The organism is Tabrizicola sp. (assembly GCF_041911175.1).
Lineage (GTDB): Bacteria > Pseudomonadota > Alphaproteobacteria > Rhodobacterales > Rhodobacteraceae > Tabrizicola.
Genome location: NZ_JAYRPN010000129.1, coordinates 1 through 54933, shown reverse-complemented (window position 1 = coordinate 54933; position 54933 = coordinate 1). Strand labels below are relative to the sequence as shown.

Genomic DNA, 54933 nt, shown 5'->3' with positions numbered 1-54933 from the left:
GGCTTCGCGGGTCAGGTCGAAGGGGGCGCGGTCCTGCGTCAGGATCGTGTCGAGCCGGTCGAGATAGGCGCGGCCATAGGCAGTATCCTGGAAATCGACGACCTTCTTCAGGCCGGGGCGGGCGAAAGCGGCGACCTCCGGGGGAAGGCGGTCGATCCGGTCCGTGAGCACCGTCCATTCGGCCAGGAGCCGGGCGGGGCCTTTGGGGATTTCCCCGCGGGGAAGGTCCTTGGCCGGTGCGTTGCCCTCAGCACCGGAGCGGGCAGCGTCGTAGCCTGCGGCGAAGGCTTTCAGCGAGGGCTGCACGCCCTTGCCGCCCTTGGAAATAGCGGCCTCGAAGGCCTCGCGCGGGAAGGGCAGGACTTCGGCGGCGGCCAGCGCGCCGAACAGGCTGGCGGAGATGACCGAGCCTTGCGCGATGGCCAGCGCGTCGAAATCGGCGGCGATGACGCGGCGGGCGGCGATGTCGGCGGCGGCCAGCACCTCGGCCCCGTTGGCGATGCCGTCGCCGGGGACGGTCTTTTCGCTGACGGCGAGAGAGCGGTGGGTGGAGGTGATCAGCGTGGTGCGGTCGGGGGTGACGAAGCCGCGGATGATGGAGCGCCCGGCCTCCATCAGCTCGGCAGTGATCATGATGTCGACGTCCCCGGCGGAGGGCATGAGCGAGAAGACCGGGGTGCCGTTCGCGGCTGGCGCCATCTCGACGTAGTAGACGGTGGCCCCGGTGCGTTGCGCGACACCGGCAACGCTGGTGGCCTGCGCGGCATAGCCGTTGGCGCGGGCGAGGTCCTCGATCCAGCCGGTCAGCACGCCGCCGCCCTGGCCGCCGACGGCAAGGAGGGCGAGCTTGATGATCCCTTGCGTGGCGGGGTCGACGGGGCGGGGGGCGATGCCGGGATGGACGGTCATTCTGCGGGTCCGAAGCTCAGGCGGCGGGCAGCGCGGCGGCGTTGCAGCGCGGTGATGATGCGGGCGCGGAAGCTGGCGAGGCGGCGCTCCCATTTCGTCGGGTTGTGGACCACATCGGCGCGGTAGAAGCTGGGGCAGAGGATCGCAGCGTCGGCGACCTCGCCGCAGTTGCCGCAGCCGACGCAGCTTTGGTCGATGCTGGCGACGGGATCGTCGCGCAGGGGGTCGTCCAGCCGTTTCAGCGACAGGGACGGGCAGCCCGACAGGCGGATGCAGGCGTGGTCGCCGGTGCAGATCGCCTCATCCACGCCGAAGCGGGGGGCCTCGACCCTTCGGCCCTCCTTGATGGCCTTCTGGGTCAGGGGCTTTTCGCGGCGCTGCCTGTTCAGCATGCATTCCGACGAGGCGACGATGACCTTGGGGCCTTTCACCGGCGTGGTCAGTGCCTCGCGGATCGTGTCGCGCATCTTCGCCACGTCATAGGTACGGTCGATCTGGCGGACCCAGTCGATGCCGATGCCTTTCAGCGCCCTGGAGATCGGGTTCTTGGTGGCCTTCGACGCATTGTCGGCGCGGGAGGACATCACGTCCTGCCCCCCGGTCGCGGCGGAGTAGTAGTTGTCGACGATGATCGCCACGCCGTCGGACCTGTTGAACGCCATGTTGGTGAAGCTGGAGGAGAGGCCGTTGTGCCAGAACCCGCCGTCACCGATGATCGCGACCGGGCGCTTCTCGCCACCGCCGTCGAAGGCACCGTTGGCAGCGGGGCCGAGGCCATAGCCCATCGTCGCGCCGCCGATCTCGAACGGGGGCAGGCTGGCGAAGAGGTGGCAGCCGATGTCGGCGGCGATCTGGTGCTTGCCGAGTTCCTTCTCCACCAGCTTCATCGCGGCGAAGATCGGGCGCTCCGGGCAGCCGGTGCAGAAGCCGGGGGGGCGGATCGGGACGGTCTTGGTCAGGTCTGGGATGGCCGGGCGGTCGACATTCGGCGCGCGGACCTGGGCGGGGAGTATTCCGGGAGCGGCTTGACGCAGGAAGCCCTCGACGGCGTCCAGCATCACCGCGCCGGTGTATTCGCCCGCCATCGGGAACAGGCCCTTGCCGTGCAGTTTCACCAGGGCCCCGGCGCGGTAGAGGAAGCTGCCAAGCTGGGTTTCGATGAATTCCGGCTGGCCTTCCTCGACCACCAGAACGTGGTCCTTGCCCTGGCAGAAGTCGAGGAACTCGCCCGAGATCAGCGGGTAGGCAACGTTCAGGACATAGATCGGCACCTGCGTTCCGCCGTAGATGTCGGCAAGGCCCAGCCGTTGCAGGGCACGGATCAGGCCGTTGTACATGCCGCCCTGCACGACGATGCCGAGGGGGGCGTCCTTGGGGCCGAAAACCTCGTTCATCGCATGGTCGCGGATGAACTTTTCGGCGGCGGGCCAGCGGTTCTTCACCTTGTCCTGTTCATGGACATAGGACATCGGCGGCAGGACGACCCGGTTGAAGTCGCTGCGGGGGTTGGACAGGGCGTCCCTGACGGTCAGCGTCGGGCGCTGGTTGTCGCGTGCGGTGAAGCTGCCGGTGACATGGCAGGACCGGATGCGGACCATCAGCATGACGGGCGTGTTCGAGGCTTCGGACAGGTCGAACCCGTCCGACACCGCCTTGACGATGGACGGCAGGTTCGGGCGCGGGTCCAGCAGCCACATCTGCGCCTTCATGGCGAAGGGGTGGGTGCGTTCCTGCATGATGCTGGACCCCTCGCCGTAATCCTCGCCCACGATGACCAGCGCCCCCCCGGTCACGCCGGAGGAGGAGAGGTTGGCCAAGGCGTCCGAGGCGACATTGACGCCGACCGGACCCTTGAAGGTGACGGCGCCACGGATCGGGTAGTGGACCGAGGCGGCCAGCATGGCGGCGGCGGCGGCCTCGTTCGCGTTGGCCTCATAGCGCACGCCAAGCTCGGCCAGCAGCTCCTCGGCATCGGCGAGGACGTCCATCAGGTGGCTGATCGGCGCGCCCTGATAGCCGCCGACATAGCCGACGCCGGATTCCAGCAGCGCCTTGGTGATGGCCAGGATGCCTTCGCCGGTGAAGGTTTCCCCCGCCCCCAGCTTGAGGTCTTCCACCTGCGCCTTGAAGCTGCGTTCGGCCATCTCAGATCTCGTGCTTGCGGATGTTGACCAGCATCTTCTGGAGCGTGGCGACGAAGGCCTGACGTTCGGCCGCCGGGATGCCGCGGAACATGCGGTCTTCCGCGTCATGCATGTGCGGCCAGAGGTCGGCAAAGACGGCGCGGCCCGCGTCGGTGATGGACACACGGACCGCCCGGCTGTCGCTTGCGTCGGTCTCGCGGCGGATCAGGCCTTCCGCCTGCAACTGGTCCAGCGCGCGGGAGAGGGTGGATTGTTCCGTGACGGTGTAGACCGCCAGTTCGCCCACCAACGGGGCATCGACCACCGACAGCACGGCAAGGGCGCGGGCCTTCGGCGTGGTCAGGCCAAGTCCGGCCAGTTCCTCGCGAAAGCCCGCGTTGTAGCGGCCCATGATCCGGTTCATCAGATAGGGGGCGAAATTGGTCAGGCCGATCTCGCCCAACCCCCGGGGGGCCGCGCCGTCCACCGCTCAGGCCTTGGGCACGAGCGCCAGCGCGCGGATCGGCGAGCCGGTGCCGTTCTTGATCTTCAGCGGAGCCGCGATGAGGATCGCCCCCTTGGCGGGCAGCTTCGACAGGTTCGCGAGCGAGGCCAGCCCGAAGCAGTTGTTCTTGTGCAAGAGGTTATGCGCCGGGAAGGGCGGGTTCATGCCACCCGCCTGACCCGCATCGGTGCCGATGCACTGGCTGCCCCAGCCGACGATGCCCTTGTCGATCAGGTATTGCACGACTTCGGCGGTCGGGCCGGGGGTGTGCGGGCCGGTCTCGTTGGCGTTCAGGAACTTCGCCTCGTCATCGGCGAAACGGTCCCAGTCCGAGCGCAGGACGACCCATTCGCCCTTGCCGATGGGGCCGTGCTTGGCCTCCCAGGCCTTCACATGGTCGATGGTCAGCAGGAAATCCGGGTCGGCCGCGCATTCCTTCGAGAAGTCCAGCACGTTGACCGGGGCGACGAGGCGCTGGACGGAAAGCGTGTCGGTATAGCCGTCGGCATAGTCCTTGCCGGTGATCCAGTGGTGCGGCGCGTCGAAATGGGTGCCGGAATGCTCGCCCAGTTCCAGCCAGTTCCAGGCCCAGAACGGGCCGTCCTTGTCGTATTCGCTGATCCGGTGGATCTTGATCGGCGGGGTGTCCCTGGCGAAATCCGGCGGCAGTTTCAGAAGCGGGGTATCGGGGCCAAGGCTGCCCGAGCAGTCCACCACCTCGATCCCGCCCGAGGCGATCATCGCGCCCAGTTGCGCCAGAACATTTCCCGCTGCCATCGCAATCCCTCCCGACCGTGACACGCTTTCGATGGGCAAAGGGGTAGGAGCATTTAAATGCAAATGCAAATAAATTCGGTGGCGGGGCGGAAGCGGCGATTGTCGCTGGAGAGCGCCGGGGGTGCAGACTGGTCATTGCAGCTTTTGCCCCGGTGCAGCAAAGTCGGGACCGAACACGCACCCAATGCGCTTGCCGCCGGTAGGGAGACGAGATGCGATACCACACACCAACCAGCTTTGCCGATGCCTCGGCCATTGCCGCCGGGACCACGGGAACCCTGCGCTTTCTGGCCGGGGGGACGGACGTTCTGGTGCAGATGCGCGCGGGCATGGTGCAGCCGGACGACCTGATCGACCTGAAGCATATTCCGGGCGTGGACAAGATCACGGCCAACAGGGACGGCGGCTGGCGAATCGGCGTGGCGGTGCCGGGGATCGTGCTTGGCGCGCATGAAGGGCTGGTGAAGGATTGGCCGGGCGTGATCGAGGGGATGAACCTCGTCGGCTCGACGCAGGTGCAGGGCCGGGCGACGCTGGCGGGGAACCTGTGCAACGGCTCACCTGCGGCGGATTCGGTGCCGGGGATGGTGGCGGCAGGGGCCGTGGCGACGGTGACGGGGCCGAAGGGTGAGCGGGAGATTCCGGTGGAGCAGATCCCGGCGGGGCCGGGGCGGACCCATCTGGCGAAGGGCGAGGTGATCAGCGCCATCACCCTGCCGCCACGGGGCAAGAACGGCGGCGACGCCTACCTGCGCTTCATCCCGCGTACCGAGATGGACATTGCGGTCGTCGGCTGCGCGGTGAACCTGCGGCTGGACGGCGACAGGATCCTTGAGGCGCGGGTGGCGCTGGGGGCGGTAGCTCCCACCGTGATCCTGTCCGAGGCTTGTGCCAAGGCGATCATCGGCACCACGCTGGACGATGCGGCTCTGGCGGCGCTGGCCAAGGCGGCGGAGGGGGCGGCGAAGCCGATTTCCGACAAGCGCGGGACCAAGGAGTTCCGCACCGAAGTGGTGGGCGTGCTGGCCCGCCGGGCGGCGAAGATCGCCTATGACCGGGCGAAAGGATTGAAAGCATGAGCAAGATTCACGTCACCACCACCGTCAACGGCGACCGGGTGGAGTTCCTTGCCGAGCCGCGCGAGACGCTGCTGGACGCGCTGCGCAATCATCTGGACCTGACCGGCACCAAGGAAGGCTGCGGCACCGGCGACTGCGGCGCCTGTTCGGTCACCGTCGACGGGACGCTGGTCTGTTCCTGCCTGATGCTGGCGGCGGAAGCCAACGGCAAGAAGGTCGAAACCATCGAGGGCATGGCGGGCGAGGAGCTGCACCCGCTGCAGCGCAAGTTCATCGAGCATGCGGCCCTGCAATGCGGCTTCTGCACGCCGGGAATTCTGGTGGCGGCGAAGGCGCTGCTGGAGCGGAACCCGGATCCGACGGATACCGAGGTGCGCTACTGGCTGGCCGGGAACCTGTGCCGCTGCACGGGCTATGACAAGATCATCCGCGCCGTGCAGGATGCGGCGGCTGAAATGCGGGGGGCTGCATGATGGCGAAGGACGAGGTGAAAACCGGATACCGTCTGATCGGCACAAGGCCCAACCGCCCGGACGGGCTGGACAAGGTGACGGGCCGGGCGCGCTATGGGGCGGATTTCTCCCTGCCCGGGATGCTGCATGCCGCCGTGGTGCGGTCGCCCCATGCCCATGCGCGGATCGTGAAGATCGACGCCTCGAAGGCGCTGGCGCTGGACGGGGTGAAGGCCGTGGTCACGCGGGCCGACCTGCCGACGGGCCTGACGGGAGAAGAGCTGAACCTGCAGGACAACACGCTTGCCGGGGAAAAGGCCCTCTATGACGGGCACGCGGTGGCGGCGGTGGCGGCGACCTCGGCCCTTTTGGCGCAGGATGCGGCGCGGCTGATCGAGGTGGAATACGAGGTCCTGCCGCATGTGACCGATGTCGATGCGGCGATGGCCCCCGGTGCCCCGGTGATCCGCGAGGGTGTGGCGGACTATTCCGTGCCGGAAGGGATGAACGGCAACGTCGCGCGCTACATGGAGTTCGGGCATGGCGATGTGGAAGCGGGCTTTGCCGCCGCCGATATCGTGCGCGAACAGACCTACAGGACCGAGGCGACCCATCAGGGCTACATCGAACCCCATGCCGCTGTCGCCCAGATGGGCGAGGACGGACGCGGCGAGATGTGGGTCTGCACGCAGGGCCACTGGTATATCCGCCGGATGTGCGCCGCGGTGCTGGGGATCGAGGCGGCAGGCCTGCGGGTGACGCCGACCGAAATCGGCGGCGGCTTCGGCGGCAAGACCACGATCTTCATGGAGCCGCTGCCGCTGGCCTTGTCGAAGAAGGCAGGGGGCCGTCCGGTCAAGCTGGTGATGAGCCGGTCGGAGGTGCTGCGGGCGACGGGGCCGACGGCCTCGGCCTCGATGGACGTGAAGATCGGCATGAAGAAGGACGGCACGATCACCGCCGGGCAGGTGTTCTTCCGCATGCAGGGCGGGGCCTTCGTGGGGATGTCGCCGATTGGCGAGGCGCTGCCCTGTGCCTTTGCCTGCTACGACATTCCGGCCTTGAAGCACGAGGCGGTGGAAGTCATCGCCAACCGCCCCAAAGCTGCGGCCTATCGCGCGCCGGGGTCGCCGATGGCGGCCTTTGCGGTGGAAAGCCTGGTCGACGAAATGTGCCGCGAACTGAAGCTGGACCCGATCGCGGTGCGGCTGAAGAACGGGGCGAAGAACGGGTCCAAATCCTCCTACGGGCCGGTCTACAATGTGATCGGGTTGCAGGAAACGCTGGAGGCCGCGAAGGCGCATCCGAACTATGCGATCCCGCTGGGCAAGAACCAGGGGCGCGGCGTCGCTTCGGGCTTCTGGTTCAACCACGGCGGCGAGACTTCGGTGTCGCTGGCGATAGGCGAGGACGGGACGGCGACCGTGATGATCGGCACGCCGGACATCGGCGGCAGCCGGGCCTCCATCGGGCTGATGGTGGCGGAGTGTCTGGGCATCCCTTACGAGGATGTGCGCGTCAACGTGGTCGAAACCGGCGCGCTGGGGGTGAACGAGCCGACGCATGGCAGCCGCGCGACCTTTGCCAGCGGCAAGGCGGCGGTGGAATCGGCGCGGCAGGCCATTGCCGAGATGTGCCGCCGGGCCGCCGCCGACTGGGGCATCGACGTCGAAGCGGTGGAATGGAAGGATGGCGCGGCGCATCCCGCCGGGCCGAACGCGGGCAAGTTCCCACCCATGACCATCGGCGAGATCGGGGCGAAGATGGGCGCCACCGGCGGACCGATCTCGGGCCACCACGAGGTGACGGCGGGTGGCTATGGTGCCAGCTTCGGCACGCATGTGGTGGACGTCGAGGTCGACCCGGAGACGGGACGCACCACGGTGCTGCGCTATCTGGTGGTGCAGGACGCGGGAACGGCGATCCATCCGGCCTATGTCGAAGGGCAGTATCAGGGCGGCGCGGCGCAGGGCATCGGCTGGGCGCTGAACGAGGAATATGTCTACGGCACAGACGGGCGGTTGCAGAACCCGATCTTCCTCGACTACCGCATCCCGGTCGCCAGCGACCTGCCGATGATCGACACGGTGATCGTCGAGGTGCCGAACCCCGGCCACCCCTACGGCGTCCGCGGCGTGGGCGAGACGGGGATCACCCCGCCCCTGCCCGCCATCGCGTCCGCCATTGCGGGGGCCACGGGCGCGCGCATCCGCAGCCTGCCCTGCTCTCCGCCCAAGGTGCTGGCGGCGATCAAGGCGAAGGGCTGATGGCGAAGGTCCATCTCTGGGCCAGCCTGCGGCGCTTTGCCGAGGGGCAGGAGGTGGTGGAGGTGGAGGCCGCGACCGTGGGTCAGATGCTGGATGCGCTGGAACGGGCGCATCCGGGTCTGGGACCGGCGATCAAGGCGGGGCTGTCGGTGGCGGTAGACGGCGAGGTGATCGCCAACAACCGCGCCGCGCCGGTGGCCCCGGCCAGCGAGGTCTACCTGCTGCAACGGCTGAAGGGCGGGTAGCGACCCCGCCCCGGGCTTTATCCGGGGCCTCCGCACATCGCACGCGGCCCCGGATCAAGTCCGGGGCGGGGTTACTTCGGTCGCGAAGGTCGTCCACCTTCCTACGCCGCAGGTCCCAAGGAGACGATAGGCGCGTCTTTCAGGTAGTTCTGCTTCAGGTAGCTGATGAAGTTGTCGCGGAACTGCCTTGTATGGGCATGGGCCAGCGCATCCGCCCGCGCCACGTCGCGGTCTCGGATCGCGGCCAGCATGTCGTCATGTTCGTCGGTCAGAAGAACTTCGCCGTCGCCTTGTTCCAGATAGGCAAAGTGGAGGTGCAGCATCCGGCGGCCCTGGTTCAGCAAACGTTCGTAGAAGGCGGCAAGGTAGGGGTTCCGCCCGGCATGGGCGATGGCCATGTGGAAATTCTTGTTCGCCTCGGACATCGCCAGGTGGTCGCCCTTGCTGACCGTGGCCAGGAATTCCTTCTGCCGCCGGGCGATGGTCTTGAGGTCGAGGTCCGTGCGCAGCTCGGCCGCCAGCCGGGTGTTCATCCGCTGCGCCACGTCCAGCGCCTCGACGTATTTCGGGAAGCTTTGCAGGTCGATGGGGGCCACCACCGTCGAACGGTTGGACAGCGTGACGACAAGGTCATCCCCCGCCAGCCGGATCAGCGCCTCGCGCACGGGGGACCGGGACATGCCGAAACGTTCCGCCAGCGAGGTTTCGTCCAAGACCGCGCCGGGTTCGAGGTCGAGCGACAGGATTTCATCGCGCAGGGTCTCATAGGCGAATTTCACGCCCGAACCCTTGACCCGTTTCGGTTCGCTCTCGTCGCGCATGGCGGCCCCTTCGCAGCTTTCCCGAAGCATAGCGGAGGGGCACGATCAAGTCGACACGGTACATTCTGGATTTGACATGTCGTCACGCTGTCGTCATGATTGCGCGGAAATTGCCCCGAGAGGATTCCCCGATGTTGAAACTGTCCGGCGTCATGCCCGCGCTTGTCACCCCGTTCGATGCCAAGGGGCAGATCGACTTCAAGGCCTTCGAAAAGCATCTGACTGCCCTGCGCGCGGCGGGGGTGTCGGGCTGGGTGCCCTGTGGGTCTTCGGGCGAATACAACCTGATGAGCGACGCTGAACGCGACCAGGTGCTGCGCTTCGTCAAGGACTTCGCCAAACCGGGCGAAACGCTGATCGCCGGGACCAACGCGCCCTCCACCGCCGGGGTGATCGCCAACACCAAGCGGGCGAAGGAGATGGGCTACCACGCTGTCCTCCTCGCCGTGCCGTTCTACACCAAGCCAACGCAGGCCGAAATCATCCGTCATTTCAACGCGGTGGTTGATGCCACCGACATGAACGTCGTGCTCTACTCCTACCCCGGCAAGGACGGGGTGGAGATCGAATACGAGGCGCTGGATGCGCTGGCCGACAAGCCGCGGATCATCGGGATCAAGGAAAGCTCGGGCGTGATGCAGCGGGCGATCGGGATTTCGCAGCGCTATGCCGGCCGCATCCAGCTGGTCTCCGGCTCGGACGACATCGCCTGGGACTTCATGCACTGGGGCGCGGATTCGTGGATTTGCGGTCCGGCCAACTTCATGGCGAAGCCGGTTTGCGAGATGGATGCCGCTTTCCGGGCGGGAAACCACGCACGCGCAAAAGAGATCATGCAGGCGGTCTGGCCCGCGATGAACGTGCTGGAATCGGGCAAGTTCGTGCAGAAGCTGAAGTACGGCTGCGAGCTGCAGGGCAACCCGGTGGGCGAATGCCGGATGCCCTTCGGACCTTTGACAGATGCCGAGAAGGCCGAGTTCAAAGCGGCGATGCAGCCGATCATCAACTGGAAATGACCACCGTCGTCGTGGGTGCCGGGATCATCGGCACCGCCATCGCTTACGACCTTCAGAAGCGCGGTCGTCAGGTGGTGCTGGTCGACCGCGATACTCCGGGCATGGGCGCGTCCTTCGGCAACATGGCCAGTATCGCGGTGACGGAGTTCATGCCCGCCTCGCGCCCCTCGGTCTGGCGGCAGATTCCGGGCTGGATGCTGGACCCGGAAGGGCCGGTGCGGGTGCGCCCGTCCTACATGCCGAAGCTGGTCCCGTGGTTCCTGCGCTTCATCGCCGCTTCCCGCCCGTCCAAGCTGCGCGAGCTTGAGGCGCAGGGGGCGGCCCTCTGTTCGCGGGCGCTGGACGACACGCTGGCGCTGCTGCGCGAAACGGGGCTTGAAGACCAGATCAGTCAGGAAGGCTGCCTCTCGCTTTACGCCGACGAGGCGGAGTTCAAGGCGGATCGCGACCATATCGAAATCCTGGACCGCTTCGGCATCCCGCATGAGGTGATCGGGCGGCAGGCGATCAAGGCGCTGGAGCCGGAGCTTTCCGACCGGATCGGGATAGCGGTCCTCTTCCCGCAGAACCGCTCGATGAAGGACCCCTACAAGCTGGTGCTGGCATTGGCCGAGCGGTTCGTGGCGCTTGGAGGCCGGATCGAGACGGGCGAGGTCGCGGGCTTCGTTCGCAGCGACCGCATCCGCGAAGTGGTGTTGACGGACGGCCGCAAGCTGCCTGCCGACGAGGTGGTGATCTGCGCCGGGGCCTATTCGGCCAAGCTGGCGAAGCAACTGGGCGAGCCGATCCCGCTGGAGACCGAGCGCGGCTACCACACGCAGATCATGGCACCCGGGATCACGATGAAACACTCGATCATCTGGCCGGCGAAGGCTTTCATGGTGACGCCCACCGCAGGGGGCATCCGCGTCGGCGGCACGGTGGAGATGGCGGGGCTGGACGCGGCCCCGGACTACCGGCGGGCGAAGATCACCGTGAAGCGTGCGAAGGAAGCCCTGCCGAACCTGCGCTGCGAGGACTTCACCGAATGGATGGGCCATCGCCCCGCCCTGCCGGATACCGTGCCGATCCTCTCGGCCAGCGCGAAGACGAAGGGGCTGTTCTATGCGACCGGCCACGGGCATCTTGGCCTGACCTATGCCGCCACCACCGCCCGGCTGATGGGGGAACTGATCACCGGCGCCAAGCCCGCCGTCGATCTGCACCCCTGCCGGGTGAACAGGTTCTGAGGGGAAGAGAATGCGCTTCAGCCGGACGATACAGACCGTGGACGTCCACTGCGAGGGCGAGATCGGGCGGGTGATCACCGGAGGCGTGCTGAACATTCCCGGCGCAACGATGGCCGAGAAGCTGCACCATCTGAACACGGTGGATGACGGTTTGCGGCGGTGGCTGTGCTCCGAGCCGCGCTCCGGCCCGGCGGGGTCGTTCTGCCTGCTCACCCCGGCCTGCGACCCCCGCGCCGATGTGGGCTTCATCGTGCTGCAACCGGATCAGGCCCATGCGATGTCGGGCTCGAACGCGATCTGTGCGACGACGGCGCTCTTGGAAACCGGGATGGTCCCGATGGTCGAGCCTGAAAGCGTGGTGACGCTGGACACGGCGGCAGGGCTGGTCGTGGCGAGGGCGACTTGGGCAGGCGGCAAGGTGGTCAAGGTCACACTGGACATGCCGCCCTCCTTCGTCGCGCAGCAGGATGCGGTGATCGAGACGGCGGAATGGGGGCCACTGCGCTATGACCTCTGCTTCGGCGGGGTGTTCTACGCGCTGGTCGACGTGGGCCAGATCGGGCTGACGATTGCGCCGGAAAACGCGCGGGCCCTGGCGATGACGGGGGTGGAGCTGCGCAACCGGATCGCGGCGGTGGAACCCGCCTTGCACCCGACCACGCCCGCGCTGAACGGTTTGTCCTATGTGATGTTCCGCAGCGAGGAACCGGACGGGGCCTTGCGGACCTGCACCACCCTGCGCCCCGGCCGGGCGGATCGGTCGCCCTGCGGGACGGGGTCGAACTCCAGCATGGCGGTGCGCCACGCGCGGGGGCTGGCGCGGCCGGGGGACAGGGTGGTCTCGCGGTCGATCATCGGGGGGGAGTTCGTGACGGAGTTCGTCGAGGAGACCCAGGTCGGGCCGTTCAAGGCGACGCGGAACCGGGTGTCGGGACAGGCCTGGATCTACGGGATCAGCCAGATCGGGCTGGACCCGTCGGACCCCTTCCCGCTGGGCTTCACCCTGTCGGATACCTGGGGCGGCTGATGCTTTCAGGCCAGACCATTCTGGTGACCGGCGCGACGGGGGCCATCGGGCAGGCGATCTGCCGGTCGCTGGTGGCCGAGGGGGCGCGGGTGGTGGTCCACTACGGGCGGAACCGGGCAGGGGCGGAGGCGCTGCTGGAGTTGCTGGGTGGACAGGGATCGGTCGTCGCCGCAGACCTGTCGCGGCCCGAGGGGGCGACGGCTTTGTGGGACGCGGCGGTGGCGGCGGAGGGGCGGATCACCGGGCTGGTGAACAACGCGGGCATCCGGTCGGAGGTGGCGGTGGATGCGCCGCTGGGCGAATGGCAGGCGGTGTGGGAGCGGGAGATGCGGGTGAATTTCCTCGCCGCCGTCGACCTGACCCGCGCGGCGATCCTGCATTTCCGCCAGCACGGTGGCGGGCGGATCGTCAACATGGCCAGCCGGGCCGGGCAGCGGGGCTATGCCTCGAACGCGATGGCCTATGGGGCGTCGAAGGCGGCGCTGATCAACCTGACGAAGTCGGTCGCGCAGTCGCACGGGGCCGAGGGGATCACGGCGGTTGCCTTGGCTCCGGGCTGGGTGCGGACCGATATGGCGGAGGCCTTCATCGCCCAGCATGGCAAGGCGGCGGCGTTGAATGGCATCCCGATTGGCAGGATGGCGGCGCCGGAGGAGATCGGCGAATTGGTGGCGTTCTGCTTCCGCCCTTCGCAGGCCTCGCTGAACGGGGCGGTGCTGGATGTGAACGGCGGCAGCTATCTGAGGTAGGGGGACGGGATGCGGTTTCAGGACAAGGTCGTGGTGGTGACGGGCGCGGCGGGCGGGATCGGCACGGCGATTGCCAGCCGCTTCGCCAGCGAGGGTGCGCGGGTGGTCGTCACCGACGTGAACGCCGAGGGGGTCGAGGCGACGGCGGCGGCGATCCGCGCCTCGGGCGGCAGGGCGCGGGGGGTGGCGGGGGACATCTCGAAGGCCGAGGGTTGCAAGGCGGTGATTGCCGACGTGCTGGCCCATGAGGGGCGGATCGATATCCTCTGCAACAACGCGGGGATCAACCGGCGGGGGGCTTTGCTGGCGCTGACGGCGGAGGACTGGGACCTGTCCTTCGCGGTCAATATCGACGCGATGTTCCATCTGTGTCAGGCGGCGCTGCCGGGGATGATCGCGCAGGGGGGCGGGGCGATCGTCAACACCGCCTCGCAATGGGGGCTGTATCCGGCGCCGGGGCACATCGCCTATAATGTGACGAAGGCGGCTGTTGCCAGCTTCACCCAGAACCTTGCCCGGGACTATGCCCCGCAGAAGGTCCGGGTCAATGCGGTCTGCCCGGGGGAGATCCACACGCCGATGCTGGAGGCGGGGGTCAAGCGGTCGGGCCGCACCATCGCCGACCTCGACAGGCTGGTCCCGTTCGGGCGGATCGGGAAGCCGGAGGAGGTGGCGGCGCTGGTGGCCTTCCTCGCCTCGGACGAGGCGGCGTTCATGTGCGGGTCACTGGTGGAAATCACCGGGGCGCAGGCGGTGGCGTGAGGCCTGTCCACGGTGGACAGAATTTTCGACCGTTTGAAATCAATGGTTTGGTCGCGGACATTAAGGAATTGGAAAGGTTTGCGGGTCAGCGGATGACGGAGGCCATCTGTGTGGCGGCGGCGTCTGCATCACCACGTTCGACGGCGCGGACCAGGGCCTCGTAACCGGCGGCGTGAGCCTTGGCGAGACCTCCGGGCGGGGCGGTCAGGTCGTCGCCAAGGTGGGCCAGGACGCTGACGGCCACACCGAATTCCATCACGGCAGAGGCGGCGCGGAGGAAGGGGTTGCCGGAAGCTTCGGCCACGACGCGGTGGATTTCGAATTCGGCCATCGCGAAGGGCTCGGGCTGGTGGGCCATCCCCGCGCGCTGGTTGAGCCAGTAGTTCAGGAGGCGGACGTGTTCGGCCTCGCGGTGCTGGGCGGCCAGACGCGCTGCCTGCACCTCCAGGCTTTCGCGGATGATCTGGAACGAGGCGAGGAAGGCGGGCGAAGGGCCGCTTTCCAGCTTCCAGGCCAGGACCTGCCGGTCGAAGAGGTTCCAGCGCGATTGCGGCAGGACACGGGTGCCGACCTTGGCGCGGGCTTCGACCAGACCCTTGGCTTCCAGCGTCTTCAGCGCCTCGCGCAAAACGGTGCGCGAGACGCCGAAACGGTCCATCATCTCGGCATCACCGGGCAGGCCGGAGCCCACCGGCATATCGCCGGAGACGATGGCGCGGCCGACCTCGTTGATGACGTAGGAATGGAAGTTCCGCGCCGCTGGCCGCCCGGAGAGCGTTCGGATCAGGCTCCCGGGTTCGCTCATCTTGCAAGGTCCAAGGGGTTACGTTCGTCGTGGTCCGGCCCGGAAGACCAGCCGTTGCAGCACGATGAACATAAACAAAAGCACGCCGACGACAATCTTGGTCCACCAGCTGCTGAGGGTTCCGTCGAAGACGATGTAGGTTTGCACCAATCCCTGCAGCATGACGCCGATGAAGGTGCCCGCGATGAAACCGTAGCCGCCGGTCAGGAGCGTGCCGCCGATCACCACGGCGGCGATGGCGTCAAGCTCCACGCCCAGCGCGTTCAGGCTGTAACCGGCGGAGGTGTAGAGCGAGAAGACCACCCCGGCGAGGCCCGCGAGGAAGCTTGAGAGGGCGTAGATGGTGATGGTGGTGCGGGCGACGGGGACGCCCATCAGCGCGGCGGAGGTCTCGGACCCGCCGAGGGCATAGACGTTGGAGCCGAAGCGGGTGCGGTGGGCGAGGAGGATGGCGAGGGCGAAGACCAGCAGCATGATGAGGCCGACCACGGTCAGGCGGCCTCCGCCGGGCATCAGGATGTAGCTTTTCTGGACGGCGGTGAAGAAGGGGTGCTCGATCCCGATGCTGTCGGGCGACAGGACCGAGGCGCCGCCACGGGCGAGGAACATGCCCGCGAGGGTGACGATGAAGCTCGGGACGCGCAGGTAGTGGATCGCGGCGCCCATCACGGCCCCGAAGCAGGCGGCGACGATCAGGGCGATGGCGAAGGCCACCAGCGGGTGCAGGTTCAGCCACATGATCAGCACGGCGACGAGGACCGTGGTGAAGCCGATCACCGCGCCGACGGAGAGGTCGATGCCGCCCGAGAGGATGACGAAGGTCATGCCCACCGCCGCGATGCCAAGGAAGGCGTTGTCGGTCAGGAAGTTGCCGAGGACTCGGGTGGAAAGCATCGCCGGTTGCTGCGACACGGCGAGCATGTAGGCGAAGAGGAAGATCAGGGTCGTCGCCAGAAGCGGGCGCAGGCTGCGGGTCATTTTTGCGCTCCGGGCAGGCGGCGGAAGAGGCGGGCGGAGAGGGGGGATTGCAGGATCAGGATCACGATGATCACGGCGGATTTGACCACCAGGTTGAATTCGGGGGAGAAGCCGGAAATCAGGATGCCGGTGTTCATCGCCTGGATGATCATCGCGCCAAGGACGGCCATCGGGATGGAAAAGCGCCCGCCCATCAGGGAGGTGCCGCCGATCACGACGGCGAGGATGGCGTCGAGTTCGAGCCAGAGGCCCGCGTTGTTGGCGTCGGCGCCACGGATGTCGCCCGCCACGATCAGGCCGGAGATTGCGGCGCAGAACCCGGCGAAGGTGTAGACGATGAGGAGAAGGGCGTTTGCGGAGAGGCCCGCGAAACGCGCGGCGGAGCGGTTGACGCCGACCGCCTCGATCAAGAGGCCAAGCGCGGTGCGGCGGACGATCAGGGTGGCGAGGATCATCAGGACGGCGGCGATGACCACGGGCATGGGGAAGCCGAGGAAGGAGCCGGTGCCGATGAAGATCAGCAGGGGGTCGGAGAAGGTGACGATGTAGCCCTCGGTGATCAGCTGGGCGAGGCCGCGGCCAGCGACCATCAGGACGAGGGTGGCGATGATCGGCTGGATTTCCAGCACGGTGACGAGGATGCCGTTCCAAAGGCCGCAGAGGAGGCCGGTTCCCAGCGCGGCGAGCACGGCTGTCGGCGCGGGGACTCCGCTGGTGACGAGGGTGGCGGCAGTGGCGCCGCTGATTGCCATGACGGCGCCGACGGAAAGGTCCACGCCCTTGGTGGCGATGACCATCGTCATGCCGATGGCGAGGATCGCGACGGGGGCGCCGCGGTTCAGCACGTCGATCAGGCTGCCGAACAGGCGTCCGTCCTGCCAGGTGACGGTGAAGAAGCCGGGGAAGAGGAGCCAGTTGACCAGCAGGACGGCGGCGAGGGCGATGACCTGGGGGCGGGTGAAGAAGCTGGCGATGGGCCGCGCGCGGGGCATGGGGGGCTGGGTCGTCGGGCGGAGGTCGACAGTCGGGCGGGTCACGGATGCGCCTCCTTCGCCGTTCCGGCGATGGCCCGGACGATGGCGTCGGGGGCGATGGTGTCGCCGTCAAGCTCGGCCACCATCTGACGGTCGCGCATGACGACGATGCGGTTGGAATAGGCCACCACCTCGTCCAGTTCGGAGGAGATGACGAAGAGGGCGAGGCCCTCCTCGCGCAGGCGGTTGATGGTGCGGACGATCTCGGCATGGGCGCCGACGTCGATGCCCCGGGTGGGTTCGTCGAGGATGAGGAAGGTCGGGTCGATGGCGAGCCAGCGGGCGAGGATCACCTTCTGCTGGTTGCCCCCGGACAGGAGTTTGACCGGCATGTCATGGTCGGCGGCGCGGATGTCCAGCGCCTCGGCATAGCGTCCGGCGAGTTCGATCTGATCGTCGCGGTTCAGGGCGCGGACCCAGCCGAGCTTGGCTTGCAGGGCGATGATGATGTTCTCGCGGACGGAAAGGTCGCCGAAGATGCCGTCGATCTTGCGGTCCTCGGGGCAGAAGCCGAAACCGGCGGCGACGGCCTGGGCGGGGTTGCGGATGGTGACGGGCTGGCCGTCGACCGTGACCTGCCCGCCGTCGCTGGCATCGACGCCGAACATCAGCCGGGCGACTTCGGTCCGGCCCGAGCCGAGGAGGCCCGCGACGCCGACGACCTCGCCTTCGTGGACCGTGAGGTCGAAGGGGGAGAGGCCCTTGCGGCTGAGGTTCTGGAACTGGACGCGGACCTGGCCCTTGGTGGCTCCGGTCAGGGCGGAGGGGTGGTGCTCGAAGGCGACGTCCTTGCCCAGCATCAGGCGAACGACGTCGGTGGTGTCGAGGGTGTCGAGCGCCTGGGTGGCGACACGCTTGCCGTTGCGAAGGATGGTGACGCGGTCGGCGAGGTCGAAGACCTGGTCGAGGAAATGGGTGATGAAGATGATGGCGAGGCCCTTGGCCTTGAGGCCCCGGACCACGTCGAACAGGCGCTGCACCTCGTTGCGGTCGAGGCTGGCGGTGGGTTCGTCGAGGACGAGGACCTTGCCGGAAAGCTCCACCGCGCGGGCGATGGCGACGATCTGCTGGACGGCGACGGAGTAGTCGGACAGGTCGGCGCGGACGTCGATGTTCAGGCCGTAGCGGGTGAGGAGGTCCTTTGCGGCGGCGTCGATGCGCTTGCGGTCGACGAGGCCGAAGCGGGTGGGCTGGCGACCGAGGAACAGGTTCTCGGAGACGGACCGGTTGGGGAGGAGGTTGACCTCCTGATAGACGGTGCCGATGCCGTAGGTCTGGCCGTGCAGCGGATCGCGCAGGTGGATGGGCTGGCCGTCGAGCAGAAGCTCGCCGCCGTCGGGCTGGTAGGCGCCGGTGAGGATCTTGATCAGGGTGGACTTGCCCGCGCCGTTTTCACCGAGGAGGGCGTGGACTTCCCCGGCATTGGCGGTGAAGTCCACGGTATCCAGCGCGCGGTGCTGGCCGAAGACCTTGACGATCCCGCGCGCCTCAAGGACTGGCTGTTCAACTGTCATCGGCTCCCCCCGGTCGCGCAACTGTCCGCCGATCCGGCGGATAAAGCAATTCCGCCGGGCGAGTCCCCAGACCCACCCGGCGGCACCCTGGCGAGGAAACCTAGTAGCCAAGGCCTTTGCGACGGTCGTATTCGCCCTGCGGGTCATCCGCCTGGGTGTAGAGCTTCGATTCGGTGATGATGAACTTCTCGGGCGCGGTGCCTGCATCCCAGAAGGCCTGCAGCGCGTCGAAGGCGGGGCCGGCCATGTTCGGGGTCAGCTCGACGGTGGCGTTCGCCTCACCGGCGGCCATCGCCGAGAAGATGTCGGGCACGGCGTCGATCGAGACGACGAGGATGTCGGTGCCCGGCTTCAGGCCCGCGTCCTTGATCGCCTGGATCGCGCCGACGGCCATGTCGTCGTTGTGGGCGTAGACCGCGCAGATGTTCTTGCCGCCGTCTTCGGCCTTGATGAAGCCCTCCATCACTTCCTTGCCCTTTGACCGGGTGAAATCGCCGGTCTGGCTGCGGATGATCGACAGGTTCGCGTGGCCCGCGATGCCTTCCTCGAACCCCTGCTTGCGGTTGATCGCGGGGGAGGAGCCGACGGTGCCCTGCAGCTCGACCACGTTGCAGGTCTTGTCGCCGACAGTGCCGACAAGCCATTCGCCCGCGACGCGGCCTTCCTTCACCTGGTCGGAGGCGACGGAGGTGAGATACAGGTCTTCCGGCCCCTCGATGCCACGGTCCAGAAGGACGACGGGGATGTTGGCCTCCTTGGCCTCGGTCAGGACTTCCTCCCAGCCGGTCGCCACCACGGGGGCGACGAGGATCGCGTCGACGCCCTGGGCGATGAAGCCGCGGATCGCCTTGATCTGGTTTTCCTGCTTTTGCTGGGCGTCGGCGAATTTCAGGTCGATGCCGCGCTTTTCAGCTTCGGCCTTGGTCACGCTGGTCTCGGCCGCACGCCAGCCGGATTCCGATCCGATCTGCGAAAAGCCGATGACCTTGCCTTGCAACCCCTCGGCGTAGGCCGCCGAAAGCAACAAGCCAGCCAGTCCCGCGCCAAGCGCGAGAGTCTTGATAACCTTCATGATTTTCCTCCCAGTGGAACCTTTGGCCACTCTCCCGAGGTGGCTGAGATGACGTTAGCAAAAGTATTACTATATGCAAGAAGTCCGTTCACGGGACCGTGTTGTCATGCTGCGGTTGCGTGGCTGGATTGGCGAAGTCCGGTCCTTTCAGGGGGTTCTGATGCGACGGATTGCGCTGCGCTGCGGCGCATCAGGCAGGCGTGAAGTCGAAGCGCATCAGGTGGCGGTAGGTTTCACCGGGGTTGAGCCTCGACGACGGAAACTGCGGGCGGTTCGGCGAATCAGGGAAGCGCTGGGTCTCGGCGGCGAACCCGGCGAAGCGGGGGTAGCGGGCGCCCTGTTTGCCCGGCCCGTCGAAATGCGCGCCGGTGTAAAGTTGCACGCCCGGCTCGGTGGTCGACAGGCGCATCCGGCGGCCCGAGGCGGGGTCGGTCGCGGTGAGACAGGGGCGGAGGCCGTCGGCGCCGGTGGCGGCGGAGAGGCAGAGGTTGTGGTCGAAGGCCTTGGGGCCGGGAAGCTCTGCGCCGATGGGGCGGGGCTGGCGGAAGTCGAAGGGGGTGTCGGTGACGGAGAGGATTTCGCCGGTCGGGATCAGGTCATGGTCGACGGGAAGGTAGTGGCTGGCCTCGACCTGGAGCTGGTGGCCCATGATGTCGCCTGCGCCTTGGCCTGCGAGGTTGAAATAGGCGTGGTTGACGAGGTTGACGATGGTGGGCGCGTCGGTGGTGGCGGTCATCTCGATCAGCAGCGCGGACCCGTCGATCCGGTAAGTCGTGCGGGCGGTGAGGGTGCCGGGGAAGCCCATATCGCCGTCGGGAGAGCTGGTGGCGAAGGTGACGTGGGTGTCTGAGTGGCTGTCGATGGTCCAGTGCTTGCGGTCGAAGCCGTGGGTGCCGCCGTGGAGGGTGTTGGCGCCTTCGTTCCGGTCAAGCTGGGTGATGCGCCCGTCCAGCGTGAACCGGCCCCCGGCGATGCGGTTGGCGTAGCGGCCGCAGGTGGCGCCGAGGTAGGTGCCGTGCGTTTCCCAGTCGGTAGGGCTGTCGTGGCCGAGGACGATGTCGGCGAGGGTGCCGTTGCGGTCCGGCACCCAAAGCTCAGCCAGCCGCGCGCCCCAGGTGAGGAGGACGACCCGCATCCCGTTGGGGCCGGTGAGAGTGGCCTGCTGGACGTCGGCGCCGTCGATCCGGCCGATGGGGGTGATCTCGGCCATCCGGTCAGGCCCAGTCCTGCGGCAGAAGGGCGTCAGGCATGTTCTGGTAGGCGACCGGGCGCAGCCAGCGGCGGATCGACAGGGTGCCGACCGAGGTGGCGCCGAAGTTGGTCGAGGCGGGATAGGGGCCGCCGTGGACCTGAGCATCCACCACCTCCACCCCGGTGGGGAAGCCGTTGGCGAGGAGGCGGCCTGCCTTGCGTTCGAGGACGGGCATCAGGGCGCGGGCGAGGTCGGTGTCGGCATCGTCGAGGTGGAGGGTGCAGGTCAGCTGGCCTTGCAGGCTGCGGGCGATCTCTTGCATTTCCGCGGCGTGGCGGACGCGGACGATGAGGCCGAGGGGGCCGAAGACTTCCTCGGCGAGGGCGTGGTCGGCGAGCCAGTCGCTGCCCGAGACCTCATAGAGGTAGGGGGTGGCGTTGCGCAGGTCGCAGGTGGTGGTGAGGACGGAGCGGACTCCCGATCCTGCGGCCACGCGGTCGCGGCCCGCGCGGTAGGCTTCGGCGATGCCGTCGGTGAGCATGGTCTGCGGGCCGACCGCGCCGACGGCGGTCCTGGCGGTTTCGACGAAGGCGTCGGCGTCCTTGCCGTCGATCACCACGGCGATGCCGGGGTTGGTGCAGAACTGGCCGGCACCTTGGGTCAGCGACCCGGCCCAGCCTTTGGCGATGGCTTCTCCGCGCGCGGCGAGGGCGGCGGGGAGGAGGAACATCGGGTTCACGCTGCCGAGTTCGCCGAAGAAGGGGATCGGCTCGGGCCTTGCGGCGCAGAGGTTGAAGAGGGCGCGGCCTCCGGCGAGGGAGCCGGTGAAGCCGACGGCCTTGATATGGGGGTGCTGGACAAGGGCTTCGCCCACGTCACGCTTGCCGCCCTGGATGAGCGAGAAGGTGCCGGGGGGCATGTCGCAGGCGCGGATGGCGGCGTCGATGGCCTGGGCGACGATTTCTCCGGTGCCGGGATGGGCGGAGTGGCCCTTGACGACGACCGGGCAACCGGCGGCCAGCGCCGAGGCGGTGTCGCCCCCGGCGGTGGAGAAGGCGAGCGGGAAGTTCGAGGCTCCGAAGACGGCGACGGGGCCGATGGGGCGCTGGATCAGCTTGAGGTCGGGGCGCGGGGCTGGCTGGCGGTCGGGGAGGGCTGGGTCATGGCGGCGGTCGAGCCAGTCGTCTTTCAGGATGTGGCTGGCGAAGAGGCGGAGTTGCATCGTTGTGCGGCCACGTTCGCCCTCCAGCCGGGCGGCGGGGAGGCCGGTTTCCTGGGTGCCGATCTCGGTGATCTCGACCGCGCGGGCTTCGATTTCGTCGGCGATGCGGTTGAGGAAGGCGGCGCGGTCGGCGCGGGTTTTCGCGGCGTAGGCGGGGAAGGCGGCCTCGGCGGCGTTGCAGGCCGTTTCGACATGGGCGGGGGTGCCGATGGAGAATTGGTGCGATGGGCCATGCGCGGGGGAGGAGGCGAAGGTCTGGTCGTTTTGGGTCCATGTGCCCGCGATCAGGTGTTTGCCGGTGAGCATGGTCGGTCCTTTCAGAAGTCGAAGGCGGTAGTGGTGATGCGTTCGCCCAGGGTCAGGGCGTCGGCGACGTGGACCATCGGGGCAAGGTCGACGTCGGATTTGCCCTGGCGGAGCAGGTCGGCCATCCGGGCGTAGAGCGCGGGGTATTCGCCCATGATGGTGTTCTCACCGGCGACGGGTTTGCCGTCGATCTCCAGCACGTTGCCGCCCATGCGGAGGGCGAGCTGGCCCTTGTCGGTCTGGACCTCGATGTCCCAGGTCTGCGGGCCTTGCTGGCGCCAGTCGAAATCGGCGGTGACGTTGCCGGTGAAGGTGAGGCGGGCGGCGATGGGGGTCTGGCGGTTTTCCGGGAACTCCAGTGTTGCGCGGGTCAGGTGGACGGGGTGCGGAAGGATCTCGGTCAGGATCGAGAGGGCGTTGATGCCGGGGTCGAAGACGCCCATCCCGCCGGGCTGGAAGACCCAGTCCTGGCCGGGGTGCCATTTGCGCACGTCCTCGCGCCAGGTGATGTGGGCTTGTCGGACGGTCTTGTCGGCGAGCCATGCCTTCGCGGGGGCGACGGCGTGGGCCATGCGGCTGTGCCAGGTGGCGTAGAGGGTGAGGCCTTTGGCCTTGGCGAGGGTTTGGAGTTCGTGGACCTCGGCGAGGGTCGCGCCGGGGGGTTTCTCCAGCATGACGTGGCGACCGGCGAGAAGTGCGGCCTCGGCATAGGCGTAGCGGGGGACGGGGGGGAGGCAGAGCGAGACGACGGGGATGTCGGGACGCTCGGCCAGGAAGGTGGCGAAATCGGTGTAGGCGGGGATACCTTCGACCTTTCCGTTGCGGGAGATGGTGGCGGCGAGTTCGAAGTCGGGGGAGGCCTTGATGGCCGGAACGTGCTGGTCCAGCGCGATCTTGCCGATGCCGACGAGGGCGACTTGGGTGCGGGTCATGGGGTGGCCTCTGTTTCGGGCGTCACGATTGGGGATGCCGGGGGTCCCCCCTCCCCATCCCTCCCCCACGCGGGGGGAGGGAGGCGCTTGTGGCAGGCGGTGAGCCTTTGGGCCGACCGTCGATCAGGCGGTCAGTGGCTTTCCCGCGCGACCGCGTTGCCGCGGCAGCCGACGAGGAAGTCCATGTCGGCCCCCTTGTCGGCGCCCTGGACGTGGTCGTGGTAGAGTTTCGCATAACCGCCCGCCGGGGGTTCTACGGCGGGTTTCCAGGCGGCGAGTCGCGCGGCCAGTTCTTCGTCGGAAATGTCGAGGTGCAGGCGGCGGTTGGCGACGTCGAGTTCGATCATGTCGCCGGTCCTCACCACCGCCAGCGGGCCGCCGCGGGCCGCCTCGGGTGAGGTGTGCAGGACCACGGTGCCGTAGGCGGTGCCGGACATGCGCGCGTCGGAGATGCGGACCATGTCGGTGATGCCCTTGCGCAGGACCTTGGGGGGCAGGCCCATGTTGCCGACCTCGGCCATGCCGGGATAGCCGCGCGGGCCACAGTTCTTCATCACCATGACGCAGGTTTCGTCGATATCCAGCGTTTCGTCCTCGATCCGGGCCTTGTAGTCGTCGATGTCCTCGAACACGACGGCGCGGCCCCGGTGCTGCATCAGGGCGGGCGTGGCGGCGGAGGGTTTCAACACGGCGCCGTCGGGGGCGAGGTTGCCCCGGACCACCACGATGCCGCCGGACTGGGTGAGCGCCTTTTCCGCCGGAAGGATCACGTCGTCGTTGTCGATGCGGGCGTCCTTGACCTCGTCCCAGACGCCGCCGCCCGAGACGGTGAGGGCGTCCTTGTTCAGTAGCCCGGCCTCGCCCAGCCGCTTGATCACGGCGGGTAGGCCGCCGGCGTAGAAGAATTCCTCCATCAGGTATTTGCCCGAGGGCATCAGGTTGACGATGGTCGGCACGTTGCGACCCCAGTCGTCCCAGTCATTCAGCGTCAGGTCGATGCCGCAGCGGCCCGCGATGGCGAGGAGGTGGATCACCGCGTTGGTCGATCCGCCGATGGCCGCATTGGTGCGGATGGCGTTCTGGAAGGCTTGCCGCGTGAGGATGTCGGAGGGTTTCAGGTCGTCCTTCACCATCTGAACGATCCGGCGCCCGGTCAGCTGCGCCATGACGCGGCGGCGCGAGTCCACCGCCGGGATCGCGGCATTGCCGGAGAGGGTCATGCCCAGCGCCTCGACCATGCTGGCCATCGTGGAGGCGGTGCCCATCGTGTTGCAGGAGCCTGCCGAACGGGACATGGAGGCCTCGGCCTCGACGAATTCGGCGGCGGTCATTTCACCGGCCTTCACTGCCTCGGAGAATTTCCAGAGATGGGTGCCGGAGCCGACCCGTTCGCCCTTGTAATAGCCGTTCAGCATCGGGCCGCCGGAAACCATGATGGTGGGCAGGTCAACGCTGGCCGCGCCCATCAGGAGCGAAGGCGTGGTCTTGTCGCAGCCGACGAGGCAGACGACGCCATCCATCTGCTGGCCGCGGATGGTTTCCTCCACCGCCATCGCGGCAAGGTTGCGGAACATCATCGCGGTGGGGCGGAAGCCGCTTTCGCTGACGCTGAAGACGGGGACGATGACGGGCAACCCGCCCGCCTCATAGACGCCGTGCTTCACCCGCTCGGCCAGGTCGTTCAGGTGGGCGTTGCAGGGGTTGAGTTCGGAGAAGGTGTTGAGGATGCCGATCACCGGGCGACCGTCGAACAGGTCGGCGGGCAGGCCCTGGTTCTTCATCCAGCTGCGGTGGTAGATCGCGTCCTTCGAGGTTCCCGCGAACCATTCCTGCGAGCGCAGCTTCCGGGGCCAGGGGGCGGGTTTGAACTTGGACACGGCTGTGTTTCCTTAAAGTGGATGGACGCGGGTTGCGTCCTGGGTCTTCGGCGCGAAGGTCAGGGTGTTGCGCAGGGGCTGGCCGAAATCGGCGACCTCGATTTCGAACGTGTCTCCGGCTTCGGTCCTGATGCCGTCGGCGAACGACAGGGTGGCGGTGCCGAAGTAGTGGACGTGCAGGTCGCCGGGCTGGCGGAAGATCGGGTATTTGAAGTGGTGGTGTTCGAGGTTGGCGAAGCTGTGGGACATGTTCGCCTCTCCGCTCAGGAAGGGCTTTTCCCAGATCGTCTTGCCGTCCCGCAGGATGCGGCTGGACCCGCGCAGGTCGGAAGGCAGGTCACCCACGAGGATTTCCGGCCCGTAGGAGGCGACGCGCAGCTTGGAATGGGCGAGCCAGAGGTAGTTGACCCTCTCCGTCACATGGTCGGAGAATTCGTTGCCCAGCGCCCAGCCGATCCGGTGCGGGGTGCCGGTGGGGCCGATCAGGTAGATGCCCGCGATTTCCGGCTCCTCGCCGCCGTCCTCGGCGAAACCGGGGGCTTCGAGGGCCGCTCCGGGCGCGACGGCGGCGTAACCGTTGCCCTTGTAGAACCACTCGGGCTGGGCACCGATTTCCCCGGCCTTGGGGCGGCCGCCTTCCAGCCCCATGCGGAACATCTTCATGCTGTCGGTCAGGCTTTCCGCGCCTTCGAGTTTCGCATGCATCGCGTCGCGGGCCGAAGCCGAGCCGAGGTGGGTGAGGCCGGTGCCGGTCAGGTGCAGATGCGCCGGGTCGGGGTGGCTGACGGGCAGATCGAAGGCCACGCGGGTCAGGTCGACGGTTTCGCCCAAGCCGCGCGCGGCGACTTCGGCGGCAAGCGAATGGCCTGCCCTGATCGCCGCGCTGGCCAGGTCATAGACCGAGGCCGTGTTGCGCAGGGTCCGGGCGTCGGTGCCTTGCCGGACGACGACTCCCGCGCCCTTGACGGTGGACAGATGCATGGCGGGGCTCACTTGTTCTTGTTGTAGACGTCGAAGATGACAGCGGCGAGGAGGACCAGGCCCTTAATCATCTGCTGGTAGTCGATGCCGATGCCGAGGATCGACATGCCCATGTTCATCACGCCCATGATCAGCGCACCGATCACCACGCCGATGATCTTGCCCGAGCCGCCGGTCATCGAGGCCCCGCCGATGAAGACGGCGGCGATGGCGTCAAGCTCGAACCCGGTGCCGGCCTTGGGGGTGGCGGAGTTCAGGCGGGCGGTGACCATCATGCCCGCCAGCGCGGCAAGGACGCCCATGTTGACGAAGCAGAAGAACACCAGCCGGTCGGTGCGGATGCCGGACAGCTTGGCCGCCTTCTCGTTGCCGCCAACGGCATAGATGCGGCGGCCCTGCACGGTGTTTTCGGTGAAGAAGGCGTAGAGGACGATCAGGATGGTAAGCACCACCAGCACGTTCGGCAGGCCGCGGAAGCTGGCAAGCTGGTAGCCGACGAAGGCGGTCGCCGCGGCGATGATCGCGGTGCGGCCCCAGAAGAGGCCGGTCGGTTCGGGGGTGATGCCGAATTCCGCATCGCGGTTGCGGGCGCGGAGGCCGATCCAGGTGATCACCCCGATTGCGAGTGCGGTGATGATCAGGGTCAGGCCGTGGGGTTTCATCATCCCGGTCAGGTCGGGGATGAAGCCCGAGGACATCGACTGGAAGGCCTTGGGGAAGGGGCCGATGTTCTGGCCCCCCAGCAGGAGCATGGTCGCGCCGCGGAAGACCATCATCCCGGCAAGGGTGACGATGAAGGAGGGGATGCGCCAAAAGGCGACCCAGTAGCCCTGTGCCGCGCCGATCATTCCGCCGACGATCAGGGTCAGGGGGATGACCAGCCAGAAGGGCAGGCCGACATCGACGGTCAGCCAGGCGGCGACGGCCCCGGTGAAGGCGGCGACCGATCCCACCGACAGGTCGATGTGGCCAGAGACGATGATGAGCAGCATCCCGAGGGCGAGGATGATCACATGGCCGTTCTGCAGGAAGATGTTGGTGATGTTCGGCGCCTGCAGGAACATCGGCTTGCCCTGCGCCCCGACGAGGATCGAGAACAGCGCCACGATGGCGACCAGCGCCAGGAGCATCCCGTTCTCGCGCAGATGGCCGCCGAGTGAGCTTTGCTTGTCAGCCATTCAAGCCACCTTTCCCTTGTTGTTGTCCCGCACGATCAGCGCCATGATCTTTTCCTGGTCCGCTTCCTCGCGGGAAAGCTCGCCCACGATGCGGCCTTCGTTCATCACATAGATGCGGTCGCACATGCCCAGAAGCTCGGGCATTTCGCTGCTGATCATCAGGATGCCCCGGCCCTGGTCGGCCAGTTCCTTCATGATCGTGTAGATCTCGAACTTGGCGCCGACGTCGATGCCGCGGGTGGGTTCGTCGAGGATCAGGAGCGCCGGGTCGGTGAACAGCCATTTCGACAGCACCACCTTCTGCTGGTTGCCGCCGGAGAGGTTGACCACTTTCTGCTGCACGCCGGGGGTGCGGATGGCGAGTTGCTTGCGGTAGCCCTCGGCCACCTGCGCCTCGCGCCGCTTGTCGAGGACGGAGCCCCTGGCGATGCCGAAGAGGTTCGCGAGGCTGATGTTGCGCAGGATCGGCTCTTCCAGGATCAGGCCCAGCGCCTTGCGGTCTTCGGTGACGTAGGAGATGCCCGCGTCGATGGCCTTGGTGACGGTCGACACGTCGACGGGTTTCCCGTGCATCTTCACCGTGCCCGCGTGGCCCTTGCCGTAGCTGTGGCCGAAGATCGACATGGCAAGCTCGGTCCGGCCCGCGCCCATCAGGCCCGCGATGCCGACGATCTCGCCCTTGCGGACGTTCAGGGAGACGCCCTTGATCATCTGGCGGCCCGCCTGTTCGGGGTGCCAACAGGACCAGTTGTCGACCTCGAACAGCATCTCGCCGGGGTTCGGGCTGCGTTCGGGGTAGCGGTGCGCCATGTCTCGGCCGACCATGTCGCGGATAATGCGGTCTTCGGTGATTTCGGCCTTGGACAAGGTGGAGACGGAAGTGCCGTCGCGGATCACGGTGATGCGGTCGGCGACGCGGGAAATTTCGTTCAGCTTGTGGCTGATTATGATCTGGGTGACGCCCTGGGCCTTCAGCTCCAGCATCAGGTCGAGCAGGCGGTCGGCGTCGGCTTCCTGCAAGGCGGCGGTGGGTTCGTCCAGGATCAGCAGGCGGACGTTCTTCGACAGGGCCTTGGCGATCTCGATCAGTTGCTGCTTGCCGACGCCCAGCTTGCCGACCACGGCGCTGGGGGGTTCGTTCAGGCCGACCTGGCGCAGAAGCTCACCGGTCTTCTGCATGGCAAGGGGCCAGGAGATGACGCCGTTCGTTGCCACCTCGTTGCCCATGAACAGGTTCTCGGCGATGGACAGAAGCGGGATCAGCGCAAGTTCCTGGTGGATGATGATGATGCCCTTCGCCTCGCTGTCGCGGATGCCGCGGTTGGCGAGGGGTTGGCCGTCGTAGATGATCTCGCCGTCATAGCTGCCGTGCGGATAGACGCCGGACAGCACCTTCATCAGCGTGGATTTCCCGGCGCCGTTTTCGCCGCAGATGGCGTGGATTTCGCCGGCCTCGACGGTCAGGCTGACCCGGTCAAGTGCCTTCACGCCCGGGAAGACCTTGGTGATCTCCCGCATTTCCAGAAGTGTGGTCATGTCCCCTCCCCCAAGGAGACCCGCCTGCGCGGGAGCTGCGCAGGCGGGCCCTTTGGCTGAAGCTTACTTCAGCTGGTCGGCGGTGTAGTAGCCCGAACCGACGAGGACCGCTTCGTAGTTGGTCGCGTTCACCGGGACGGGTTCCAGCAGGTAGGACGGCACGACCTTGACGCCGTTGTCGTAGGTCTTGGTATCGTTGATCTCCGGCTCGCCGCCCGAGAGGACCGCGTCCACCATCTTGACGGTGACCTTGGCCAGTTCGCGGGTGTCCTTGAAGATCGAGGAATACTGCTCGCCCGCGATCATCGACTTGACCGAGGGGATTTCGCAGTCCTGGCCGGTGACGATCGGCATCTTCAGGTCGCCCGAGCCGTAGCCGACGCCCTTGACCGAGGACAGGATACCGATGGAGAGCCCGTCATACGGCGAAAGCGCGCCATGCAGCTGCTTGTCGCCGTAGTTCGAGGACAGGAGGTTGTCCATCCGCGCCTGCGCGACCGCACCATCCCAGCGCAGCGTGCCGACCACGTCCATGCCCACCTGGCCGGACGGGATGGCGATCTCGCCCCCGTCGATCATCGGCTGCAGGACCGACATGGCGCCGTTGTAGAAGAAGAAGGCGTTGTTGTCGTCCGGCGAGCCGCCGAAAAGCTCGACGTTCCACGGCTTCACGTCCGGGAAGCGTTCCTTCAGGCCTTCGACCAGCGAGGTGGCCTGCTGCACGCCAACCTTGAAGTTGTCGAACGTGGCGTAGTAGTCGACCGAACCGCTGTCGCGGATCAGGCGGTCATAGGCGATGACCTTGATGCCCGCAGCGGCGGCGTTGTCGAGCGCGTTCGACAGCGTGGTGCCGTCGATGGCCGCGATCACCAGCGCCTTGACGCCCGAGGTGATCATGTTCTCGATCTGGGAAAGCTGCGTCGGGATGTCATCCTCGGCATATTGCAGGTCGGCGGTGTAGCCGGCTTCCTGGAAGGCTTTCACCATCGAATCGCCGTCCGAAATCCAGCGCGACGAAGACTTGGTCGGCATGGCGATGCCGACGGCGCCCTTGTCCTGGGCAAAGACGGGCAGAGCCGACAGGGCGGCCGTGGTGCCAGCAAGGGCCATCAGGCCGCGGCGGGTCAAGATCATCTGTTTCCTCCCGATGAATCTTCATGTGCATCCGCTTTGGGCACGCCACTGCGCCCCCTGCTTACGGACGAAGCGCAGATTGCGCAGATGACCCATACCTGTCAAATAGGGTTTGTGCGTCAAATGATGGCTGATTTGATATGAGTTTGTCTGCGCAATCCCTTGCAGCGGCCTTGCGGCGGTTGAAGCCGGTCCAGCTTCGGCTGCTGGCGGAACTGGAGAATACTGGCGCGCTTGGCCTGGCGGCGACGCGGATCGGGGTGGCGCAGCCAGCGGCCTCGCGTCTTCTGGCCGAGATGGAGGCATTGCTGAGCCTGCCCTTGCACGAACGCCAGGGCCGGGGCTTGCAACTGACGCCGGTGGGCAAGGCGCTGGCCCGGCGGGCGGCGCGGATCGAGATCGAGCTGGCCGATGCCGCGCGCGATCTGGCCGAAGCGGCGACCGGGCGGGCAGGGGTGGTGCGGGTCGGCTCGGTCACCGGCCCGGCGCTGAGCCTGGTGATGCCGACGCTGATCCGGCTGCAGGAGGCGCTGCCCGATTTCCGCGCCGAGGTGACGGTGGCGACCTCGATCAACCTCTGCGACCTCTTGCGCGAGGGGCGGCTGGATTTCGCGCTGGCCCGGCTTGGCCCCGGCGAGACCCAGCTTGAGGCGCGGGTGATCGCGGGCGAGCCGCTGTCGCTGGTGGTGCGGCGGGGCCATCCCCTGCTGGTGCTGCCGCGGATTTCGGGGGAAGATCTTCTGCGCCACGACTGGGTGGTCGGCGATGACGAGACGCTGCTTACGCAGACGGTCATCGCGCGGCTGTCGGAACTGGGCATGCCGCTGCCGAAGCGGCGGATCTCGACCTCGTCCTTCCTGTTCACTCTGGCGCTGTTGAACCAGACCGATGCGATTGCGCCCTTGGCCACGGCGGTGGTGGACAGTTTTGCCGGGAACCCCTCGGTGCCCTTCGTATCGCTGCCGGTCGATCTGGGGCTGTCGGTCGCGCCTTTCAGTCTGGTCACCCGGACCGGGGCGCAGATGACGCCTTCGGCGCAGCGGCTGATCGACGGGTTGCGCTACGCGTCGTAAGCGGGGCGGCCGGACCGGGGAGCGATCGGTCCGGCCGTCCCTGCGGCCTTCAGGCGTTCTGGTCCAGCCAGTCGGCGAAGGCCGAAACCACCTCGGGGTCGCAGTCCACCAGGTATTGCGGGGCGGGGTAGTCGCCGTCGTGGACGTCTTTCGCAAAGCGGCCCATCGCGTCGATGCGCATGGTTTGCAGGCGGTCGTACTCGGCGGCGAAGTCGGCGTAGACCTTGGCGTGGCGCGGGACCCGCCCCCGGTTCTGGCCCAGCACGTCGTCGGAGAAGAGATATTGCGCGTGGCCCGCAGCCCCGGCGCCCATCGAGATGAGGAAGAGGTTGGTCTTTTCGGCGATCAGGCGGGTGATGGAATGCGGGACGACCTCGATTTCCACCGCGAAGGCCCCGGCTGCTTCCAGCGCCTTGCACTGGCTCCAGACCAGCTGCGCGGTTTCCAGCGTCTTGCCCACCGCCTTGAAGCCGCCGGTCCAGGTGCGCTTGGACGGGATCAACCCGACATGGCCGCAGACCGGCAGGCCGTGGTCGGCCATCGCCCGGACGGTTGCAAGAGAGCCGGAGCAGTAGAAGGCATCCGCCCCATGCTTATACAGCGGGAAGGCCCAGCGCAGGAAATCGTCGGTCCCGCCGATCTCGTAGAAGTTGTCGCCGGGGAAGATGAAGGCCTCCGGCGCGACTTCGCGGAAGCGGCGGTCCATCACCATCGCCGGGGGGACGGAGAAGAGTTCGACCCCCGCCTTCGCCGCGGCTTCTGCTTCTTCCAGCGTCTCGACCCGCAGCATGGCGAACTGGTGGTTGCCGCGCGCGTCCATGAGGTCCTTGACAGTCAGCCGCGCCATCAGGCGACCTCGACGAAGACACGGTCGCCTTCGACCTTGACCGGAAAGGTCTTGAGGTTGATGCAGACCGGGGCGCGCATCGCCTCGCCGGTGCGATAGTCGAACTGGCCGTTGTGCTTGGGGCATTCGATCAGGTTGCCCATCACCAGACCGTCGCAGAGGTGGACGTTCTCATGCGTGCAAAGCCCGGTGGTCGCGAAGAACTCTCCCTCGGGCGAGTGGTAGATGGCGAAGGTCTTGCCCGCATGGTCCCAGCGGATCAGGTCTTCCTCGTCGATGTCGTCAGTGGCGCAGGCGTCGATCCAGGGCATGTCGGTTCCTTTATTCTGCGGCGGCGGGGGGCATCATCCCCGGCACGTATTGGTGGAAATCCTCGCGGTAGGGCTTGGCGGTGGGCGGCAGGTCGCGCTTCAGGAAGTATTCCTCGCTGAGGACCTGGCGCTTGATCGCGGGCCACATCTCGGCAAAGGCCTCGGCGATGGAGCGGTTGGGGGGCGGCAGGTCGTCCTTGATCGTCGCGTGCAGTTTGGGCAGCGCGTGGTAGGGGACCATCGGGAACATGTGGTGTTCGACGTGGTAGTTCATGTTCCAGTAGATGAAGCGGCTGACCGGGTTCATGTAGACCGTGCGGCTGTTCAGCCGGTGGTCGATCACGTTGTCGGCAAGGCCGCCGTGCTGCAGAAGGCCAGTCATGATGTGGTGCCAGGCGCCGTACATCCGGGGCAGGCCGATCACCATCAGCGGCAGGATCGAATGCATCCAGACTGCAAGCGCGACGGTCGCGGCGTAGATCGACAGGTGGACGATGGCGACGCGCTGCACTTTGCCCCATTCGCTTTGCGGCACGAAGGTTTTTTCCTCGGGCGTCGGGCCGAAGAGGGCGTTGCGGATCAGGTTCGGGAAGAACTTGATGACGTCGATGATGCCGAAGAAGTTCAGGATAAGCTTGGCCAGTTCCGGCGGGCGCATCACGGCGATTTCGGGGTCGCGGCCGACGAAATAGGTTTCCGAATGGTGGCGCGCATGGCTCCAGCGCCAGGTGGCAGAGTTGCGCATGATCATGAAGCTGGCGATCTGGTAGACCCAGTCGTTCATCCAGGGCGTCTTGAACGCCGTGCCGTGGCTGCATTCGTGCCAGCGCGAATCGGAGGCCGAGCCGTAGAGGACGCCATAGGCCAGCCAGAACGGGGCCGACCACCAGGATGGCCAGAGCGCGATGCCGATGCCTGCCAGCAGGATCATGCTGCCGTAAAGGATGATCGTGTCGCGGATGGCGGGCTGGTCGCTGCGCGCCATCAGGTCCTTCATCACCTTGCGCGGCACCTCGGTGTGATACCACTCCGCCGCCGTCAGCCCGCTTTCCACCGCGCGTTTGGCGTCGGGGCCGAAAAGGCTGTAGTCGCGCTTGCTCATGTCTGGCCTCCCTCCGATCCCCCGAAGCGGGGACATGAGTCGTGGATAAGTCGGCTTCCGGATAATCGCCAATAGCCGCGCTTGCAGGTTTCGTCATGATCCATCATGATCCGGCATCATCTTGATGCGATTTCGTCAGGCTACATGGCAAACCGTCCCACCATCCACGATGTCGCCCGCGAGGCGGGGGTGTCCAGCGCCACGGTCGACCGGGTTCTGAACGGTCGGGAACGGGTGCGCGAGGAGACCGCACGCAAGGTCTATGAGGCGGCGCGGCTGATCGGTTACCACGCGGCCCCGCTGATCGGACAGCGGGTGCAGGCCGACCTGCCGAGGCTGCGGCTGGGGCTGGTGCTGCACAAGGAACGCCAGAGCTTCTACCAGCAGTTCAGGGCCGAAGCCGAGCGCGCGGTGACACAGGCAGTCGGCGTCCGCGCGACGTTGCAGGTGGCCTTCGCCTCATCGCAGTCGCCGAAGGATTTCACCGAATTGATGGAGGGGATGGTCGGTCGCGTCGACGCGATTGCCGCCACGGCGGTAACCCACCCGGAGGTGACCGAGGCGGTGATCCGCCTGAACGCAAAGGGCGTGCCCTGCTTTTCCCTGTTGAACGATTTCGCGCAAGGCGTGCGGCAAAATTACTTGGGACTCAACAACTTGAAGGTCGGTCGCATTGCCGCGCACATGATCGCCACCGCCGCGCATCATGCGGGAAAGATCGCGGTCTTCGTCGGTGGCTACCGCTGGCACGGGCATGAATTGCGGGAAACAGGAGTGCGCAGCTACTTCCGCGAACATGCCCCGCAATTTCAGGTGCTGGATACGCTGATCAACCTGGAGACCCGGCAGCTGACCTATGAGGCGACGCTGGACCTGTTGTCGCGCCATCCCGACCTGCGGGGAATCTATTGTGCAGGCGGCGGGATGGAGGGCGCGATTGCGGCGGTGCGCGAGGCCCGCGCGCCGGGTGAAGTGGCTCTGGTGGTCAACGAGCTGACGCCCGAAAGCCGCGCCGCGCTGATCGGACGGCATGTCACGATGGTGATCGGCACCCCGCTGCCGCGCCTGTGCGACGATCTCGTGCGTCTCGCGACCGAGGCGGTCAGCGAGGGGCTGCCCCCGGTCCAGGGCCAGCACTTCCTGCAGCCCGACCTGCATCTTCCCGAAAGCGTCTGACGAAAACCAATCAATGTTTCGAGTGTGGTTTCGTCAGGAATGATGGTTTCTCCCCGCGACCGATTGACGCGACTGCGCTGGTTCGGGATGGTCCGGCCAAAGAAATCGCCGCGGTTGGGGAGGACCGGGAATGATCCACTTCGCTTTGAACCACATGACGGTCGCCCGCCTGTCCTTCCGCGATCTGGTGGCGCTGTCCAAGCAGTTGGGCTGCGTCGGGATCGAGGTCCGCAACGACCTGCCGCAGCCGCTGTTCGACGGGATGGACCCGGCGGAAGCGGGTGCCTTCATTCGCGACAACGGGCTGCGCCTGCTGGCGGTGGCCGAGGTCAAGCGCTTCAACGACTGGTCGGCGGACAAGGAAGCCGAGGCGCTGGCGCTGATGCAGATTGCCAAGGCCGCAGGGGCAGAGGCGGTCAGCCTGATCCCGCGCAACGACAACCTGGGCATGGGCAACGGCGAGCGGCAGGCGAACCTGCGCGTGGCGCTGAAGGCGCTGAAGCCGATGCTGGAGGATCATGGTCTTGTCGGCATGGTCGAACCGCTGGGCTTCGAGATCTGCGCGCTGCGCTACAAGTCGGAAGCGGTGGAGGGGATCGAGGCGGTCGGCGGCAAGGGCCGGTTCAAGCTTGTCCACGACACCTTCCACCATACGCTCGCCCACGGCGGGCCTCTGTTCCCGGAGCATACGGGGATCGTCCATGTCTCGGGCGTGGTGGACCAGGAGATCGGCATCAACGACATGCGCGACCCGCATCGCGTGCTGGTCACGAAAGGCGACCGGCTGGGCAATGTGGAACAGATCGCGGCTCTGCAGGCCGCCGGCTGGAACGGGCCGGTCAGCTATGAGGCGTTTTCGCCCGAGGTTCATGGCCTTGCCGACCCGGGCGCGGAACTGGCCAAGTCCTTCGACGTCATCCGCCAGGGCCTTGCGGCACGCGCCGCCTGATTTTCAGACCCAAGGGAGAACGGGTCTTCCGGTTCAATTCAGGATGCGCCGGACATCCACCAAGGGAGAGAGAGATGAAAAAGACGCTTCTTGCTGCGGGCCTTACCGCGCTGATGGGCACCACCGCGATGGCGGACGGGATCGGCGTGTCGATGGCGCTGTTCGACGACAACTTCCTGACCGTGCTGCGCAACGGCATCCAGTCGCAGGCCGACGGGGCCGGGCTGAAGGTGCAGATCGAGGATGCGCAGAACGACGTCGCCAAGCAGCTGGACCAGATCAACAACTTCATCGCCTCGGGCGTTGATGCGATCATCGTGAACCCGGTCGACACCTCGGCGACGCAGGCGATGTCGGATGCCGCCGCCGCCGCGAACATCCCGCTGGTCTATGTCAACCGCCAGCCGATCAACGTCGACACCCTGCCCGACAACCAGGCTTTCGTCGCCTCGAACGAAGTGGAATCGGGCACGCTGGAAACCATCCAGCTGTGCGACAACTGGGCGGGCGAGGGCAAGACCGAGGTCAACGTCTACGTCATGCAGGGCGAGCTGTCGAACCAGGCCGCCGTGCAGCGCACCCAGGATATCCATGACGTGATGGGCGATGGCCGCTGCAAGGTGAAGATCAACATCATCGACGAGCAGACCGCCAACTGGTCGCGCGATCAGGCGCAGACCCTGATGACCAACTGGCTGTCGACCGGAACCGCCTTCGACGGCGTCATCGCCAACAACGACGAGATGGCGATCGGCGCGATCCAGGCGATGAAGGCGGCGGGGATCGACATGGCGACCGTGCAGGTCGGCGGCGTCGATGCGACGCAGGATGCGCTGGCGGCGATGCAGGCGGGCGAGCTGGACGTGACGGTGTTCCAGAACGCGGCGGCCCAGGGTGGCGGCGCGCTGGATGCGGCCACCAAGCTGGCCAAGGGCGAGGCGGTGGACCAGAAGGTCTATGTCCCGTTCGAGCTGGTGACGCCGGCGAACGTGGCCGACTACGCGAAGAAGAACTGAGCCCCTCGGGGTGATCGGGGGCGGCTGGCAACGGCCGCCCCTTTCTTTCCGGGCCGGATGGGGCAACATCGGTCCGGGTCTACCGAAATCGCATCTTGGGGGAGGGATAGCGGCGTGGCAGAAGCGACTCACGGCCTGGGCGGCCTGAAATACGACCCGGCAAAGCGCACCCGCGCGCCGGAGTGGAACGTGTTCGGCGCCCTTGTGCTGATCGTCCTGATCTTCGAGATCCTGAACCGCATGCAGGGGGGATCCTTCCTCTTCAACATGCGCGACAACGTCGATGCGATCTTCAACCAGCAGCGGCTGGACATCATGATTCTGCAGGTCGCCATCGTGGGGATCATCGCGCTGGGTGTGACTCAGGTGATCATCATCGGCGGGATCGACCTGTCGTCCGGCTCGGTCGTGGGCGTCACCGCGATGGTGGTGATGAGCTTCGCGCAGACCGCGATGGTCAACGGCAACCCGAACCCGAAGGCGATCTTCGGCGACTGGGCGATGGACCTGCCGGTGATCGTGCCCATCGTCGTCGGCCTGGCCTGCGGGTTGCTGGCCGGGGTGATCAACGGGCTTCTCGTCGCCTACACCAGGATCCCGCCCTTCATCGCCACGCTGGGCATGATGGTCTCGGCCCGGGGCGCGGCCCGCTGGTGGTCGAACGGGCAGCCGGTCAGCTTTCCGACCGAGAGCTATGGCAAGCTGGCGAACGGCGACCTGCTGGGCAACCTGACCTTCGGCCTCTTGCACTGGCCGGGCCAGAACCCCGCCGTGGTCTTCGTGCTGCTGGCGGTGCTGTTCCACGTCATCATGACCTATACGCTTTACGGCAAGCGGTCCTATGCCATCGGCTCGAACGAGGCGGCGGCGCGGATGTCGGGGATCAACGTCGACCGCCACAAGGTGCTGGTCTATGCCATCGCCGGCGTGCTGGCGGCGGTTGCGGCTGTCCTGCTGACCTCGAAGAACCTGACCGCGCAGGCGGGCATGGGGGTGATGTACGAACTTGACGCCATTGCAATGGCGGTGATCGGCGGCATCAGTCTAGCGGGGGGGCGTGGGTCGATCCTCGGCACGGTGCTGGGGGCGATGATCTTTTCGGTGATCATCTCCGGTTTCACCTCAATCAAGCTGGACGCCTATTATCAGGAGATGGTCAAGGGCGCGATCATCGTCGGCGCCGTGGTGCTGGACCAGTGGCGTCAACGCAAGCGGGCAAGGGGGTAGGCCGATGTCGAAGATCATTCTGGAAACCCGTGGCCTGACCAAGCACTACGGTGGCGTGCATGCGCTGGAAGACGCGAACTTCATCCTGCACGAGGGCGAGCATGTTGCCGTCGTGGGCGACAACGGGGCGGGCAAGTCCACCTTCGTGCGCCAGGTGACGGCGGTGGAACAGCGCTCTGGCGGCGAGGTCATCTTCGATGGCCAGCCGGTGAACTTCTCCGGCCCGCTGGAGGCGCGACAGGCCGGGATTGAAACGGTGTTTCAGACCTTGGCACTGGCGGACGATCTGGACGTGCCGTCGAACCTGTTCCTGGGACGCGAGCTGTTCAAGTTCAAGCTGGGGCCGTTCAGCTGGCTGGATCGCAAGACGATGCGCGACCGGACGATGGAGGCGCTGAAGACAACGGCGGTGAAAATCCCCAACGTCGACAATCCGATCCGCAACATGTCGGGCGGGCAGCGGCAGTGCGTGTCGATTGCACGGACGGCGGCCTTCGCCTCGAAGCTCGTCATCATGGACGAGCCCACAGCGGCGCTGGGGGTGCAGGAGACGGCTCAGGTCGAGAACATCATCCGGGGGCTCAAGGAACGCGGCATCCCGATGATCCTGATCAGCCACAACCTTCGGCAGGTTTTCGACCTGGTGGACCGGATCGTGGTGTTCCGCCGGGGCCGCATCGTCGCGAGCCTCCGCAAGGAGGAGACGGACGGCAACGACATCGTGAGCTACATCACCGGGGTGAAGGGTGGCACGGATGCGGCCTATGCCTGATCGTTTTGCAACGCTTGTTGCTTAGTTGCATAGAATCGGCATAAGCATTGCCGTAGTGAATGACGGGCTTTGAAAAGGGACAGGCCATGACGATCAGATTCGGGCTTCTGGGCGCAGGACGCATCGGGAAGGTTCATGCCAAGGCGGTGACGGGGAACCCGGCGGCCAAGTTGGTGGCAGTGTCGGACGCGATGGCTCCGGCGGCGCAGGCGATTGCCGACCAGTATGGTTGCGAGGTGCGGTCGATTGATGCCATCGCGGCAGCGAAGGACATCGACGCGGTGGTGATCTGCACGCCGACCGACACTCATGCCGACCTGATCGAGCAGTTCGTGAAGGCCGGGAAGGCGGTGTTCTGCGAGAAGCCCATCGACCTGTCGCTGGCGCGCGTCAAGCAGTGCCTGGAGGTCGTCCGCTCGCAGAAGGGGGTGCTGATGGTCGGTTTCAACCGCCGCTTCGACCCGCATTTCGCCGCCGTCCGGGGCGAGATCGACAAGGGGACCATTGGAACCGTCGAGATGGTGACGATTACCAGCCGCGACCCCGGCGCGCCTCCGGTCGACTATATCAAACGGTCGGGCGGGATTTTCCGGGACATGACGATCCATGACTTCGACATGGCCCGGTTCCTGCTGGGCGAGGAAGTGTCGGAAGTCTCGGCGATGGCGGCGGTGCTGGTGGACCCGGCCATCGGCAAGGCGGGGGACAGCGACTCGGTCCAGGTGATGCTGAAGACGGCGTCGGGGAAAATGGCGATCATTTCCAACTCGCGCCGGGCGACCTATGGGTATGACCAGCGGATCGAGGTTCATGGGGCGAAGGGGGTCGTTTCGGCGGAGAACCAGCGGCCGGTGTCCATCGAGGTCGCGACCGGGGCGGGCTATACAAGGCCGCCGCTGCATGACTTCTTCATGACCCGCTATACCGATGCCTATGCCGCCGAGATCGCGGCCTTCATCGACGCGATGGGGGGCAAGGTGAAGGCTTCCCCGTCGGGCGAGGACGGGCTTCTGGCCCTGGCCCTGGCGGAAGCGGCGCTGAAGTCGGTTGCCGAGGGGCGGGTGGTGAAGATGAGTGAGGTACTGTAACCTGTCCACGGTGGACAGATTTTCGGACCTAACAAAATCAATCACTTGGTTGCGGACGTTAGGAATTTGTTAGGAAATGGCCGGCCCTGTGGGTCGGCCATTTTCTGACCAGACAAGCGCAGCATTGAGGGTGGACCCCCGACCTGATAGAAGGCGGCAAATCCGTTTGGGAGACCCGGAAATGGCAGACGAAACCCCGGCAGGGAACGGCGCGACCGCCGCCCCGCAGCAAGTGAAGATGCAGGTGCTTGCCCAGTATGTGCGCGACCTCTCGTTCGAGAACGTGGTGGTGCAGAAGGGATTGAGCGCGGGCGAAGTGCAGCCCGACATCCAGGTCGCGGTCAGCCTCGACGCGCGCAAGCGCCCGGTCGCGAACCAGTACGAGGTGATCACCAAGTTCAAGGTCACGTCGAAGAACAAGGTCAATGCCGATGTGCTGTTCCTGCTGGAGCTGGAATATGGCGGGACCTTCCATATCGAGGGCGTGTCGGACGACCAGATCCACCCGTTCCTGCTGATCGAATGCCCGCGGCTGATGTTCCCCTTCGTGCGGCGGATCATTTCGGACGTGACGCGCGACGGCGGCTTCCCGCCGCTGAACGTGGATACGGTCGATTTCATGGCGCTGTACCGGCAGGAGCTGGCGCGTCGGGCGCAGGCTCAGGCGGCGCAAGTGGCGCCTTCGGAAAAGGTCAACTGAGGGGATGCCCGCCCCGGCCTTGAGCCGGGGCCTCGGGCACACGGGAGGTCCCGGGTCAGGCCCGGGACGGGTTTTCCCGCAACATCGGTCAGGCTTCCTTCTTCCAGATCGCCCCGTCTCCCAGCCTGGACAGCATCGCGGCATGGGCGGCCTGTTCCGCGTCGGTGATCCGGGGCGGCAGGGGTTCCGGCCTTGGACGAGGACGCCAGGCGATTGCCTCGCCGCCTGCGCCGCGCGTCGGTGCAGGAGCGGCGCTACCCAGCACAAGGTCGGGCTGGCGACCGCCGATCAGCTCCAGATAGACTTCCGCCAGAATTTCGCTGTCGAGAAGCGCGCCGTGCTTTTCGCGCATCGAGTTGTCGATGCCGAAGCGGCGGCAGAGCGCGTCGAGCGAGGCCGGGGAGCCGGGGAATTTCGTCCGCGCCATCATCAGCGTGTCGGTGGCGCGAGAGGGTGGCAGGGCGGCAAGGCCCATGCGTTCCAGCTCGAACTTCAGGAATTTCATGTCGAAGCTGGCGTTGTGGATCACCAGTTGCGCATCGCCGACGAAATCGAGGAAGGCCTGGCCGATCCGGGCGAAGACCGGTTTGTCGCGGAGCGTCACGCCGCCGGGGACGGGCTTGCCGGGCGTTTCCAGGATATCGTGGCCGATGCCGTGAACCTCGAACGCGCCTGCGGGCATGCCGCGTTCGGGGTTGATGTATTGATGGTAGGTGCGGCCGGTCGGCAGGTGGTTCAGCAGCTCGACCGCGCCGATTTCGACGATGCGGTGGCCCTCGGACGGTTCGAAGCCGGTGGTTTCGGTGTCGAGGACGATCTCACGCATCTTTGGTCCGGCGGATGGAGGCGAGGGTATCTTTCACCGCTTGCCGGGCGGCTGCAAGGCTGGTCGTGGGGATGATGTAGGTGGCGCGCTTGCGCTTTTCGGCATCGGGAAGCTGGCGGGCGAGGATGGTCTGGAATTCGGCCTCGGTCATCGCGCCACGGTCGAGAACGCGCTGGCGCTGGAGCTCGGGCGGGGCGGAGACGACCGCAACGGCGTCGCAGGCGGTATCGATGCGGGATTCGTAGAGGAGCGGCACGTCGAGGAGGACGATTTCGGCGGTTTGGTTGGATGCGAGGAACTGCGCGCGGTCTGCGGCGACGAGGGGATGGACGGCGGCGTTCAGGCGGTCAAGGACGGTGGCGTCGGCCTGGATCAGCGCGCGAAGGGTGGCGCGATTGACGCTGCCGTCCTTGTCGATGGCGGTGGGGAAAAGCGCGCCGATGGCGAGTGCCGCGGGCTGGCCGGGTTGGTAGAGACGGTGGACGGTCGCGTCGGCATCCCAGACGGGGAGGCCTTCCTCGGCGAACATCTGTGCCGTGGTGGACTTGCCCATGCCGATGGAGCCGGTGAGGCCGAGGACGAATGTCATGCCGCCAGCACGGCCTTGCGGGTGGCCTCGTCGACCTCGGGGCGGATGCCGAACCAGCGTTCGAAACCGGGGGCGGCTTGATGCAGCAGCATGCCAAGCCCGTCGACGATGGTCGCGCCGCGTTCCTCGGCCTCGATCAGGAACTGGGTTTTCAGCGGGGCGTAGACGAGGTCGTTGCAAAGCGCGTGCGGGTTCAGCCGGTCCAACGGCACGCGGAACTCGGGTTTGCCGGTCATGCCGAGCGAGGTGGTGTTGATCACGGTCATGGCGTCGTCGAGCAGGTTCCCGGCCTGAACCCATTCGTGGACATGGATCTTGGCGCCGAAATCGGAGCGGATCGCATCGGCGCGGGGGCGGGTGCGGTTGGCGAGGCGGATTTCCGGGACGCCGACCTCGATCAGCGCGGCGACGACCGCACGGGCGGCACCCCCTGCGCCAAGGACGACGGCGGGGCCGGAGGCGGGTTTCCAGTCCGGGGCGTTCTGGCGCAGGTTGGCGATGAAGCCGGAGCCGTCGGTGTTGTCGGCGTGGATCTTGCCGTCCTTGCGGAAGATCAGCGTGTTGGCGGCCCCGATCAGCGCGGCGCGGTCGGTGACGATGTCGGCGATCTGGAGGATGGCCTCCTTGTGCGGGATGGTCACGTTGCAGCCGACGAAGCCAAGCTCCGGCAGGGTGCGGAGGAGGCGGGGCAGGTCGACGGGGGCGATGTCGATGGGGATGTAGTGGCCCTTGATGCCATAGCGTTTCAGCCAGTAGCCGTGCAGGGCGGGGCTGCGGCTGTGGGCGACGGGGTGGCCGAGGACGGCGGCAAGCGGGATGCGGGGATGGTCGGTCATCGGGCGATCATGCCCCGGTTGCCGAGCCAAGCCAACAGCGGCAGAAGCGGCAGGCCGAGAATGGTGAAATGGTCGCCGGTGATGGCGGAAAACAGCCGGACGCCTTCTTCTTCCACCTTGTAGCAGCCGACGGAGTGGCGGATGGAGTCCCAGTTCCTGTCGAGGTAGTCGTTCAGGTAGGCGTCGGAGATGTCGTGCATGGTGAGGCGGGCTTCGCCGGTGAAACGCCAGACGGGTTCGGCGTTTTCGTAGACGACGAGGGCGGAGAGGAGCTTGTGGGTCTTGCCCCGGAGGCGGCGCAGCTGGGCGCGGGCATCCTCGGGGGTTTCGGGCTTGGCGAAGGTTTCGCGGTCCAGCGCGAGGACCTGGTCGCAGCCGAGGACGAGGGTCTCGGGGTGTTTCTCGGCGACCTTGCGGGCTTTCATCTCGGCCAGGGTGTCGGCGATGTCGCGGGGATGGGCGCCCTCGGCGGTGAGGGCGTCGCGGATCGTCGCCTCGTCGACGCGGGGGGCGACGGCGGTGGGGTTCAGGCCTGCGGCGCGGAGCATCTGCAGGCGGGTGGGCGAGGTGGAGGCGAGGATCATGGAGCTTGTGGATATCCGCGGTTTGTTCCTGGGGCCTGGGCGGGGCGAAAAGGGGTTCGGCGGGCGGGCTGTGGGCATCCGCCGCAGTCCGGGGCTTTTGGGGCAGAGATATCCCGCTGTGCAGGGGATTGTCACGCGGGACGGGAGAAGGTGTCGTGCCCAGGCTGGGGAGGGTGCAACCTGTGGATGATGTGCGGCGCCTGGTGTCAGCTATCGTATTGATATTGCATCATAATACCCCCTGTGCCTCAAGTCGACCGATCTTTTCCCGCATTTGTCCCCAAGCCTCTCCTTGTGGAGCTTTCTGGGGGCGGGCAGGGAAATCCCGTTCTCCACAGGGCCTACATCATCCACATTCCTTCTTCTTTTCTTTATTTATAGAAAGAAGGGCGCAGCCAGCGAGGTGGACATGTTCGAGACGATCACGGATTTCCTGGCCGACTGGTACCCGGTGACGAAGGCGCTGCACATCGTCTCGGTGATCTCCTGGATGGCGGGGATGTTCTACCTGCCGCGACTGTTCGTCTACCACGCCGAGCAGGTGGAGCCGGGGTCGAAGACCGATGCGATGTTCCAGGTGATGGAGCGGCGACTGTTGCGGGGGATCATCAACCCGGCGATGATCGCGACCTTCGTCTTCGGCTTGGGGCTGGTGTTCACGCCGGGGGTGGTGGACTGGTCCTTCGCCTGGCCCTGGGTCAAGGCGGGGGCTATCCTGGTGATGGGCTGGTTCCACGGCTGGCTGTCGCTGCGCCGCAAGGAGTTCGCGCGGGGGGAGAACACCCGCAGCGGGCGGACCTACCGGATCATGAACGAGGTGCCGACCGTGCTGATGCTGGTCATCGTCTTCTCGGTCGTCCTGCGCTACTGATTGACTTTCGGGCTCGGCGGCATTAGGTGCGGCGGTGCAGGGCCGTCCGGTCCATCGCATCTCCCGTTCCAAATCTGCCGAGACCCCCCGCAACGGGCGTGGTCCGCTCAAAGGTATTCCATGACTGTCGAACGCTTGAATCTCGCCCAACTGAAGGCCAAAACCCCCGCCGACCTGCTGGCGATGGCCGAGGAATGGGAGATCGAGAACGCCCCCTCCATGCGCAAGGGCGAGATGATGTTCTCGCTGCTGAAGGAGCATGCCGAGGAAGGCTGGGAGATCGGCGGCGATGGCGTGCTGGAGGTGCTGCAGGACGGGTTCGGGTTCCTGCGCTCGCCCGAGGCCAACTACCTGCCCGGCCCGGATGACATCTACGTCTCGCCCGAGATGATCCGCCAGTTCTCGCTGCGGACCGGGGATTCCATCGAAGGGGTGATCAAGGCCCCGTCGGAAACCGAGCGCTATTTCAGCCTGACCAAGGCGACGAAGATCAACTTCGATGACCCGGAGAAGGCCAAGCACAAGGTCCACTTCGACAACCTTACGCCGCTCTACCCCGATGAGCGGCTGAAGATGGAGGTCGAGGACCCGACGATCAAGGACCGCTCGGCGCGGATCATCGACCTCGTCTCGCCCATCGGCAAGGGCCAGCGCGGGCTGATCGTGGCGCCGCCGCGGACGGGCAAGACGGTTCTGTTGCAGAACATCGCGCATTCCATCGCGACCAACCACCCGGAATGCTATCTGATCGTCCTTCTGATCGACGAACGGCCCGAGGAAGTCACCGACATGCAGCGCACGGTGAAGGGCGAGGTCGTGGCCTCGACCTTCGACGAACCGGCGACGCGGCACGTCGCGGTGGCGGAAATGGTGATCGAGAAGGCGAAGCGGCTGGTCGAACACAAGCGCGACGTGGTGATCCTGCTCGATTCCATCACGCGCCTCGGCCGGGCTTTCAACACTGTGGTGCCGTCCTCGGGCAAGGTGCTGACCGGCGGCGTGGACGCCAACGCCCTGCAACGCCCGAAGCGATTCTTCGGCGCTGCCCGGAACATCGAGGAAGGCGGGTCGCTGACCATCATCGCCACCGCGCTGATCGACACTGGCAGCCGGATGGACGAGGTGATCTTCGAGGAATTCAAGGGCACGGGGAACTCGGAAATCGTGCTGGACCGCAAGGTTGCCGACAAGCGTGTCTTCCCGGCGATGGACATCCTCAAGTCCGGCACAAGGAAAGAGGACCTGCTGGTCGACAAGATGGACCTGCAGAAGACCTATGTCCTGCGCCGCATCCTGAACCCGATGGGCACGACGGATGCCATCGAGTTCCTGATCGGCAAGCTGAAGCAGACGAAGTCGAACGCCGACTTCTTCGAGTCGATGAACACCTAAAAGGCGAGGGCGATGGACACGATCTATGCCCTGGCAACGGCGCGGGGTCGATCGGGCCTTGCCGTGGTGCGCGTCTCGGGTCCGGCGGCTTCTGCGGCCGGGCTGGCGCTGTGCGGGTCTTTGCCTGCGGCGCGGGTGGCCGGGTTGCGGCGGCTGAGCTGGGGCGGCGAGCTGCTGGACGAGGCGCTGGTGCTGTCCTTTGCCGAGGGGTCCAGCTTCACCGGTGAGGCGGTGGTCGAGCTGCACTGTCATGGTGGCCCGGCGGTGGTGGGCGCGGTGTTGCGGGCGCTGGCCAGTCAGCCGGGGTTGCGGCTGGCGGAGCCGGGGGAGTTCACCCGTCGCGCCTTGGAAAACGGCGTGCTGGACCTGGCGCAAGTCGAGGGGCTGGCCGACCTGATCGACGCCGAGACCGAGGCGCAGCGGCGGCAGGCGGTGCGGGTTCTGTCTGGCTCGGTCGGGCAGAAGGTGGACGGCTGGCGGCGCGACTTGATCCGGGCGGGGGCTTTGCTGGAAGCGACGATTGATTTCGCCGATGAGGACGTGCCGGTCGATGTCTCGCCGGAAGTGCTGGCCTTGATCGACGGGCTGATGGCGGACCTTGGCCGCGAAGCCGCCGGGGTGACGGCTGCGGAGCGCATCCGCGACGGGTTCGAAGTGGCCATCGTCGGCGCGCCGAATGCGGGGAAGTCGACGCTGCTGAACCAGCTGGCGGGGCGCGAGGCGGCGATCACTAGCGAGATCGCCGGGACGACGCGCGACGTGATCGAAGTGCGGATGGATATTGCCGGGCTGCCGGTGACTTTCCTCGACACAGCGGGGCTGCGCGACACCGAGGACCAATTGGAGCAGGCCGGGATCGACCGGGCGATTTCCCGCGCCGAGGCGGCGGATTTGCGCCTGTTCCTGACGGATGGGTCGGTTGTGCCGGGTCTGGAACCAACGAGCGATGATCTTGTGGTTATGGGAAAGTCGGACACAAGATCAGGTAGCTTTGGCATGGCCGTGTCCGGCAAGACGGGAGCGGGTGTGCCGGAACTGATGGCCCGGATCGGCGAAATCCTGGGGGAACGTGTGGGCTCTGCCGGCGCATTAGTGCGCGAGCGGCATCGCGTGGCTGTTACATCGGCAATTGGTGCTCTGGCCGAGTCACGGGCAGAAGTGGTAAGACCCGACTCGCGCGTCGAGCTGGCGGCAGAGCATCTTCGGCAAGCTGTCCGGGCACTGGATGCTCTGGTTGGCCGCGTAGATGTGGACGACTTGCTCGGCGAGATTTTCGCCAGCTTCTGCATCGGCAAGTGAAGGGTTTCCCAAGGAGTGTTCCACGTGAAACACTACGATGTCATCGTGATTGGCGGCGGCCATGCGGGCGCTGAAGCTGCTGCTGTTGCTGCCCGGATGGGTGTGTCCACTGCGCTAGTGACGCTGCGGGTGGAAACGCTGGGCGCAATGTCCTGCAACCCGGCCATTGGTGGCTTGGGCAAAGGCCATCTTGTGCGCGAAATCGACGCGCTGGATGGGGTGATGGGCCGGATGGCGGACAAGGCGGGGATTCAGTTCCGCTTGCTGAACCGGCGGAAAGGCCCAGCTGTCCAGGGGCCGCGAGCGCAGATCGACCGGCGGCTGTACCGCGAAGCGATGCGAGCGGAGTTGCTGGCGACGCCGGGGCTGGAGGTGATCGAGGGCGAAGTTGCCGGGTTGCGGCTGGTTGGCGGTGCGGTAGCGGGAGTGGTCCTGGCTTCGGGTGTGGAGCTGTTGTCGGGCCGGGTTGTGCTGACAGCGGGGACGTTCCTGAATGGGGTGATCCATATCGGCGACCGGCGGATGTCGGGGGGGCGGATGGGCGATTCGCCGTCGCGCGTGCTGGCGGCGCAGTTGGGCGAGTTGGCGCTGCCAGTCGGACGGCTGAAAACGGGCACGCCGCCACGGCTGGACGGCCGGACAATCGACTGGGCGCGGCTGGAAAGCCAGCCGGGGGATGAAGATCCTTCGGTGTTTTCCTTCCTGAACCGAGCGCCGGAAGCGCGGCAGATTTCCTGCGGGATTACTCATACATCCGAGGCGACTCACCAGATCGTGCGGGACAACCTTGCGCGCTCCGCTATGTATGGGGGGCATATCGAGGGCGTCGGGCCGCGCTATTGCCCGTCGATCGAGGACAAGGTGGTTCGGTTCGCCGACAAGACCTCGCACCAGGTCTTCCTGGAACCGGAGGGGCTGGACGACGACACAGTCTATCCGAACGGGTTGTCGACCTCGCTGCCGGAAGAAGTGCAGGAGGCTTATATCCGCACGATTCCGGGGCTGGAGCGGACTGCGATCCTGCAGCCGGGCTATGCTATCGAATACGACTACTTCGACCCGCGCAGCTTGCACCGGACGCTGGAGACGCGGGCTGTACCGGGGTTGTACTTTGCGGGCCAGATCAACGGGACGACGGGGTATGAGGAAGCGGGGGCACAAGGGCTTGTAGCTGGGATGAACGCTGCTGCTGCGGCTAGTGGGCGCGCGCCAGTGGAGTTCAGCCGAACCGAAAGCTACATCGGCGTGATGATCGACGACTTGACGTCGCGCGGGGTGACGGAGCCCTACCGCATGTTCACATCGCGTGCGGAGTTCCGGCTGACTGTGCGGGCGGACAATGCCGACCGGCGGTTGACGCCGCTTGGCGTTGCAGCGGGCTGCGTGTCGGATGCGCGGCGCGCTGCGTTCGACGCGAAACTGTCAGCGCTGGAAGCGGGGAAAGCTGCGCTGGAAGCAGTGCAGATTGGCCCGAAAGCGCTGAACGACGTCGGCATTGCTGTCAGCAGGGATGGCGGCAAACGCTCAGCCTACGACATATTGAGTTTGCCTGGCGCTGAACTGCCACATCTTGTCGGCGCTTTCGCGGACTATGCAGCGCTGGCCACAGATGTTCTGGAGCAGCTTCAGATCGATTCAACGTATGACCAGTATTCTGACCGGCAAGCGAAAGAAGTTGCCGACTTGCGCCGTCAGGAAACGCAGCGGATTCCAAGCGGCTTCGACTACAGCAGGATTTCCGGCTTGTCGAACGAGTTGAAGCAGAAGCTTCTCCGCGCGCAACCGGACTCGATTCTGCAAGCTTCGCGAATCGAAGGCGTTACGCCTGCTGCTTTGCTGCTTGTCCTTGCGCATTTGCGGAAACCTGCAGAGCGGCGTGCTGGATGACAAGCGCAGCGGACTTGTCTGTCGGCAGTGTCGATGTTTCACGTGAAACATTCGAAGCGCTGCGAGCCTATGAAGCGCTTGTCCTGCGCTGGACGCCTGCCATCAACCTTGTCAGCAAGAATACAGTTGCTGAGTTGTGGAACCGCCACATTGCGGATTCAGCGCAAGTATTCGCAGCTGTGCCGACAGAAAGCGTGCGGAGTTGGGTTGATCTCGGGTCAGGCGGGGGCTTTCCAGGGCTTGTTGTTGCGATTCTCGCGCAGGAACTGCAGCCCGGCCTTCAAGTTACGCTTGTCGAGTCGGACTTGCGCAAAGCGACGTTCTTGCGCCAAGCAGCGCAAACGCTCAAGCTTTCCGTAGTAGTCCACAGCGCGCGGATTGAAACGCTTGCGCTGCAAGAAGCAGATGTGCTTTCCGCGCGCGCATTAGCCCCGCTTTCGGACCTTCTGCGCTATGCGGAGCGCCACTTGCGAGCTGGAGGCGTAGCAGTCTTCCCGAAAGGCGCGCGATTCGCTTCTGAGCTTGAGGATGCGCGAAAGCTCTGGACTTTCGACGTTGACACGCAGCCTAGCCTGTCGGACAGCGAAGCTGCTTTACTTGTGATCAGGAACATTCACCGCCATGACTGACCGCCCATATATCCTTGCTTTAGCAAACCAGAAGGGCGGCGTCGGGAAGACGACGACTGCAATCAACGTGGCAGCGGGCTTGGCAGAACTGGGCAAGCGCGTTCTGCTTGTCGACATTGATCCGCAGGGCAACTCCTCGACAGGGTTGGGCATCAGGCCCGATGCTCGGAAGCGCACGAGCTACGACTTGATTGTCGATAGTGCGGACCTACAGGATGTAGTGATCGAAACCGGTATTCCCGAAGTCAGAATCATTCCAGCCAACGCGGACTTGTCCTCGGCTGACTTGGACATCGTGTCGAACGAGCGGCGCAGCTACTTGCTGCATGACGCGCTGCATCGGCCGGAGATGGATGGATACGGCTTCGACTACGTCCTGATCGACTGCCCGCCAGCGCTGAGCTTGCTGACGATCAACGCGCTTGTAGCCTGCGATTCAGTCCTTGTGCCGCTGCAGTGCGAGTTCTTTGCGCTGGAGGGCCTGTCGCAGCTGATGCTGACGATTCGCGATGTGCGGCGGTCGGCGAATCCCGACTTACGGATCGAAGGGGTTGTGTTGACGATGCATGACCGCCGCAACAGGTTGACAGCGCAAGTCGAAGCGGACGCCCGCGCCAACATGGGCGAGTTGGTGATGAAAACGACGATTCCCCGCAATGTGCGAATCAGCGAGGCGCCCTCCTATGCGCTGCCGGTGCTGACTTACGATCCCGGCTCGAAGGGCGCCGAGGCCTATCGGGCCCTCGCGAAGGAAATCTCCGACCGTCACAAAACACCTGAAGTTTCAGAGGCCTGAGCATGAACAGCAAGAACGAGAAGCGAGGGCTTGGGCGGGGGCTTTCGGCGCTGATGGCGGATGTCCATCTGGCGGGACCGGAGCAGATGGCGACACCGCGCAAAGCCGAACTGCATCTTCCGGTCGACAAGCTGGAGCCGAACCCGCAGCAGCCGCGACTGGATTTCAAAGCCGACGAGCTTGAGTCGCTGGCCGATTCGATTCGGCAGAAAGGCGTGATCCAGCCGCTGATCGTGCGGCGGAAACCGGGGCGGGATGCCTATGAGATCGTCGCCGGAGAACGGCGCTGGCGGGCGGCGCAACTGGCGCAACTGCACGAAGTTCCCGTTGTGGTGCGGGATCTTAACGATACCGAAGTCCTGGAAGTCGCGATCATCGAGAACATCCAGCGCTCGGACCTGAATGCCATCGAAGAGGCGCTTGGCTTCCGGCAGTTGATGACCCGATTCGGGCACACGCAAGAGAAGCTGGCCGAAGCGCTGAGCAAGAGCCGCAGTCATGTCGCGAACCTGATGCGGCTGCTGTCCTTGCCGACCGAAGTGCAGGACATGGTGCGCGAGGGCGCGCTGTCGGCGGGCCACGCGCGGGCGTTGATCGGCAGCCCGAAAGCCTCGGAGCTTGCAGCGCAGATCGTCGCGAAAGGGTTGTCGGTCCGCGAGACCGAAAAGCTGATGAAGGCGCAGGACTCGGCAAAGCCTGCGTCGAAGCCGGTGGCGAAAGCACCTGAAAAGGATGCCGACACGCGGGTGCTGGAGGCGGACCTGTCGGCCAATCTGCGGATGCAGGTGAAGATCGACCACGCGGCGGGGGCAGAGGGCGGGCAGATGACGATCCGCTATGACAGCCTGGAAGACCTCGACATGTTGTGCCAGATGCTTTCGGCCATACCGGATCGGGTAGCGCGGGACTAAGCGCTGCGGCGGTCGGCGAGGAGCGCGCGGAGGATTCCGTTCAGCATCATGACGCCTTTGTCGGTGGTGCAGATGCGGTCGCCGTCGCGGGACAGGAGGCCGAGGTCGATGACTTCGTCCAGCACGGTTTGCGGAAGCGGTTGGCCTGCAAGCGCGGCGTAGCGGTCGAGCGAGGCGCCTTCGCGCAGGCGCAGGGCGAACATCAGGTATTCGCTGGCGCGGTCTTCTGCCGTCAGCCGGTCGATGTGCTCGGCAGAGCCGGGGGCGGTGAGTGTGCGGTCGAGCCAGGGGGTCGGCATTCGTTCGGCCTCGGTGGCGAATCGGCCCGAGTCGAGGGTGAGTCGGCCATGCGCGCCGGGGCCGATTCCGGCATAGTCGCCCATGCGCCAGTAGATCAGGTTGTGGCGCGATTCGTCGCCGGGACGGGCGTGATTCGACACCTCGTAGGCGGGGAGGCCAGCGGCGCGAGTGATTTCCTGCGTCAGTTCGAACATGTCGGCGGACAGGTCTTCCTCGGGCAGGCCGCGCAGCAGGTTCTTGGCGTGCATCTGGCCGAAGACAGTGCCGTCCTCGATGGTGAGCTGGTAGAGCGAGAGGTGCGAGGTGCCGAAGTCGAGCGCGCGGGCCAGCTCGTCGCGCCAGGCGGCGAGGGTCTGGTCCTGGCGGGCGTAGATCAGGTCGATCGAGACGCGCTGGAAGGTGGACTGGGCAATGGCGATGGCTTTTGCGGCCTCATCGACAGTGTGCATCCGGCCGAGGCGGCGGAGGTCATCCGAGACAAGCGATTGAATCCCAAGCGAAACCCGGTTGACGCCCGCCCCGGCGTAGCCCTCGAAGCGGGCGGCCTCGACGCTGCCGGGGTTGGCTTCGAGGGTGATCTCGATGTCGTTCGCCAGGGTCCAGGTGGCGCGGATGCGGTCGAGGATGCCCTGGACGGTGGCGGCCTCCATCAGCGAGGGGGTGCCGCCGCCGAAGAAGACGGTGTTGAGGATGCGGCCCTGGGTCAGGGCGCCGATGCGGTCGATTTCAAGTTCGAAGGCCTGAAGCCAGCGGGACTGGTCCACGCGGGCGGCGACGTGGCTGTTGAAGTCGCAGTAGGGGCACTTCGACTGGCAGAAGGGCCAGTGTATATACAGGCCGAAGCCCGCGTGGCGCCAGTCGTCCATTTACGGGAACAGGGCGGCGACGAGTTTGCGGAAGGCGTCGGCGCGGTGGGAGAGGCGGTTCTTCTCCCAGCGGTCCATCTCGCCGAAGGTCTGGGCATGGTCGTCGGGCAGGAAGATCGGGTCGAAGCCGTGGCCCTGTTCACCACGACCGGGCCAGACCAGACGGCCGGGGGATTTGCCTTCGAAGACAAGGTCCTGGCCAGCGGGGGAGGCGAGGACGAGGGTGCAGCAGAATTGGGCGTGGCGGGGTTCGGGGGCGTGGATCGCCTCCAGTTCGCGCCAGACCCGTTCCATGCCGACCTTGAAATCGCGGCCTTTGCCGGTTGTGGCCCAGTCGGCTGTAAATACACCCGGAGCGCCGTTCAGCGCGTCGACGGCGAGGCCGGAATCGTCGGCCAGCGCGATGAGGCCCGAGGCCTTGGCGGCGGCGTGGGCCTTGAGGCGGGCGTTGCCGACGAAGGTGGTTTCGGTTTCCTCGGGCTCGGGCAGGCCGAGGTCACCGGCGCCGGTGACGGTCACCTCGAAGGGGGCGAGAAGATCGGCGATCTCTTCCAGCTTGCCACGGTTGTGGGTGGCGACCAGCAGGCGATCCCCGCGCTTCAGCATTTTAGAGGCCCAGCGCCGCCCGTTGTGCGGCGACCAAGGCGGCATTGCCCTGGCGGGCGAGATCGAGGAGATGCAGAAGCTCGTCCTGGCTGAAGGCGGAGCCCTCGGCGGACATCTGCACCTCGATGAGCTTGCCCGCGCCGGTCATCACGAAGTTGCCGTCGGTCCCGGCCGCCGAATCCTCGGCATAGTCGAGATCCAGCACCGGCTGCCCGGCATAGACGCCGCAGGAGACGGCGGAAACATGGTCCAGGATCGGGTCGCTGATGATCACGCCCGAGGTCAGGAGCTTGTTGACGGCAAGACGCAAAGCGACCCAGCCGCCGGTGATCGAGGCGCAGCGGGTGCCGCCATCGGCCTGGATCACGTCGCAGTCCACGACGATCTGGCGTTCGCCCAAAGCCTGCCGGTCCACGCCCGCGCGCAGCGAGCGTCCGATAAGCCGTTGAATCTCTTGCGTGCGACCGGACTGCTTGCCCGCAGCCGCCTCGCGCCGGGTGCGCGAGTTGGTGGCGCGCGGCAACATGCCGTATTCCGCCGTCACCCAACCCTGGCCGGTGTTCTTCAGGAAGGGCGGGGCCTTGTCCTCGATCGTGGCCGAACACAACACATGGGTTTCGCCCATCTTGATCAGGCAAGAGCCTTCGGCATGCTTCATCACGCCGGTTTCGATTGAAACCGCCCGAAGATCGCTTAGTTTTCTGCCTGACGGACGCATTGCCGGACCTCTCTGCTCGGACTGCGGCCACATATGCAACCACAGGCGGGGGATGCAACCCCGATTACCATGACCAGCCAGCCGATCCTGTCCGACATGAACGACCGCACCCGCGAAGTGTTTCGCCGGGTGGTGGAGGGCTATCTCACTTCGGGCGAGCCGGTGGGGTCGCGCACCCTGACGCGCACCCTGTCCGAGAAAGTCTCGGCGGCGACGGTGCGCAATGTGATGCAGGACCTGGAATATCTGGGGCTGCTGGACAGCCCGCATATCTCGGCGGGCCGGGTGCCGACGCAGGCGGGGCTGCGGATGTTCGTCGACAGCCTTTTGGAAGTGGGCCAGGTCGCGCCGGAGGATCAGGAGAAGATCGACGCCACGCTGGGCGTCAACGACCATGACGTGACGACGCTGCTGGACGAGGTGGGCGCGGCGCTGTCGGTGATCACCCGGGGGGCCAGCGTGGTGTTGTCGCCGAAACGGGAAGCCGCGATCCGGCATATCGAATTCGTCAGCCTGGGGGCCGACCGGGCGCTGGTGGTGCTGGTCTTTGCCGATGGCCAGGTGGAAAACCGGGTCTTCGTGCCGCCACCGGGGCAGACGCCCTCCTCGATGCGCGAGGCGGCGAACTTCCTGAACGCTCTGGCCGAAGGGCGGACGCTGTCGGAACTGCGGGCGCGGATGGTCGGCGAGATCGCGCGGCGACGGCAGGAGATCGATTCACTGGCCCGGCAGCTGGTGGAAAGCGGCCTCGCCCTGTGGGAGAACGCCGGGGAGCCTTCGGAGCGGCTGATCGTGCGCGGCCGGGCGAACCTGATCGGCGAAGCGGTGGATCAGGCGGAAATCGACCGGATTCGCGTGCTGTTCGACGACCTGGAACGCAAGCGCGACATTGCCGAATTCCTGAACCTGACCGAAGCGGGCGAAGGGGTGCGCATTTTTATCGGGTCGGAGAACAAGCTTTTCTCACTTTCGGGTTCAAGTCTGGTGGTTTCTCCCTATATGAACGCTGATCGGAAAATCATCGGCGCGGTGGGCGTCATCGGTCCGACCCGGCTGAACTATGGCCGCATCGTCCCGATCGTCGATTACACCGCCCAGCTGGTGGGCCGTCTGGTCTCTGACCGCGGCAAGGGCTGAAAGAGGATGTGGCGCATGTCGCAGGAAGAGACCACCTCGGCGCAGGTGGAGCTGAATGAGTTTGATACGATTGTCGATGGCGAGCTTGAGGCCCTGCGGGCCGAGCGGGACGAGCTGCGCGACAAGTTCATGCGGGTGCTGGCGGATGCCGAGAACTCGCGGAAACGCGCCGAGCGTGACCGGAAAGAGGCCGAGATGTACGGCGGGACGCGGCTCGCGCGCGACCTGTTGCCGGTCTACGACAACCTGAACCGGGCGATCCAGGCGATCCCCGAGGAGTCGCGGGCTGCCTCGGCGGCGCTGATCGAGGGCGTCGAGCTGACCCTGCGCGAGTTGACCAATGTGATGACCAAGCATGGGGTGACCCCGGTTTCCCCCGCGGTGGGCGATCAGTTCGACCCGCAGCTGCATCAGGCGATGTTCGAGGCTCCGCTGCCGGGGACGAAGGCCGGGCAGATCATCCAGGTGATGACGGAAGGGTTCCTGTTGCACGACCGGCTGTTGCGCCCGGCGCAGGTGGGCGTGTCGTCGAACACGGCGGGATAGTGCGCCGGACAATCTGGTAGCAACTGTCTTTCACGCGGCCCGTTTCAGGTGGTCTGTGTGGTCGCGCATCATTGCGTTGAGGATGGTGAGGAGCTTTCTGGCGCAGGCGGTGATGGCGAGTTTCGCGGGTTTTCCGGCGGCTTCGAGGCGGGTTCGG

General features: G+C 66.2%; 54 protein-coding genes and 1 pseudogene (1 of these 55 only partly in view). 26 read left to right on the top strand and 29 right to left on the bottom strand.

Features of this window, described 5'->3' with window-relative positions:
• The 4 genes in view from ACE3P6_RS18165 to ACE3P6_RS18150 are tightly spaced (at most 3 nt apart) and all read right to left on the bottom strand, a layout consistent with a single transcriptional unit that may run on beyond the window.
• On the bottom strand, positions 1–909 hold the 5' portion of the coding sequence (locus tag ACE3P6_RS18165) for an indolepyruvate oxidoreductase subunit beta family protein (RefSeq protein ID WP_374397851.1). 630 nt of this gene lie to the left of the window's left edge; the window shows 909 of its 1539 coding nt (coding positions 1–909); the start codon lies at positions 907–909; its stop codon lies off the left edge, out of view.
• Complete coding sequence (locus tag ACE3P6_RS18160) at positions 906–3053, bottom strand: thiamine pyrophosphate-dependent enzyme (RefSeq protein ID WP_374397850.1); 2148 nt, start codon at positions 3051–3053, stop codon at positions 906–908. Before ACE3P6_RS18160 ends, ACE3P6_RS18165 begins: the two co-directional genes overlap by 4 nt.
• Position 3054: 1 nt before the next feature.
• Positions 3055–3519 carry a MarR family winged helix-turn-helix transcriptional regulator gene (locus ACE3P6_RS18155; RefSeq protein WP_374397849.1) on the bottom strand — a complete coding sequence of 155 codons (465 nt, stop codon included), beginning with the start codon at positions 3517–3519 and terminating at the stop codon, positions 3055–3057.
• Between the two features lie 3 nt (positions 3520–3522).
• Complete coding sequence (locus ACE3P6_RS18150) at positions 3523–4314, bottom strand: cyclase family protein (RefSeq protein ID WP_374397848.1); 792 nt, start codon at positions 4312–4314, stop codon at positions 3523–3525.
• 212 nt (positions 4315–4526) lie between these two features.
• Between ACE3P6_RS18150 and ACE3P6_RS18145 the strand changes: the two genes are divergently transcribed.
• From ACE3P6_RS18145 to ACE3P6_RS18130, 4 genes are read left to right on the top strand one after another with little or no spacing between them, the layout of a single operon-like run.
• Entirely contained in the window at positions 4527–5393 is an 867-nt protein-coding gene (locus tag ACE3P6_RS18145; protein WP_374397847.1) for a xanthine dehydrogenase family protein subunit M, read from the top strand.
• Complete coding sequence (locus ACE3P6_RS18140; protein WP_374397846.1) at positions 5390–5866, top strand: (2Fe-2S)-binding protein; 477 nt, start codon at positions 5390–5392, stop codon at positions 5864–5866. Before ACE3P6_RS18145 ends, ACE3P6_RS18140 begins: the two co-directional genes overlap by 4 nt.
• The gene (locus ACE3P6_RS18135; protein WP_374397870.1) at positions 5866–8112 is read left to right on the top strand and encodes a xanthine dehydrogenase family protein molybdopterin-binding subunit; all 2247 of its coding nucleotides are present in this window, start codon (positions 5866–5868) and stop codon (positions 8110–8112) included. Before ACE3P6_RS18140 ends, ACE3P6_RS18135 begins: the two co-directional genes overlap by 1 nt.
• A complete protein-coding gene (locus ACE3P6_RS18130; protein ID WP_374397845.1) occupies positions 8112–8357 on the top strand; it encodes a MoaD/ThiS family protein in 246 nt (81 codons plus the stop codon). The genes ACE3P6_RS18135 and ACE3P6_RS18130 overlap by 1 nt, the downstream gene beginning before the upstream one ends.
• Before the next feature lie 101 nt (positions 8358–8458).
• Here ACE3P6_RS18130 and ACE3P6_RS18125 read toward each other — a convergent pair whose 3' ends face one another.
• Positions 8459–9178 carry a GntR family transcriptional regulator gene (locus tag ACE3P6_RS18125; protein ID WP_374397844.1) on the bottom strand — a complete coding sequence of 240 codons (720 nt, stop codon included), beginning with the start codon at positions 9176–9178 and terminating at the stop codon, positions 8459–8461.
• Between the two features lie 131 nt (positions 9179–9309).
• Here ACE3P6_RS18125 and ACE3P6_RS18120 point away from each other — a divergent pair, with 131 nt between their 5' ends.
• The 5 genes from ACE3P6_RS18120 to ACE3P6_RS18100 are packed head-to-tail and all read left to right on the top strand — an operon-like array spanning position 9310 to position 13961.
• On the top strand, positions 9310–10194 hold the full coding sequence (locus ACE3P6_RS18120) for a dihydrodipicolinate synthase family protein (RefSeq protein ID WP_374397843.1): 885 nt from the start codon (positions 9310–9312) through the stop codon (positions 10192–10194).
• Entirely contained in the window at positions 10191–11423 is a 1233-nt protein-coding gene (locus ACE3P6_RS18115; RefSeq protein ID WP_374397842.1) for an NAD(P)/FAD-dependent oxidoreductase, read from the top strand. Before ACE3P6_RS18120 ends, ACE3P6_RS18115 begins: the two co-directional genes overlap by 4 nt.
• A 10-nt stretch (positions 11424–11433) precedes the next feature.
• Positions 11434–12450 (top strand): proline racemase family protein, encoded by a 1017-nt coding sequence (locus ACE3P6_RS18110; RefSeq protein WP_374397841.1) that lies wholly within the window; start codon positions 11434–11436, stop codon positions 12448–12450.
• Positions 12450–13199, top strand: coding sequence for an SDR family NAD(P)-dependent oxidoreductase (locus tag ACE3P6_RS18105; protein WP_374397840.1), 750 nt, complete (start codon positions 12450–12452; stop codon positions 13197–13199). Before ACE3P6_RS18110 ends, ACE3P6_RS18105 begins: the two co-directional genes overlap by 1 nt.
• Positions 13200–13208: 9 nt before the next feature.
• Entirely contained in the window at positions 13209–13961 is a 753-nt protein-coding gene (locus ACE3P6_RS18100; RefSeq protein ID WP_374397839.1) for an SDR family NAD(P)-dependent oxidoreductase, read from the top strand.
• Positions 13962–14046: 85 nt separating this feature from the next.
• Here ACE3P6_RS18100 and ACE3P6_RS18095 read toward each other — a convergent pair whose 3' ends face one another.
• The 13 genes from ACE3P6_RS18095 to chvE all read right to left on the bottom strand — a co-directional run bounded on the left by ACE3P6_RS18095 (position 14047) and on the right by chvE (position 29698).
• Positions 14047–14766 carry a FadR/GntR family transcriptional regulator gene (locus ACE3P6_RS18095; protein ID WP_374397836.1) on the bottom strand — a complete coding sequence of 240 codons (720 nt, stop codon included), beginning with the start codon at positions 14764–14766 and terminating at the stop codon, positions 14047–14049.
• An 18-nt stretch (positions 14767–14784) separates the two neighbouring features.
• Positions 14785–15744, bottom strand: a complete 960-nt coding sequence (gene yjfF / locus ACE3P6_RS18090) for a galactofuranose ABC transporter, permease protein YjfF (protein ID WP_374397834.1) — start codon at positions 15742–15744, stop codon at positions 14785–14787.
• A complete protein-coding gene (locus tag ACE3P6_RS18085) occupies positions 15741–16781 on the bottom strand; it encodes an ABC transporter permease (RefSeq protein WP_374397832.1) in 1041 nt (346 codons plus the stop codon). Before ACE3P6_RS18085 ends, yjfF begins: the two co-directional genes overlap by 4 nt.
• The gene (locus tag ACE3P6_RS18080) at positions 16778–18292 is read right to left on the bottom strand and encodes a sugar ABC transporter ATP-binding protein (protein ID WP_374397830.1); all 1515 of its coding nucleotides are present in this window, start codon (positions 18290–18292) and stop codon (positions 16778–16780) included. The genes ACE3P6_RS18085 and ACE3P6_RS18080 overlap by 4 nt, the downstream gene beginning before the upstream one ends.
• A gap of 100 nt (positions 18293–18392) precedes the next feature.
• A complete protein-coding gene (gene ytfQ / locus ACE3P6_RS18075) occupies positions 18393–19364 on the bottom strand; it encodes a galactofuranose ABC transporter, galactofuranose-binding protein YtfQ (RefSeq protein WP_374397828.1) in 972 nt (323 codons plus the stop codon).
• 190 nt (positions 19365–19554) lie between these two features.
• Entirely contained in the window at positions 19555–20574 is a 1020-nt protein-coding gene (locus ACE3P6_RS18070) for an aldose epimerase family protein (RefSeq protein WP_374397826.1), read from the bottom strand.
• A gap of 4 nt (positions 20575–20578) precedes the next feature.
• The gene (locus ACE3P6_RS18065; RefSeq protein WP_374397824.1) at positions 20579–22084 is read right to left on the bottom strand and encodes an aldehyde dehydrogenase (NADP(+)); all 1506 of its coding nucleotides are present in this window, start codon (positions 22082–22084) and stop codon (positions 20579–20581) included.
• 11 nt (positions 22085–22095) lie between these two features.
• Positions 22096–23016, bottom strand: a complete 921-nt coding sequence (locus ACE3P6_RS18060) for a Gfo/Idh/MocA family protein (RefSeq protein ID WP_374397822.1) — start codon at positions 23014–23016, stop codon at positions 22096–22098.
• 131 nt (positions 23017–23147) lie between these two features.
• Positions 23148–24893 (bottom strand): L-arabinonate dehydratase, encoded by a 1746-nt coding sequence (araD, locus tag ACE3P6_RS18055; RefSeq protein ID WP_374397821.1) that lies wholly within the window; start codon positions 24891–24893, stop codon positions 23148–23150.
• Between the two features lie 12 nt (positions 24894–24905).
• Positions 24906–25874 (bottom strand): AraD1 family protein, encoded by a 969-nt coding sequence (gene araD1, locus ACE3P6_RS18050; protein ID WP_374397819.1) that lies wholly within the window; start codon positions 25872–25874, stop codon positions 24906–24908.
• Positions 25875–25882: 8 nt separating this feature from the next.
• Positions 25883–27052: a multiple monosaccharide ABC transporter permease gene (mmsB, locus tag ACE3P6_RS18045; protein WP_374376667.1), complete on the bottom strand. Its 1170-nt coding sequence runs from the start codon at positions 27050–27052 to the stop codon at positions 25883–25885.
• The gene (mmsA, locus tag ACE3P6_RS18040; RefSeq protein ID WP_374397817.1) at positions 27053–28588 is read right to left on the bottom strand and encodes a multiple monosaccharide ABC transporter ATP-binding protein; all 1536 of its coding nucleotides are present in this window, start codon (positions 28586–28588) and stop codon (positions 27053–27055) included. It abuts the gene before it with no gap.
• 63 nt (positions 28589–28651) lie between these two features.
• Entirely contained in the window at positions 28652–29698 is a 1047-nt protein-coding gene (gene chvE / locus ACE3P6_RS18035; RefSeq protein WP_374376670.1) for a multiple monosaccharide ABC transporter substrate-binding protein, read from the bottom strand.
• A 197-nt stretch (positions 29699–29895) separates the two neighbouring features.
• Here chvE and ACE3P6_RS18030 point away from each other — a divergent pair, with 197 nt between their 5' ends.
• Entirely contained in the window at positions 29896–30795 is a 900-nt protein-coding gene (locus ACE3P6_RS18030; protein WP_374397815.1) for a LysR family transcriptional regulator, read from the top strand.
• Positions 30796–30844: 49 nt separating this feature from the next.
• On the opposite strand, the gene ACE3P6_RS18025 is transcribed toward ACE3P6_RS18030, so the two are convergent.
• Genes ACE3P6_RS18025 through ACE3P6_RS18015 form a run of 3 tightly spaced genes read right to left on the bottom strand, consistent with a single transcriptional unit; the run spans position 30845 to position 33055 of the window.
• Positions 30845–31642 carry a 3-methyl-2-oxobutanoate hydroxymethyltransferase gene (locus ACE3P6_RS18025; RefSeq protein ID WP_374397813.1) on the bottom strand — a complete coding sequence of 266 codons (798 nt, stop codon included), beginning with the start codon at positions 31640–31642 and terminating at the stop codon, positions 30845–30847.
• Positions 31642–31953: a MocE family 2Fe-2S type ferredoxin gene (locus tag ACE3P6_RS18020; RefSeq protein ID WP_374397811.1), complete on the bottom strand. Its 312-nt coding sequence runs from the start codon at positions 31951–31953 to the stop codon at positions 31642–31644. The genes ACE3P6_RS18025 and ACE3P6_RS18020 overlap by 1 nt, the downstream gene beginning before the upstream one ends.
• A gap of 10 nt (positions 31954–31963) precedes the next feature.
• Entirely contained in the window at positions 31964–33055 is a 1092-nt protein-coding gene (locus ACE3P6_RS18015) for a fatty acid desaturase family protein (protein ID WP_374397809.1), read from the bottom strand.
• Between the two features lie 144 nt (positions 33056–33199).
• On the opposite strand from ACE3P6_RS18015, the gene ACE3P6_RS18010 reads away from it, so the two are divergent.
• The 7 genes from ACE3P6_RS18010 (at position 33200) to secB (ending at position 39983) form a co-directional block, all read left to right on the top strand.
• Complete coding sequence (locus ACE3P6_RS18010) at positions 33200–34231, top strand: LacI family DNA-binding transcriptional regulator (protein ID WP_374397807.1); 1032 nt, start codon at positions 33200–33202, stop codon at positions 34229–34231.
• 130 nt (positions 34232–34361) lie between these two features.
• A complete protein-coding gene (locus ACE3P6_RS18005) occupies positions 34362–35180 on the top strand; it encodes a TIM barrel protein (protein ID WP_374397805.1) in 819 nt (272 codons plus the stop codon).
• A 74-nt stretch (positions 35181–35254) separates the two neighbouring features.
• Positions 35255–36196: a sugar ABC transporter substrate-binding protein gene (locus ACE3P6_RS18000; RefSeq protein WP_374397803.1), complete on the top strand. Its 942-nt coding sequence runs from the start codon at positions 35255–35257 to the stop codon at positions 36194–36196.
• Between the two features lie 114 nt (positions 36197–36310).
• Positions 36311–37423, top strand: coding sequence for an ABC transporter permease (locus tag ACE3P6_RS17995; protein ID WP_374376988.1), 1113 nt, complete (start codon positions 36311–36313; stop codon positions 37421–37423).
• Positions 37424–37427: 4 nt separating this feature from the next.
• A complete protein-coding gene (locus tag ACE3P6_RS17990) occupies positions 37428–38195 on the top strand; it encodes an ATP-binding cassette domain-containing protein (protein WP_374376987.1) in 768 nt (255 codons plus the stop codon).
• A gap of 86 nt (positions 38196–38281) precedes the next feature.
• A complete protein-coding gene (iolG, locus tag ACE3P6_RS17985; RefSeq protein WP_374397801.1) occupies positions 38282–39283 on the top strand; it encodes an inositol 2-dehydrogenase in 1002 nt (333 codons plus the stop codon).
• Positions 39284–39464: 181 nt separating this feature from the next.
• Positions 39465–39983 (top strand): protein-export chaperone SecB, encoded by a 519-nt coding sequence (secB, locus tag ACE3P6_RS17980; protein ID WP_374397799.1) that lies wholly within the window; start codon positions 39465–39467, stop codon positions 39981–39983.
• Positions 39984–40071: 88 nt separating this feature from the next.
• On the opposite strand, the gene dnaQ is transcribed toward secB, so the two are convergent.
• The 4 genes from dnaQ to ACE3P6_RS17960 are packed head-to-tail and all read right to left on the bottom strand — an operon-like array spanning position 40072 to position 42818.
• Positions 40072–40809: a DNA polymerase III subunit epsilon gene (dnaQ, locus tag ACE3P6_RS17975; RefSeq protein WP_374397797.1), complete on the bottom strand. Its 738-nt coding sequence runs from the start codon at positions 40807–40809 to the stop codon at positions 40072–40074.
• Positions 40802–41398 carry a dephospho-CoA kinase gene (gene coaE, locus ACE3P6_RS17970; protein WP_374397795.1) on the bottom strand — a complete coding sequence of 199 codons (597 nt, stop codon included), beginning with the start codon at positions 41396–41398 and terminating at the stop codon, positions 40802–40804. Before coaE ends, dnaQ begins: the two co-directional genes overlap by 8 nt.
• Positions 41395–42234, bottom strand: a complete 840-nt coding sequence (locus ACE3P6_RS17965; RefSeq protein ID WP_374397793.1) for a shikimate dehydrogenase — start codon at positions 42232–42234, stop codon at positions 41395–41397. Before ACE3P6_RS17965 ends, coaE begins: the two co-directional genes overlap by 4 nt.
• Complete coding sequence (locus ACE3P6_RS17960) at positions 42231–42818, bottom strand: nucleoside triphosphate pyrophosphatase (protein WP_374397791.1); 588 nt, start codon at positions 42816–42818, stop codon at positions 42231–42233. The genes ACE3P6_RS17965 and ACE3P6_RS17960 overlap by 4 nt, the downstream gene beginning before the upstream one ends.
• 409 nt (positions 42819–43227) lie before the next feature.
• Between ACE3P6_RS17960 and hemJ the strand changes: the two genes are divergently transcribed.
• The 7 genes from hemJ to ACE3P6_RS17925 all read left to right on the top strand — a co-directional run bounded on the left by hemJ (position 43228) and on the right by ACE3P6_RS17925 (position 50603).
• The gene (hemJ, locus tag ACE3P6_RS17955; RefSeq protein WP_374397789.1) at positions 43228–43689 is read left to right on the top strand and encodes a protoporphyrinogen oxidase HemJ; all 462 of its coding nucleotides are present in this window, start codon (positions 43228–43230) and stop codon (positions 43687–43689) included.
• 120 nt (positions 43690–43809) lie between these two features.
• On the top strand, positions 43810–45081 hold the full coding sequence (gene rho / locus ACE3P6_RS17950; RefSeq protein WP_374397787.1) for a transcription termination factor Rho: 1272 nt from the start codon (positions 43810–43812) through the stop codon (positions 45079–45081).
• 12 nt (positions 45082–45093) lie between these two features.
• Positions 45094–46380: a tRNA uridine-5-carboxymethylaminomethyl(34) synthesis GTPase MnmE gene (gene mnmE, locus ACE3P6_RS17945; protein ID WP_374397785.1), complete on the top strand. Its 1287-nt coding sequence runs from the start codon at positions 45094–45096 to the stop codon at positions 46378–46380.
• 24 nt (positions 46381–46404) lie between these two features.
• Complete coding sequence (mnmG, locus tag ACE3P6_RS17940) at positions 46405–48267, top strand: tRNA uridine-5-carboxymethylaminomethyl(34) synthesis enzyme MnmG (protein ID WP_374397783.1); 1863 nt, start codon at positions 46405–46407, stop codon at positions 48265–48267.
• Positions 48264–48896 carry a 16S rRNA (guanine(527)-N(7))-methyltransferase RsmG gene (gene rsmG, locus ACE3P6_RS17935; protein ID WP_374397781.1) on the top strand — a complete coding sequence of 211 codons (633 nt, stop codon included), beginning with the start codon at positions 48264–48266 and terminating at the stop codon, positions 48894–48896. Before mnmG ends, rsmG begins: the two co-directional genes overlap by 4 nt.
• The gene (locus ACE3P6_RS17930) at positions 48889–49692 is read left to right on the top strand and encodes a ParA family protein (RefSeq protein ID WP_374397778.1); all 804 of its coding nucleotides are present in this window, start codon (positions 48889–48891) and stop codon (positions 49690–49692) included. The genes rsmG and ACE3P6_RS17930 overlap by 8 nt, the downstream gene beginning before the upstream one ends.
• A 2-nt stretch (positions 49693–49694) precedes the next feature.
• Positions 49695–50603, top strand: a complete 909-nt coding sequence (locus ACE3P6_RS17925) for a ParB/RepB/Spo0J family partition protein (protein ID WP_374397776.1) — start codon at positions 49695–49697, stop codon at positions 50601–50603.
• On the opposite strand, the gene hemW is transcribed toward ACE3P6_RS17925, so the two are convergent.
• From hemW to rph, 3 genes are read right to left on the bottom strand one after another with little or no spacing between them, the layout of a single operon-like run.
• A complete protein-coding gene (gene hemW, locus ACE3P6_RS17920) occupies positions 50600–51769 on the bottom strand; it encodes a radical SAM family heme chaperone HemW (RefSeq protein WP_374397774.1) in 1170 nt (389 codons plus the stop codon). The genes ACE3P6_RS17925 and hemW overlap by 4 nt on opposite strands.
• Positions 51770–52375: an RdgB/HAM1 family non-canonical purine NTP pyrophosphatase gene (rdgB, locus tag ACE3P6_RS17915; protein WP_374397772.1), complete on the bottom strand. Its 606-nt coding sequence runs from the start codon at positions 52373–52375 to the stop codon at positions 51770–51772.
• A 1-nt stretch (position 52376) separates the two neighbouring features.
• Complete coding sequence (rph, locus tag ACE3P6_RS17910) at positions 52377–53093, bottom strand: ribonuclease PH (RefSeq protein ID WP_374397770.1); 717 nt, start codon at positions 53091–53093, stop codon at positions 52377–52379.
• Positions 53094–53162: 69 nt separating this feature from the next.
• Between rph and hrcA the strand changes: the two genes are divergently transcribed.
• Both hrcA and ACE3P6_RS17900 read left to right on the top strand, forming a co-directional pair.
• A complete protein-coding gene (gene hrcA, locus ACE3P6_RS17905; RefSeq protein ID WP_374397768.1) occupies positions 53163–54230 on the top strand; it encodes a heat-inducible transcriptional repressor HrcA in 1068 nt (355 codons plus the stop codon).
• A gap of 15 nt (positions 54231–54245) precedes the next feature.
• A complete protein-coding gene (locus ACE3P6_RS17900) occupies positions 54246–54776 on the top strand; it encodes a nucleotide exchange factor GrpE (RefSeq protein WP_374397766.1) in 531 nt (176 codons plus the stop codon).
• A 30-nt stretch (positions 54777–54806) separates the two neighbouring features.
• On the opposite strand, the pseudogene ACE3P6_RS17895 reads toward ACE3P6_RS17900, so the two are convergent.
• Positions 54807–54933: pseudogene (locus tag ACE3P6_RS17895) on the bottom strand (IS110 family transposase); the annotation flags it as partial.

Bases quoted from the DNA above. Each gene is read 5' to 3' on its own strand.
- ACE3P6_RS18020 (WP_374397811.1), bottom strand. From the start codon at position 31,953: ATGCCCTGGATCGACGCCTGCGCCACTGACGACATCGACGAGGAAGAC.
- ACE3P6_RS18065 (WP_374397824.1), bottom strand. From the start codon at position 22,084: ATGCTCACCGGCAAACACCTGATCGCGGGCACATGGACCCAAAACGAC.
- coaE (WP_374397795.1), bottom strand. From the start codon at position 41,398: ATGACATTCGTCCTCGGCCTCACCGGCTCCATCGGCATGGGCAAGTCC.
- ACE3P6_RS18110 (WP_374397841.1), top strand. From the start codon at position 11,434: ATGCGCTTCAGCCGGACGATACAGACCGTGGACGTCCACTGCGAGGGC.
- hemJ (WP_374397789.1), top strand. From the start codon at position 43,228: ATGTTCGAGACGATCACGGATTTCCTGGCCGACTGGTACCCGGTGACG.
- ACE3P6_RS18070 (WP_374397826.1), bottom strand. From the start codon at position 20,574: ATGGCCGAGATCACCCCCATCGGCCGGATCGACGGCGCCGACGTCCAG.
- ACE3P6_RS18130 (WP_374397845.1), top strand. From the start codon at position 8,112: ATGGCGAAGGTCCATCTCTGGGCCAGCCTGCGGCGCTTTGCCGAGGGG.
- ACE3P6_RS18080 (WP_374397830.1), bottom strand. From the start codon at position 18,292: ATGACAGTTGAACAGCCAGTCCTTGAGGCGCGCGGGATCGTCAAGGTC.
- araD1 (WP_374397819.1), bottom strand. From the start codon at position 25,874: ATGCATCTGTCCACCGTCAAGGGCGCGGGAGTCGTCGTCCGGCAAGGC.
- yjfF (WP_374397834.1), bottom strand. From the start codon at position 15,744: ATGACCCGCAGCCTGCGCCCGCTTCTGGCGACGACCCTGATCTTCCTC.
- ACE3P6_RS18120 (WP_374397843.1), top strand. From the start codon at position 9,310: ATGTTGAAACTGTCCGGCGTCATGCCCGCGCTTGTCACCCCGTTCGAT.
- chvE (WP_374376670.1), bottom strand. From the start codon at position 29,698: ATGGCCCTTGCTGGCACCACGGCCGCCCTGTCGGCTCTGCCCGTCTTT.
- ACE3P6_RS18000 (WP_374397803.1), top strand. From the start codon at position 35,255: ATGAAAAAGACGCTTCTTGCTGCGGGCCTTACCGCGCTGATGGGCACC.
- ACE3P6_RS18150 (WP_374397848.1), bottom strand. From the start codon at position 4,314: ATGGCAGCGGGAAATGTTCTGGCGCAACTGGGCGCGATGATCGCCTCG.
- ACE3P6_RS18105 (WP_374397840.1), top strand. From the start codon at position 12,450: ATGCTTTCAGGCCAGACCATTCTGGTGACCGGCGCGACGGGGGCCATC.
- rho (WP_374397787.1), top strand. From the start codon at position 43,810: ATGACTGTCGAACGCTTGAATCTCGCCCAACTGAAGGCCAAAACCCCC.
- ACE3P6_RS18115 (WP_374397842.1), top strand. From the start codon at position 10,191: ATGACCACCGTCGTCGTGGGTGCCGGGATCATCGGCACCGCCATCGCT.
- ACE3P6_RS18095 (WP_374397836.1), bottom strand. From the start codon at position 14,766: ATGAGCGAACCCGGGAGCCTGATCCGAACGCTCTCCGGGCGGCCAGCG.
- ACE3P6_RS18135 (WP_374397870.1), top strand. From the start codon at position 5,866: ATGGCGAAGGACGAGGTGAAAACCGGATACCGTCTGATCGGCACAAGG.
- ACE3P6_RS18015 (WP_374397809.1), bottom strand. From the start codon at position 33,055: ATGAGCAAGCGCGACTACAGCCTTTTCGGCCCCGACGCCAAACGCGCG.
- ACE3P6_RS18160 (WP_374397850.1), bottom strand. From the start codon at position 3,053: ATGGCCGAACGCAGCTTCAAGGCGCAGGTGGAAGACCTCAAGCTGGGG.
- ACE3P6_RS18060 (WP_374397822.1), bottom strand. From the start codon at position 23,016: ATGACCCGCACCCAAGTCGCCCTCGTCGGCATCGGCAAGATCGCGCTG.
- secB (WP_374397799.1), top strand. From the start codon at position 39,465: ATGGCAGACGAAACCCCGGCAGGGAACGGCGCGACCGCCGCCCCGCAG.
- ACE3P6_RS18145 (WP_374397847.1), top strand. From the start codon at position 4,527: ATGCGATACCACACACCAACCAGCTTTGCCGATGCCTCGGCCATTGCC.
- ACE3P6_RS18100 (WP_374397839.1), top strand. From the start codon at position 13,209: ATGCGGTTTCAGGACAAGGTCGTGGTGGTGACGGGCGCGGCGGGCGGG.
- ACE3P6_RS17925 (WP_374397776.1), top strand. From the start codon at position 49,695: ATGAACAGCAAGAACGAGAAGCGAGGGCTTGGGCGGGGGCTTTCGGCG.
- rsmG (WP_374397781.1), top strand. From the start codon at position 48,264: ATGACAAGCGCAGCGGACTTGTCTGTCGGCAGTGTCGATGTTTCACGT.
- hemW (WP_374397774.1), bottom strand. From the start codon at position 51,769: ATGGACGACTGGCGCCACGCGGGCTTCGGCCTGTATATACACTGGCCC.
- ACE3P6_RS18005 (WP_374397805.1), top strand. From the start codon at position 34,362: ATGATCCACTTCGCTTTGAACCACATGACGGTCGCCCGCCTGTCCTTC.
- ACE3P6_RS17990 (WP_374376987.1), top strand. From the start codon at position 37,428: ATGTCGAAGATCATTCTGGAAACCCGTGGCCTGACCAAGCACTACGGT.
- mmsB (WP_374376667.1), bottom strand. From the start codon at position 27,052: ATGGCTGACAAGCAAAGCTCACTCGGCGGCCATCTGCGCGAGAACGGG.
- ACE3P6_RS17965 (WP_374397793.1), bottom strand. From the start codon at position 42,234: ATGACCGACCATCCCCGCATCCCGCTTGCCGCCGTCCTCGGCCACCCC.
- rph (WP_374397770.1), bottom strand. From the start codon at position 53,093: ATGCGTCCGTCAGGCAGAAAACTAAGCGATCTTCGGGCGGTTTCAATC.
- ACE3P6_RS18025 (WP_374397813.1), bottom strand. From the start codon at position 31,642: ATGGCGCGGCTGACTGTCAAGGACCTCATGGACGCGCGCGGCAACCAC.
- ytfQ (WP_374397828.1), bottom strand. From the start codon at position 19,364: ATGAAGGTTATCAAGACTCTCGCGCTTGGCGCGGGACTGGCTGGCTTG.
- ACE3P6_RS17930 (WP_374397778.1), top strand. From the start codon at position 48,889: ATGACTGACCGCCCATATATCCTTGCTTTAGCAAACCAGAAGGGCGGC.
- ACE3P6_RS18010 (WP_374397807.1), top strand. From the start codon at position 33,200: ATGGCAAACCGTCCCACCATCCACGATGTCGCCCGCGAGGCGGGGGTG.
- iolG (WP_374397801.1), top strand. From the start codon at position 38,282: ATGACGATCAGATTCGGGCTTCTGGGCGCAGGACGCATCGGGAAGGTT.
- mnmE (WP_374397785.1), top strand. From the start codon at position 45,094: ATGGACACGATCTATGCCCTGGCAACGGCGCGGGGTCGATCGGGCCTT.
- dnaQ (WP_374397797.1), bottom strand. From the start codon at position 40,809: ATGCGTGAGATCGTCCTCGACACCGAAACCACCGGCTTCGAACCGTCC.
- rdgB (WP_374397772.1), bottom strand. From the start codon at position 52,375: ATGCTGAAGCGCGGGGATCGCCTGCTGGTCGCCACCCACAACCGTGGC.
- ACE3P6_RS17900 (WP_374397766.1), top strand. From the start codon at position 54,246: ATGTCGCAGGAAGAGACCACCTCGGCGCAGGTGGAGCTGAATGAGTTT.
- ACE3P6_RS18140 (WP_374397846.1), top strand. From the start codon at position 5,390: ATGAGCAAGATTCACGTCACCACCACCGTCAACGGCGACCGGGTGGAG.
- mmsA (WP_374397817.1), bottom strand. From the start codon at position 28,588: ATGACCACACTTCTGGAAATGCGGGAGATCACCAAGGTCTTCCCGGGC.
- hrcA (WP_374397768.1), top strand. From the start codon at position 53,163: ATGACCAGCCAGCCGATCCTGTCCGACATGAACGACCGCACCCGCGAA.
- ACE3P6_RS18125 (WP_374397844.1), bottom strand. From the start codon at position 9,178: ATGCGCGACGAGAGCGAACCGAAACGGGTCAAGGGTTCGGGCGTGAAA.
- ACE3P6_RS17960 (WP_374397791.1), bottom strand. From the start codon at position 42,818: ATGATCCTCGCCTCCACCTCGCCCACCCGCCTGCAGATGCTCCGCGCC.